Source organism: Dactylosporangium maewongense (assembly GCF_039531485.1).
Lineage (GTDB): Bacteria > Actinomycetota > Actinomycetes > Mycobacteriales > Micromonosporaceae > Dactylosporangium > Dactylosporangium maewongense.
On the sequence record NZ_BAAAQD010000024.1, the window covers coordinates 57,672 to 114,667 of the forward strand.

55 protein-coding genes (1 of these 55 only partly in view) are annotated in these 56,996 nt (G+C 70.4%); 27 read left to right on the forward strand and 28 right to left on the reverse strand.

All coding sequences use genetic code 11. The annotated features are described in order from the left end of the window. Positions 1–16 precede the first annotated feature (16 nt). Both ABD332_RS44115 and ABD332_RS44120 read left to right on the forward strand, forming a co-directional pair. Positions 17–2,482, forward strand: coding sequence for a coiled-coil domain-containing protein (locus tag ABD332_RS44115; protein ID WP_344510221.1), 2,466 nt, complete (start codon positions 17–19; stop codon positions 2,480–2,482). A gap of 185 nt (positions 2,483–2,667) precedes the next feature. Further along, positions 2,668–3,954 (forward strand): hypothetical protein, encoded by a 1,287-nt coding sequence (locus tag ABD332_RS44120; RefSeq protein WP_344510223.1) that lies wholly within the window; start codon positions 2,668–2,670, stop codon positions 3,952–3,954. Between the two features lie 50 nt (positions 3,955–4,004). Here the strand turns inward: ABD332_RS44120 and ABD332_RS44125 are convergent, their stop codons facing one another. From ABD332_RS44125 to ABD332_RS44135, 3 genes are read right to left on the reverse strand one after another with little or no spacing between them, the layout of a single operon-like run. After that, positions 4,005–4,661: a PIG-L deacetylase family protein gene (locus tag ABD332_RS44125; RefSeq protein WP_344510225.1), complete on the reverse strand. Its 657-nt coding sequence runs from the start codon at positions 4,659–4,661 to the stop codon at positions 4,005–4,007. Beyond that, positions 4,631–5,425, reverse strand: a complete 795-nt coding sequence (locus ABD332_RS44130; protein ID WP_344510227.1) for a glycosyltransferase family protein — start codon at positions 5,423–5,425, stop codon at positions 4,631–4,633. Before ABD332_RS44130 ends, ABD332_RS44125 begins: the two co-directional genes overlap by 31 nt. A gap of 6 nt (positions 5,426–5,431) precedes the next feature. Beyond that, complete coding sequence (locus ABD332_RS44135; protein WP_344510229.1) at positions 5,432–6,664, reverse strand: methyltransferase domain-containing protein; 1,233 nt, start codon at positions 6,662–6,664, stop codon at positions 5,432–5,434. 216 nt (positions 6,665–6,880) lie between these two features. On the opposite strand from ABD332_RS44135, the gene ABD332_RS44140 reads away from it, so the two are divergent. The 14 genes from ABD332_RS44140 to ABD332_RS44205 all read left to right on the forward strand — a co-directional run bounded on the left by ABD332_RS44140 (position 6,881) and on the right by ABD332_RS44205 (position 23,629). Next, positions 6,881–7,909, forward strand: coding sequence for an NAD-dependent epimerase/dehydratase family protein (locus tag ABD332_RS44140; RefSeq protein WP_344510231.1), 1,029 nt, complete (start codon positions 6,881–6,883; stop codon positions 7,907–7,909). Positions 7,910–8,077: 168 nt separating this feature from the next. Then, positions 8,078–9,262 (forward strand): class I SAM-dependent methyltransferase, encoded by a 1,185-nt coding sequence (locus ABD332_RS44145; protein WP_344510233.1) that lies wholly within the window; start codon positions 8,078–8,080, stop codon positions 9,260–9,262. Then, complete coding sequence (locus tag ABD332_RS44150; protein ID WP_344510235.1) at positions 9,263–10,225, forward strand: glycosyltransferase family 2 protein; 963 nt, start codon at positions 9,263–9,265, stop codon at positions 10,223–10,225. A gap of 8 nt (positions 10,226–10,233) precedes the next feature. Then, positions 10,234–11,844, forward strand: coding sequence for a lipopolysaccharide biosynthesis protein (locus ABD332_RS44155; RefSeq protein WP_344510237.1), 1,611 nt, complete (start codon positions 10,234–10,236; stop codon positions 11,842–11,844). A gap of 10 nt (positions 11,845–11,854) precedes the next feature. Further along, positions 11,855–13,165 (forward strand): glutamate-1-semialdehyde 2,1-aminomutase, encoded by a 1,311-nt coding sequence (locus tag ABD332_RS44160; RefSeq protein WP_344510240.1) that lies wholly within the window; start codon positions 11,855–11,857, stop codon positions 13,163–13,165. Between the two features lie 10 nt (positions 13,166–13,175). Next, positions 13,176–14,432, forward strand: a complete 1,257-nt coding sequence (locus ABD332_RS44165; RefSeq protein ID WP_344510242.1) for a hypothetical protein — start codon at positions 13,176–13,178, stop codon at positions 14,430–14,432. Between the two features lie 419 nt (positions 14,433–14,851). Continuing rightward, positions 14,852–15,859: a Gfo/Idh/MocA family protein gene (locus ABD332_RS44170; protein WP_344510244.1), complete on the forward strand. Its 1,008-nt coding sequence runs from the start codon at positions 14,852–14,854 to the stop codon at positions 15,857–15,859. Between the two features lie 22 nt (positions 15,860–15,881). Beyond that, positions 15,882–17,015 (forward strand): DegT/DnrJ/EryC1/StrS family aminotransferase, encoded by a 1,134-nt coding sequence (locus ABD332_RS44175; RefSeq protein ID WP_344510246.1) that lies wholly within the window; start codon positions 15,882–15,884, stop codon positions 17,013–17,015. Between the two features lie 57 nt (positions 17,016–17,072). After that, the gene (locus ABD332_RS44180; RefSeq protein WP_344510248.1) at positions 17,073–17,939 is read left to right on the forward strand and encodes a sugar transferase; all 867 of its coding nucleotides are present in this window, start codon (positions 17,073–17,075) and stop codon (positions 17,937–17,939) included. 52 nt (positions 17,940–17,991) lie between these two features. Beyond that, positions 17,992–19,263: a glycosyltransferase family 4 protein gene (locus tag ABD332_RS44185; RefSeq protein ID WP_344510250.1), complete on the forward strand. Its 1,272-nt coding sequence runs from the start codon at positions 17,992–17,994 to the stop codon at positions 19,261–19,263. 54 nt (positions 19,264–19,317) lie between these two features. Continuing rightward, positions 19,318–20,325 carry a hypothetical protein gene (locus tag ABD332_RS44190; protein WP_344510252.1) on the forward strand — a complete coding sequence of 336 codons (1,008 nt, stop codon included), beginning with the start codon at positions 19,318–19,320 and terminating at the stop codon, positions 20,323–20,325. Beyond that, on the forward strand, positions 20,322–21,806 hold the full coding sequence (locus ABD332_RS44195; RefSeq protein ID WP_344510254.1) for an O-antigen ligase family protein: 1,485 nt from the start codon (positions 20,322–20,324) through the stop codon (positions 21,804–21,806). Before ABD332_RS44190 ends, ABD332_RS44195 begins: the two co-directional genes overlap by 4 nt. Before the next feature lie 15 nt (positions 21,807–21,821). Beyond that, the gene (locus ABD332_RS44200) at positions 21,822–22,643 is read left to right on the forward strand and encodes a glycosyltransferase (protein ID WP_344510256.1); all 822 of its coding nucleotides are present in this window, start codon (positions 21,822–21,824) and stop codon (positions 22,641–22,643) included. Further along, positions 22,640–23,629: a glycosyltransferase family 2 protein gene (locus tag ABD332_RS44205; RefSeq protein WP_344510258.1), complete on the forward strand. Its 990-nt coding sequence runs from the start codon at positions 22,640–22,642 to the stop codon at positions 23,627–23,629. The genes ABD332_RS44200 and ABD332_RS44205 overlap by 4 nt, the downstream gene beginning before the upstream one ends. Here the strand turns inward: ABD332_RS44205 and ABD332_RS44210 are convergent. The 7 genes from ABD332_RS44210 to ABD332_RS44240 form a co-directional block, all read right to left on the reverse strand. After that, positions 23,620–23,952: a hypothetical protein gene (locus ABD332_RS44210; RefSeq protein WP_344510260.1), complete on the reverse strand. Its 333-nt coding sequence runs from the start codon at positions 23,950–23,952 to the stop codon at positions 23,620–23,622. The genes ABD332_RS44205 and ABD332_RS44210 overlap by 10 nt on opposite strands. Further along, positions 23,946–24,332, reverse strand: coding sequence for a hypothetical protein (locus ABD332_RS44215; protein WP_344510262.1), 387 nt, complete (start codon positions 24,330–24,332; stop codon positions 23,946–23,948). The genes ABD332_RS44210 and ABD332_RS44215 overlap by 7 nt, the downstream gene beginning before the upstream one ends. Positions 24,333–24,600: 268 nt before the next feature. Further along, positions 24,601–26,385 carry a 3-hydroxyacyl-CoA dehydrogenase family protein gene (locus ABD332_RS44220; protein WP_344510264.1) on the reverse strand — a complete coding sequence of 595 codons (1,785 nt, stop codon included), beginning with the start codon at positions 26,383–26,385 and terminating at the stop codon, positions 24,601–24,603. Between the two features lie 227 nt (positions 26,386–26,612). Beyond that, positions 26,613–27,368 carry a maleylpyruvate isomerase family mycothiol-dependent enzyme gene (locus tag ABD332_RS44225; RefSeq protein ID WP_344510266.1) on the reverse strand — a complete coding sequence of 252 codons (756 nt, stop codon included), beginning with the start codon at positions 27,366–27,368 and terminating at the stop codon, positions 26,613–26,615. A gap of 58 nt (positions 27,369–27,426) precedes the next feature. Further along, positions 27,427–27,927: a DUF456 domain-containing protein gene (locus tag ABD332_RS44230; protein ID WP_344510268.1), complete on the reverse strand. Its 501-nt coding sequence runs from the start codon at positions 27,925–27,927 to the stop codon at positions 27,427–27,429. Positions 27,928–27,937: 10 nt separating this feature from the next. Continuing rightward, positions 27,938–28,921: an alpha/beta fold hydrolase gene (locus tag ABD332_RS44235; RefSeq protein ID WP_344510270.1), complete on the reverse strand. Its 984-nt coding sequence runs from the start codon at positions 28,919–28,921 to the stop codon at positions 27,938–27,940. Positions 28,922–28,951: 30 nt separating this feature from the next. Continuing rightward, complete coding sequence (locus ABD332_RS44240; protein ID WP_344510272.1) at positions 28,952–29,368, reverse strand: DUF7144 family membrane protein; 417 nt, start codon at positions 29,366–29,368, stop codon at positions 28,952–28,954. 133 nt (positions 29,369–29,501) lie between these two features. Between ABD332_RS44240 and ABD332_RS44245 the strand changes: the two genes are divergently transcribed. The 3 genes from ABD332_RS44245 (at position 29,502) to ABD332_RS44255 (ending at position 31,296) form a co-directional block, all read left to right on the forward strand. Beyond that, on the forward strand, positions 29,502–29,858 hold the full coding sequence (locus ABD332_RS44245; protein ID WP_344510274.1) for a DoxX family protein: 357 nt from the start codon (positions 29,502–29,504) through the stop codon (positions 29,856–29,858). An 80-nt stretch (positions 29,859–29,938) separates the two neighbouring features. Beyond that, positions 29,939–30,439, forward strand: a complete 501-nt coding sequence (locus ABD332_RS44250) for a MarR family winged helix-turn-helix transcriptional regulator (protein ID WP_344510276.1) — start codon at positions 29,939–29,941, stop codon at positions 30,437–30,439. 155 nt (positions 30,440–30,594) lie between these two features. After that, on the forward strand, positions 30,595–31,296 hold the full coding sequence (locus ABD332_RS44255) for an SDR family NAD(P)-dependent oxidoreductase (RefSeq protein WP_344510278.1): 702 nt from the start codon (positions 30,595–30,597) through the stop codon (positions 31,294–31,296). A gap of 517 nt (positions 31,297–31,813) precedes the next feature. Here ABD332_RS44255 and ABD332_RS44260 read toward each other — a convergent pair. Next, entirely contained in the window at positions 31,814–32,617 is an 804-nt protein-coding gene (locus ABD332_RS44260; protein ID WP_344510280.1) for an alpha/beta fold hydrolase, read from the reverse strand. A 104-nt stretch (positions 32,618–32,721) separates the two neighbouring features. Here ABD332_RS44260 and ABD332_RS44265 point away from each other — a divergent pair, with 104 nt between their 5' ends. Further along, positions 32,722–34,227 (forward strand): aldehyde dehydrogenase family protein, encoded by a 1,506-nt coding sequence (locus ABD332_RS44265; RefSeq protein ID WP_344510282.1) that lies wholly within the window; start codon positions 32,722–32,724, stop codon positions 34,225–34,227. 92 nt (positions 34,228–34,319) lie between these two features. Here the strand turns inward: ABD332_RS44265 and nucS are convergent, their stop codons facing one another. Then, positions 34,320–34,979 (reverse strand): endonuclease NucS, encoded by a 660-nt coding sequence (nucS, locus tag ABD332_RS44270; protein ID WP_344510284.1) that lies wholly within the window; start codon positions 34,977–34,979, stop codon positions 34,320–34,322. A 65-nt stretch (positions 34,980–35,044) separates the two neighbouring features. On the opposite strand from nucS, the gene ABD332_RS44275 reads away from it, so the two are divergent. Next, positions 35,045–35,674: a DUF4126 domain-containing protein gene (locus tag ABD332_RS44275; protein ID WP_344510286.1), complete on the forward strand. Its 630-nt coding sequence runs from the start codon at positions 35,045–35,047 to the stop codon at positions 35,672–35,674. Positions 35,675–35,686: 12 nt separating this feature from the next. Here ABD332_RS44275 and ABD332_RS44280 read toward each other — a convergent pair whose 3' ends face one another. Then, complete coding sequence (locus ABD332_RS44280; protein WP_344510288.1) at positions 35,687–37,702, reverse strand: protein meaA; 2,016 nt, start codon at positions 37,700–37,702, stop codon at positions 35,687–35,689. 78 nt (positions 37,703–37,780) lie between these two features. Here ABD332_RS44280 and ABD332_RS44285 point away from each other — a divergent pair, with 78 nt between their 5' ends. The 3 genes from ABD332_RS44285 to ABD332_RS44295 are packed head-to-tail and all read left to right on the forward strand — an operon-like array spanning position 37,781 to position 41,746. After that, on the forward strand, positions 37,781–38,623 hold the full coding sequence (locus tag ABD332_RS44285) for an ABC transporter ATP-binding protein (protein WP_344510290.1): 843 nt from the start codon (positions 37,781–37,783) through the stop codon (positions 38,621–38,623). Further along, positions 38,620–39,405 (forward strand): ABC transporter permease, encoded by a 786-nt coding sequence (locus ABD332_RS44290; protein ID WP_344510292.1) that lies wholly within the window; start codon positions 38,620–38,622, stop codon positions 39,403–39,405. Before ABD332_RS44285 ends, ABD332_RS44290 begins: the two co-directional genes overlap by 4 nt. A gap of 43 nt (positions 39,406–39,448) precedes the next feature. Further along, on the forward strand, positions 39,449–41,746 hold the full coding sequence (locus ABD332_RS44295) for an ATP-binding protein (protein WP_344510450.1): 2,298 nt from the start codon (positions 39,449–39,451) through the stop codon (positions 41,744–41,746). Here the strand turns inward: ABD332_RS44295 and ABD332_RS44300 are convergent. Then, on the reverse strand, positions 41,731–42,582 hold the full coding sequence (locus tag ABD332_RS44300) for a 3-hydroxyacyl-CoA dehydrogenase family protein (protein ID WP_344510294.1): 852 nt from the start codon (positions 42,580–42,582) through the stop codon (positions 41,731–41,733). The genes ABD332_RS44295 and ABD332_RS44300 overlap by 16 nt on opposite strands. 89 nt (positions 42,583–42,671) lie before the next feature. Here ABD332_RS44300 and ABD332_RS44305 point away from each other — a divergent pair, with 89 nt between their 5' ends. Continuing rightward, entirely contained in the window at positions 42,672–42,983 is a 312-nt protein-coding gene (locus tag ABD332_RS44305) for a hypothetical protein (protein WP_344510296.1), read from the forward strand. 437 nt (positions 42,984–43,420) lie between these two features. Here the strand turns inward: ABD332_RS44305 and murA are convergent, their stop codons facing one another. Continuing rightward, positions 43,421–44,734: a UDP-N-acetylglucosamine 1-carboxyvinyltransferase gene (gene murA, locus ABD332_RS44310; RefSeq protein ID WP_425552386.1), complete on the reverse strand. Its 1,314-nt coding sequence runs from the start codon at positions 44,732–44,734 to the stop codon at positions 43,421–43,423. Between murA and ABD332_RS44315 the strand changes: the two genes are divergently transcribed. Further along, complete coding sequence (locus ABD332_RS44315) at positions 44,733–45,314, forward strand: cob(I)yrinic acid a,c-diamide adenosyltransferase (protein ID WP_344510299.1); 582 nt, start codon at positions 44,733–44,735, stop codon at positions 45,312–45,314. The two genes, murA and ABD332_RS44315, sit on opposite strands and share 2 nt — an antisense overlap. Here ABD332_RS44315 and ABD332_RS44320 read toward each other — a convergent pair. From ABD332_RS44320 to ABD332_RS44370, 11 genes are all read right to left on the reverse strand, one after another. Then, positions 45,302–46,858 (reverse strand): outer membrane protein assembly factor BamB family protein, encoded by a 1,557-nt coding sequence (locus tag ABD332_RS44320; RefSeq protein ID WP_344510301.1) that lies wholly within the window; start codon positions 46,856–46,858, stop codon positions 45,302–45,304. The two genes, ABD332_RS44315 and ABD332_RS44320, sit on opposite strands and share 13 nt — an antisense overlap. A 90-nt stretch (positions 46,859–46,948) precedes the next feature. Then, positions 46,949–47,404, reverse strand: coding sequence for a DUF2550 domain-containing protein (locus ABD332_RS44325; RefSeq protein WP_344510303.1), 456 nt, complete (start codon positions 47,402–47,404; stop codon positions 46,949–46,951). A gap of 16 nt (positions 47,405–47,420) precedes the next feature. Then, complete coding sequence (locus ABD332_RS44330; protein ID WP_344510305.1) at positions 47,421–47,705, reverse strand: F0F1 ATP synthase subunit epsilon; 285 nt, start codon at positions 47,703–47,705, stop codon at positions 47,421–47,423. Between the two features lie 254 nt (positions 47,706–47,959). After that, entirely contained in the window at positions 47,960–49,387 is a 1,428-nt protein-coding gene (atpD, locus tag ABD332_RS44335; protein WP_344510307.1) for a F0F1 ATP synthase subunit beta, read from the reverse strand. Further along, positions 49,387–50,313: a F0F1 ATP synthase subunit gamma gene (locus tag ABD332_RS44340; RefSeq protein WP_344510308.1), complete on the reverse strand. Its 927-nt coding sequence runs from the start codon at positions 50,311–50,313 to the stop codon at positions 49,387–49,389. The genes atpD and ABD332_RS44340 overlap by 1 nt, the downstream gene beginning before the upstream one ends. Before the next feature lie 3 nt (positions 50,314–50,316). Beyond that, positions 50,317–51,954 carry a F0F1 ATP synthase subunit alpha gene (atpA, locus tag ABD332_RS44345; RefSeq protein ID WP_344510310.1) on the reverse strand — a complete coding sequence of 546 codons (1,638 nt, stop codon included), beginning with the start codon at positions 51,952–51,954 and terminating at the stop codon, positions 50,317–50,319. Positions 51,955–51,994: 40 nt separating this feature from the next. Then, positions 51,995–52,813 (reverse strand): F0F1 ATP synthase subunit delta, encoded by an 819-nt coding sequence (locus ABD332_RS44350; protein ID WP_344510312.1) that lies wholly within the window; start codon positions 52,811–52,813, stop codon positions 51,995–51,997. Then, the gene (locus tag ABD332_RS44355) at positions 52,813–53,364 is read right to left on the reverse strand and encodes a F0F1 ATP synthase subunit B (RefSeq protein WP_425552387.1); all 552 of its coding nucleotides are present in this window, start codon (positions 53,362–53,364) and stop codon (positions 52,813–52,815) included. The genes ABD332_RS44350 and ABD332_RS44355 overlap by 1 nt, the downstream gene beginning before the upstream one ends. A 40-nt stretch (positions 53,365–53,404) precedes the next feature. After that, positions 53,405–53,629 carry an ATP synthase F0 subunit C gene (gene atpE / locus ABD332_RS44360; RefSeq protein ID WP_344510314.1) on the reverse strand — a complete coding sequence of 75 codons (225 nt, stop codon included), beginning with the start codon at positions 53,627–53,629 and terminating at the stop codon, positions 53,405–53,407. A gap of 91 nt (positions 53,630–53,720) precedes the next feature. Continuing rightward, the gene (gene atpB, locus ABD332_RS44365; RefSeq protein ID WP_344510454.1) at positions 53,721–54,494 is read right to left on the reverse strand and encodes a F0F1 ATP synthase subunit A; all 774 of its coding nucleotides are present in this window, start codon (positions 54,492–54,494) and stop codon (positions 53,721–53,723) included. Positions 54,495–54,527: 33 nt separating this feature from the next. After that, a complete protein-coding gene (locus tag ABD332_RS44370) occupies positions 54,528–54,743 on the reverse strand; it encodes an AtpZ/AtpI family protein (RefSeq protein ID WP_344510316.1) in 216 nt (71 codons plus the stop codon). A 220-nt stretch (positions 54,744–54,963) separates the two neighbouring features. Between ABD332_RS44370 and ABD332_RS44375 the strand changes: the two genes are divergently transcribed. Further along, complete coding sequence (locus ABD332_RS44375; RefSeq protein WP_344510318.1) at positions 54,964–55,425, forward strand: hypothetical protein; 462 nt, start codon at positions 54,964–54,966, stop codon at positions 55,423–55,425. Between the two features lie 8 nt (positions 55,426–55,433). Here the strand turns inward: ABD332_RS44375 and ABD332_RS44380 are convergent, their stop codons facing one another. Then, on the reverse strand, positions 55,434–55,832 hold the full coding sequence (locus tag ABD332_RS44380; protein ID WP_344510320.1) for a Cg1360 family ATP-synthase-associated protein: 399 nt from the start codon (positions 55,830–55,832) through the stop codon (positions 55,434–55,436). Next, positions 55,829–56,996, reverse strand: partial view of a serine hydroxymethyltransferase gene (locus tag ABD332_RS44385; RefSeq protein WP_344510322.1) — the 3' portion only. The gene runs 83 nt beyond the window's last position; the window shows 1,168 of its 1,251 coding nt (coding positions 84–1,251); its start codon lies beyond the right edge, outside the window — the gene reads right to left on this strand; the stop codon is at positions 55,829–55,831. The genes ABD332_RS44380 and ABD332_RS44385 overlap by 4 nt, the downstream gene beginning before the upstream one ends.

A 56,996-nucleotide genomic window follows, 5' to 3' on the forward strand; every position in this document is an offset into this window, starting at 1 on the left:
TGTGAGGATGGGTGTCATGTCAGACCGCGACCTCTTCGACACGGGCCCGGGCGGCGTCTCTTCAGAGCCCGACTTCGAGACCGCACTGCGTGGGTACAACCGCAGCCAGGTCGACAAGTACTGGACGCAGTCGGAGAACGAGATCCATGCCCTGAAGCTGGAGAACGAAGAGGTCTGGAGCCAGGTCCAGGCGCTCGCCTCCCAGGTCCAGGAGCTGCAGATGGAGCTCGCTGACCTGCGCCGGCGCGGTCCTGTGGGCGAGGTCTCGTTCCGTCATCTGGGCGCCCGTGTCGAGCAGATCCTGGGGCTCGCCGAGGACCAGGCCGAGTCGATCCGCGCCAATGCCGTGCAGGACATCGCGGGCCTGCGCGGCGAGGCCGAGCGGCTCCTCGCCGACGCCCGCGGCCGGGCCGCCAAGGCCAACGAGGACTTCGAGCTCGCCCTCGCCGCCCGCCGCGCGGAGGAGGAGCGGGCGGTCACGGAGCGTCGCGCCGCGCTCGCTGCCGAGGTCCGGGCGATCGAGGAGCGGGCCGCCGCTTCGCGGGCCGAGGCCGACCGGATCGTCGCGCACGCGCACGCCGAGGCGCAGCGCATCACCGCCGAGGTCACCGCCCAGCTCGAGCAGGCCCGCTTCCAGGCGGAGCGGGAGCTGCAGGCGCTGCGAGCGTCGGCCGAGCAGCACTCGGCGCAGGTCCGCGCCCAGGCCGACCAGCACGCCACCGCCGCCCAGCAGCACGCGGCGACCGTGACGAGCGAGGCCGAGCAGCAGGCCGCCGCGATCGTCGCCCAGGCGCAGCAGCAGGCCGCCGCGGTCACCACCGAGGCGCAGCAGAAGGCGTCCGCGGTCACGGCCGAGGCCCAGGCGCAGGCGACCGCGCTGACCACCCAGGCCCAGGAGACCGCCGCGACCGTCGCGGCGAAGGCGCAGGAGGCCGCGGCCGCCGTGGCCGCGCAGGCCGAGGAGCACGCCGCGACCGTCACCGCCCAGGCGCAGGAGACGGCCGCCGCCGTCGCCGCGCAGGCCGAGCAGGCCGCGAATGCCGTCACCGAGCAGGCCGCCGCGCAGGCGAAGGCCATCGCCGACAGCGCCGTGGCGAAGGCCGAGGCCGCGGCCGCCGAGGCGCACGCCGTCGCGACCGAGGCCCACCGCAAGAGCACCGACGAGGCGACCCGGAAGGCCGACGCCGAGGCCGTGCAGCGGGCCGACGCGGCCCGCGCCACGCTCGACCAGGAGCTGCGCGACCTGCGCGCCACCCACGACGCCGAGGTCGCCGAGCTGCGCACGACGGCCGACCGCGAGCTCGCCGAGGCCCGCGCCGCGGCCAAGGCCGAGACCGACCAGCTCCGCGCCACCGCCGAGTCGGAGGCCGAGACGCTGCGGACCACGGTGCGGACCGAGGTGGACGAGCTGCGGGCCGCCGCGAGGACCGAGGCCGAGACCCTCACCACCGCCGCGTCAGCGGAGGCGGACCAGCTCCGCACCGCCGCCAGCACCGAGGCCGAGACGCTGCGGAGCACAGCGCAGACCGAGGCCGAGACGCTGCGGACCACGGCGCAGACCGAAGCGGAGTCGCTGCGGACCACGGCGCAGACCGAGGCCGAGACGCTGCGCACCGAGGCCGCGGCCGCCGTGACCGCCGCCCAGGCGGAGGCCGCGACCAAGGCCGAGGCCGCCACGAAGGCGGAGACGGAGGCGATCGCCAAGGCCGACGCCGCCGCGAAGGCCGGCGCCGAGGCCACCGCCAAGGCCCAGGCCACGGCGAAGGCCGAGGCGGAGGCCACCGCGAAGCAGGCGGCCACCGCGAAGGCCGAGCTCGAGGCCGTCACTGCGGAGCTCACCGCGGCGGAGGGCCGGCTGGCCGAGGCCCGGACGCAGGAGGCCGCCGCCCGCGAGCGACTCGATGAGGTCGCCGGCGCCGAGGCCCGCCTCGCCGACCTGCGCGAGCAGGAAACGACGCTCACCAGCAAGGTCGCCCAGGCCGAGACGGCGCTCAGCGGCGAGCTGGCCGGCCTGCGGGCGCAGGAGACCGAGCTGACCACCCAGGTCGCGGCCGCCGAGGCGCGCCTGGCCGAGCTGCGGCAGCAGACCGCCGACGCCGAGAAGCTGAGCGAGCAGGCGCAGCAGGCGACCGACAAGGCGAAGCAGGCCGACGACAAGGCCGAGCAGGCCGAGGCACAGGCGAAGGCGGCCGCCGAGAAGGCGAAGCAGGCCCAGCAGCAGGCGAAGCAGGCCGGCGAGAAGGCCAAGCAGGCCGAGGAGCAGGCGAAACTCGCCGAGGAGCGGGTCGAGGCCGCGCAGCGGCGGGCCGAGGAGATCGACCAGCTCGCCACTGCCGCCGGCACCGAGGCCGCCGAGCGCGCCGCCCAGACCCTGGCCGAGGCCGAGCAGTCCGCCGAGGCGATCCGCGAGGCCGCCCGCATCGAAACGGCGACCCCAGCGGCAACGAACGGCAACGGCAAGGTGAAGGTCGCGGCCGAGTAAGGGCCGAACTGACGAAACACCCCGTGCATCAGGTGCGGAAAGCCGACACTCAAGTTGAGGACGTGATGACGAATCACGTATCGTCCGCGGGTCTGCGCGCCTAGTCACTCAGGGGGAAGAGCGTGAGCAGTACGGAGCAGGTCGAGCGCCCCGGACGCCACTCCGTTCCACCCCAGAAGCCACGCGTGTCCGCGCGCACCGTGGCGATCGGCGTCGCCATCGTCGTGGTGGTCGCCGCGGGCGGGATCGCGGCCGCGGCGTACACGAGCGGCGGCTCCGAGAGCCAGTCGAGCAGCGCCGACGAGAAGGCCACCGTCATCAGCACCGACGGCGCCGTCGTCGACGGCAAGCAGCTCACCACGGCGCTGCACATCAAGGCCAACAACGTCAAAGTGGTCAACACGACCGTGCGGCACCGGGGCACGGCGGCGATCCGGATCTTCCCGGGCGTGCACGGCACCGTCGTGGAGAACACCGAGGTGTTCTGCGACGGCAAGGACATGGTCGGCGTCGGCAACGGCGGCTACACGGCCACGAAGGTCAAGGTGCACGGCTGCGCAGTCGGCTTCCAGCACTACGCCGGCGCCCCGGCCACGGTCACCGACTCGACGGTCGACGACAAGCCGTACAAGGCCAGCTACGCCTTCACCGAGCAGGGCAAGAAGCACCCGACCACCGGCACGGGACTCGTCGCCGGGCCGGTCGCGGCCGCGAAGCCCTGGCCCGGCCCCGACAACACGGGCGTGCCTGCGGGGACGACGCTCACCCCGTACACCGGCCCGTACGCGATCACGCAGGAGAACACCGTCATCGACGGGAAGATCCTCACCGACTGCGTCGAGATCAAGGCGAAGAACGTCACGATCAAGCGGTCGAAGATCAACTGCAAGAACAAGGGCGGCATGATCATCCGGGTGTTCGACGAGCTCGTGCCCGACGCGAGCCTGCTCGTCGAGGACACCGAGATCACCGGTGACGGCGAGGGGCTCGGGGTCGGCTTCGGCCACTACACGCTGCGCCGCGTCAACATGCACAACCTCAACGAGGGCCCCCGGGTCTCCGACGGCGCGGTGATCGAGGACAGCTGGATCCACGGCCTGGTCTTCACCGACGAGAAGGACCACCAGGACATCCTGCAGACGACCGGCGGCACCGGCATGATCGTGCGGCACAACACGCTCGAGGCGTTCAACCCGGCCACCAACGACCCGTTCAACGCGGGCTTCCAGCTCGGCTCGGAGACCGCCCCGAAGCTGAGCGACCTGCTGGTGGAGAACAACCTGTTCAGCGGTGGGAACTACACGGTGAACCTGCGGCCGGACACGAAGACCGAGAAGGTCGTGTTCCGCAACAACGTGTTCGTGCAGAACAGCCGCTACGGCGCCGCCTCCAACGAGGACCTCCCAGGCGTCACCTGGGAGGCCACCAACGTCTTCCTCGACGGAGGCAAGCCCGTCACGCACGGGCCGTAGCGCAGGCCCGACTCGCACGGGCCCAAGAGCAGGCCCGTCACGCACGGACCCTAGAAGGTCACGACCGCCTTCGTGACGGTGTACGCCTCGGCGTAGTGCGACCGGCACTCCATCCCACGGATGCGGGCGAGGCCGAGGAACACCTCGTCGTCCCACCAGTCGCGGGCCTTCTGCGACGGGAAGTGCTCGTGCAGCAGCGCGACCTTGCGCCGGCCCTGCTCGACGGTGAGCGGCACGTACACGTTGCGCCGGGACAGATCGCCGTCCCACTTCGGGATCTCGTAGTGCATGACGAGCGAGTTCCGGAAGGCGGTCGAGGCGAGCGAGCCGAGCAGCCGGTGGTCCTGGTGCGCGTCGTCGGTCGACGGCGCCAGGACCAGGTCCGGGGTGCCGAGCCGGGCCGCGGCCTCGACGATCTCCTTCGTCGCGTCCCAGTGCGCCGGGAGCCGGCCGTCGGGCAGATCACCCAGCGAGAACCGCACCGTGCCCTGGGACAGGAACGCCGTCGCGGCCGCCCGGGCCTCCGACTGCCGGGCAGGAACACCCGTCGCGAGGACGTAGTGGACCGAAACCCCTGCGGGCAGGGAGAGCAGCAGCCCGCCGGCGGCGATCTCGATGTCGTCCGGGTGTGCACCCAGGGCGACCACGGACCGCACGCCGGCGAGGGAGAAGCCGATCATGCGGACGGGCGGCGGGACGCGTCCCACAGCATCCACGGGCAGTTGCCGTGGTTGTAGGCCTCTTCCATCTCCGCCCGGTCCTTGAACGTGTCGACCGCGCGCCAGAACCCGTCGTACTGCTGAGCCAGCAGCTTCCGGTCCGGGATGAGCCGGTCGAAGGCGTGCGGCACCATGTCCTCGCCGTCGCGCAGGACGTCGAAGATCTCCGGCCGCATGATGAAGTAGCCGCCGTTCTCCCAGGTCATCAGGTCGCGGAAGTCCCGGACCCGCGACACCGACCCGTCGTCTGACATCTCCAGGATGTGGTGCGTGGAGACCGGCGGCACGGCGAGCATGCTGACCGCCGCCGTGGACGCCCGGAAACGCTCCACCATCTCCGGCAGCGGTGCGTCGGTCAGCGTGTCGGCGTAGTTGGCCAGGAACATCGGCTCGTCCTCGACGTACTTGCGCACGCGCATGAGCCGCTCGCCGATCGTGGCCTTGAGGCCCGTGTCGATGAACGTGATGTTCCAGTCGGTGATGTCGGTCGAGAAGAGCTGCACGTCACCGTTGCCGCCGACGAGGGTGAAGTCGTTGGACAGCGTCTCGTCGTAGTGCAGGAAGTAGTCCTTGACCACGGCGGCGCCGTAGCCGAGGGCGAGCACGAAGTCGGTGTGCCCGAAGTGGGCGTAGTAGCGCATGACGTGCCACAGCAGCGGCCGGTCGCCGATCATCGCCATCGGTTTCGGGACGTTGCTCGTGCCCTCGCGCATCCGCATGCCGAGACCACCGCAGAACAGGACGACCTTCACGACAAACTACTCCTCGACGTCGAGAGCCGGGATCGGGTAGACCAGCTTGCCGCCCCAGTCGCGCACGTACGACAGCTGCGCGCTGATCTCGGTGCGCAGGTTCCACGGCAGGACCAGGACGTAGTCGGGCCGGTCCGCGGCGATGCGCTCCGGCGCGTGGATCGGGATGTGCGTGCCCGGCAGGAACATGCCCTGCTTGTGCGGCGACCGGTCGACCGTGTACTCGAGCAGGTCCTCGCGGATACCGCAGTGGTTGAGCAGCGTGTTGCCCTTGCCCGGGGCGCCGTAGCCGACGACCCGCTTGCCCTCGGCGCGCGCCTTCATGAGGAAGTCGAGCAGGTCGCGCTTGATGGTGAAGACCTCGCCGGCGAAGCCCTTGTGCCCCTCGAAGGTGTGCAGACCGGCCGCGGCCTCGGCGTCGAGGACGGCCTTGACGGCCACCGAAGGTTCACCCGCTGTTTCACTTCGCTGTGCGTGCACGCGCAGCGACCCGCCGTGGGTCGACAGCTCCTCCACGTCGACAACGGTGAGGCCGCCCTTGGCGAGCGCCCGCGACGCGGTGAGCAGGGACAGGTACTGGTAGTGCTCGTGGTAGATCGTGTCGAACTGCCGGCGCTCGATCAGGCGCAGCAGGTGCGGGAACTCCAGCGTGACCAATCCGTCCGATTTGACCAAATTGGCGAGTCCCTGACTAAATCCAATAATGTCCGGAATATGTGCATAGACGTTATTTGCGGCAACCAGATCCGCACGGCCGTACTGCGCCGCGACCGATTCGCCGGTTTCCGGCCCGAGAAAGCACACCTCTGTCCGGATCCCCTTTTCGCGGGCGACCGCGGCGACATTTCCGGCTGGCTCAACGCCGATCACGGGAATACCCGCGGCCACAAAGTGCTGCAGAAGGTACCCGTCATTACTGGCCACTTCGGCGACCAGGCTGTCGGCCGTTAGGTTGAGCTTCTCGATCATAGCGACGGAGTACTGCCGCGCATGCTCCACCCAGGATGATGAATAGGAGGAGAAGTAGAGGTAGTCGGAGAAGATCTCCTCACCCGCCACGTAGGCCGGGAGCTGCACCAACAGGCACTCAGAGCAGGTGCGCACGTGCAGCGGGTAGAACGTCTCCGGTGCGTCGACCTTCTCTGCGGGCACGTAGCTCTCACACAGTGGCGACATACCGAGGTCGACGAAGGTCTCGGTGAGCTCGGCACCACAGAGCCGGCACGAGACAACGGGCATGCGTCCCCCCAAAATAATCGTTGGCGCTAGGCTCCCACCTATACGGCTGGAGCATGATGTGGACGCGTCAGCCTAAGGCAGAATCCAAGCCAAGAAGCTAGCGGTCGCGGAACACTGCTGTTCAACGTCAGAGTAAGAAGTCCGACACACCACCGAGGGCACTTTCGGTCCCTCTTAGACTCGCCTTCCACCCGCCGAGCGTTCGGGAGCTTTGCCATGCGCGTACTCGTCACCGGTCACGACGGATACATCGGCAGTGTGCTGGTGCCGATACTCCGGCAGGCCGGGCACGAGGTCGTCGGTCTCGACACCGGGCTGTTCGCGGACTGCGTCCTCGGGCCGGCGCCGGAGGAGGTCAAGACGCTGCGCGTCGACCTCCGCGACGTCGAGCCGTCGCACGTCACCGGGTTCGACGCGGTCATGCACCTGGCCGCGCTGTGCAACGACCCGCTGGGCAACCTCAACCCCGACCTGACGTATGACGTCAACCACCGCTCGACGATCCGCCTGGCGAAGGCCGCCAAGGCCGCCGGGGTCCAGCGGTTCCTCTTCTCGTCGTCCTGCTCGCTGTACGGCAAGGGCGCCGACGACACCCCGCTGGACGAGACGGCCGGCTTCCAGCCCGTGACGCCCTACGGCGAGTCGAAGATCCTCTCGGAGCAGGGCCTGCTGGAGCTCGCCGACGACGACTTCTCGCCGGTGTTCCTGCGCAACTCCACGGCCTACGGCTTCTCCCCCCGCCTGCGCGGCGACCTGGTCGTCAACGACCTCGCCGCGCACGCGCTGCTCACCGGGCAGGTCCGGCTGCTGTCGGACGGCAAGGCGTGGCGGCCGCTGGTCCACATCGAGGACATCTCCGCCGCCTTCCTGGCGCTGCTGGAGGTCGACCGCGGGCGCGTGCACGCCAAGGCGTACAACATCGGCAAGAGCAGCGAGAACTACCTGATCCGCGACGTGGCCAACCTCGTCGCCGAGGTGGTGCCGGGCAGCGAGGTGACGTTCGCCGAGGGCGCCGGCACCGACCTGCGCAACTACCGGGTCACCTGCGACCTGATCGCCGCCGAGGTCCCCGAGTTCCAGCCGAGGTGGACGGTCAAGCTGGGCGTCGAGCAGCTGATCGAGCAGTACCAGCGGCACGGCCTGACGATCGAGCAGTTCGGCAGCCAGACCCACCAGCGCATCAAGCGGATCAAGGCGCTGATGGAGGCCGGCAAGCTCGACAACGACCTGCGGTGGACGGCATGACCGGCCAGCGCAGCGACTCGGGCCGGTCATCATCGGCGCAGGTTCAGTCAGGACGACGCCGGAGCGCAGCGGAGGTGGCGGCATGACCGGCCAGCGCAGCGACTCGGGCCGGTCATCATCGGCGCAGGTTCAGTCAGGACGACGCCGGAGCGCAGCGGAGGTGGCGGCATGACGAGCGACCGGATCTGTGACGCCTGCGGCGAGGAGCGGCTGGTCCCGTTCGCCGACCTCGGTGACATCCCGGTTCTGTGCGGGGTGCACTGGGAGGCGCACGGCGACGCGGTCGCGTCCCCCGTCGGCCGGATGGAGCTGGCGCACTGCCCGCGCTGCGCCTACGTGCGCAACGTCGCGTTCGAGCAGGACAAGCTCGTCTACGACACGACGATGGACACCAACCTGCACTTCTCCCCCGCGTTCCAGCGGTTCTCCGCGGACCTGGTGCAGAGCCTCAGCGAGCGGTACGACCTCAGCGGCAAGCTCGTGCTCGACGTCGGCTGCGGCCAGGGCGAGTTCCTCAAGGAGCTCACCCACGTCAGCGGCGCCAGCGGCGTGGGCTACGACGCGATGTACGCGGGCGAGGTCGGCACCAACGGCCTGACCACGTTCCACAGCGGGCTCGCCCCGCGCGGGTCCGGCCTGCCGAAGTACGACTTCTTCACCTCGCGGCACTGGTTCGAGCACCTCGACGACCCGTTCGAGTTCCTGGTCGACCTGCGGGAGCAGGCGAAGGGCCGCGAGGTCTTCGGCTACGTCGAGGTCCCCGACGCGGTGTACGACCTCGCCACCGCCGGCTGGGAGGTCATCTACCCGCACGTGTCGTACTTCGACGCCTACTCCCTGGCGAGCATCTTCGGCCGGGCCGGCTGGACGGTCGAGTCGACGGGCACGCTGTTCTCGGGCATGTTCCGCTACATCGAGGTGTCGGCCAACCGCCCCCGCGCCGGCGGTCACGTCGCGCACACCGGCGAGCTGCCGTCGATGCGGGCCCGCGACAAGCAGCTCGCGGCGATCGCCGGCTTCGCCGAGCGGCACCACGCCGAGCGGGAGCGCTGGCGGAGCACGATCGCGAAGCTCAACGCCGACGGCGCGCGGCCGGTGCTGTGGGGCGCGGGCTCCCGCGGCGTGCAGTTCCTGACCCTCGCCGACCGCGAGCTGGGCCTGCACGGCGTCGTGGACCTCAACCCGCGCAAGTGGGGCCGCTTCCTGCCGGTCACCGGGCACCGGGTCGACCCGCCGTCGACCCTCACGACCCTGCAGCCGAAGGCCGTCGTGATCACCAACCCGGCGTACAAGGACGAGATCGCCAAGTCCCTCGCCGACCTCGGCGTCACCGCAGAGATCCTGGTGGCCTAGATGCCCAGAGTTTCGATCGGGATGACGACGTACAACGTCGAGAAGTACCTGCCGCTGGCGATCGAGTCGATGCTGGCGCAGGACTACCCGGACTTCGAGATCGTCGTGTGCGACAACCTGTCCACCGACAGCACCTGGGAGATCCTGGAGCGCTACGCCGCCAAGGACGAGCGGGTCCGGGTGTACCGCAACCCGGAGAACCTCGGCGAGGCCGGCAACTTCCGGCGGGTCGTGCAGCTGGCCCGCGGCGAGCTGTTCCGGCTCGCCGCGCACGACGACCTCGCCGCGCCGACGCTGATCAGCCGGTGCGTGGAGGCGCTCGACGCGCACCCCGAGGCGATCCTGGCCTTCCCGCAGACGATGCTGATCGACAGCGACGGCAACGAGATCGGCCCGTGGGACGACGCCATGGACACCCAGACCCTGCGCTCGCGGGGCCGGGTCAGCTGGTACGCGCGGAAGTGGAACCTCTGCAACGAGGTCTTCGGCGTGGTCCGCACCGACGTGCTGCGCAAGACGCGGCTGCTCGGGCCGTTCCTGTCCAGCGACGTGCGGATGCTGCACGAGCTGGCGCTGCGCGGCGAGTTCATCCAGGTGCCGCAGCGGCTGTTCTACCGCAGGATGCACGCGACCAACACGTTCGGCGCGCAGCGCGACACCGACGAGGTGCTCGAGTGGCTGGAGCCGGGCGCGGCGAAGGGCAAGAACCGCAAGCGCAAGCCCGCCTCGGACCAGAGCCACCACACCAGGATGACCTGGGAGATCACGAAGGCGCTCATGAGCAACGAGCTGCCGGTGACGGAGCGGGCGGTCGCCACCGGGGCGTTCCTGACCTCGTGGGGCACCCGCCGCGGCCGGGCCAAGCTGGGCCGGATCCGCCGCTCGATCACCCGCACGCCGATCGCGCCGCCGGTCTGGGAACAGCCCCAGCAGCAGTCGTCTGACCAGCAGTCGCAGGCCTAGGAGTCCGCATGAGTCAGAGCGTCGACAGCAGCGTCGACCCGCTCGACCGCACCGTCGATCTTGACCGTACCGCCGAGATCAGCGCTCTGACACCACCGGCGACAACGACGACGCTGGACGCACCGGAGGAGGAGGCGCCGCGCAAGCGCCTCAAGTCCGCGATCTTCTGGTCGTACGCGCTGACCGCCGGCCGCCTGGGCACCACGACCGTCGTCACGTTCGTGCTGGCGGGCATGCTGGGACCGCACGCGTTCGGCGTCGTGGGCACCGCGCTGCTGTTCGTGATGATCACGCAGATGCTGCTCCAGCAGACGCTGCTCACCACGATCATCCAGCGCGAGAAGCTCGAAGGCGACCACCTGGACGCCGGGTTCTGGCTCGTCATCATCGGCAGCCTGGTGCTGACCGCGGTGGCCGCCGCCGCGGCACCGCTGTGGGCGGCGTTCAACAACCAGCCCGAGGTCACCATGATCTGCGTGGCGCTGACCCCCATGATCCTGCTGCAGGGGCTGACCGTGGTCCCCGAGGCGATCATGCGGCGGAGGATGACGTTCCGGCCGCTGGCCATCCGGACGCTGATCGCGAACGTCATCGGCGGCGTGGTCGGCATCGCCATGGCGCTCGCCGGCTACCAGGCCTGGGCGCTGGTGGGGCAGCAGCTGGTGGTGGGCGGCGTCGGCGCCGTCGTGCTGTGGACCGTCACCGACTGGCGCCCCCGCTGGCGGCTGCCCCGGCAGGCGATCAAGGACCTGTGGGGGTTCTCCGCCCAGTCCGCGCTCGGCGGCATCGGCGTCTTCCTGGCCATCCGCATCGACCTGTTGGTCCTGGCCAAGTTCTTCGGCCCGGTGGCGGTCGGTCTGTACCGCATCGCGCAGCGCCTGCCTGACATGCTGACCGAGGTGACCAGCCGGTCGCTGCAGCAGGTGTCGCTGCCGGAGCTGGCCCGCCTGCAGCGCAAGCCGGCCGAGCTCGGTGACCGGCTCGCCAAGATGCTGCACGTGTCCGCCGTCGCCGGACTGCCCGCGCTGGGCATCCTCGCGGCCGTCGCGAAGCCGCTCGTCGCGCTGCTCGGTCCCGAGTGGTCGCCGGCCGGCACCGGCATGCAGCTGCTGTGCATCGTCGGCATCGTCAACGTGTACGGGGTGCTGCTCGGCCCCGCCCTGCAGGCCGTCGGCCGGCCGGGCATCAACACGGCGCTGTCCTGGTTCCAGCTCACGGTCGGGGTCGGCACCTTCTACCTCATCGGGCAGTGGCTCAACGGCTCCACCGACGACCGCGCGCAGGTCGCCGCGATCGCGCTGGGCATGTCGGCGGTCGAGCTGTCGATCACGATCCTGATGATGTACATCACTTTCGTGCGGGTGTTGAAGGTCAGCACCTGGCAGATCCTCGGCCCGACGGTGCCGGCGTTCATCGCGGGCTCGGCAGGCTTCCTCGTGCCGTTCCTCGTCGACCGGTTCGGCCTGGTCAGCGGGCCGTGGGTGCTGAAGCTCCTGGTCTACGGCGTGCTCGCCACCGGCATCGCCGGCGGCCTGCTGCTCGCGCTGGACACCCGTACCCGCGGGATGGTCATGCGCAAGGTTCAACCATTGCTCGGAAAGAAGCTCGGAAAGAAGTAGGAGCGGGTCTTTGCTGTTCGACGAGTCCAACCGCCTGCGGCCCCTGGCCCACGCGGTGATCCCCGGTGGCGCGCACACGTATGCGAAGGGGGACGACCAGTTCCCCGAGGAGGCGCCGGGCTTCATCGTCCGGGGCAGCGGCTGTCACGTCTGGGACGCCGACGGCAACGAGTTCGTCGAGTACGGCATGGGCCTGCGCTCGGTCACGCTCGGCCACGGATACGCGCCGGTGGTCGAGGCCGCGGCCCGGCAGATGGCGGACGGGCTCAACTTCAGCCGCCCGGCGACGATCGAGCTGACCGCCGCGGAGCGGCTGCGCGGCGCGCTCGGCGTGCCCGACCGGATGGTGAAGTTCGCGAAGAACGGCTCCGACGTGACGAGCGCCGCGGTGAAGCTCGCCCGCGCGTTCACCGGCCGGGACCTCGTCGCGATCTGCGCCGACCACCCGTTCTTCTCCACCGACGACTGGTTCATCGGCACGACCGGCATGCCGGGCGGCATCCCCGGCGCGGTCCGTGACCTGACCGTCCGGTACCGCTACAACGACCTGGCCGGCGTCGAGGCGCTGATCGCCGAGCACCCCGGGAAGATCTCCTGCCTGGTGCAGGAGGTCGAGACGACCGAGCCGCCCGCGCCGGGCTTCCTTGAGGGCCTGCGGGCGCTGTGTGACCGGCACGGCATCGTGCTGATCTTCGACGAGATCATCACCGGGTTCCGCTGGCACGTGCGTGGCGCCTCCCACGTGCACGGCGTGCGGGCCGACCTGACCAGCTACGGCAAGGCACTCGGCAACGGCTTCGCGGTGGCCGCGCTCGTCGGCCGGCCCGACATCATGGAGCTCGGCGGGCTGCGCACCGACCGGGAGCGGGTGTTCCTGCTGTCCACCACCTACGGTGCCGACACGCACACCCTCGCCGCGACGATGGCCGTCCTCGACGTGTACGAGCGCGAACCGGTCATCGAACACCTGCACCGCCAGGGCCGGCGGCTGGCGGAGGGCGTGACGGCGGCCGCGGCGGCGCACGGCGTCCAGGACTTCGTGGGCGTGGCCGGCCGCGACAGCAACCTCATCTACATGACCAAGGACAGCGACGGCGAGCGCTCGCAGGCGTTCCGGACGCTGTTCCTGCAGGAGCTGGTCCGCCGCGGCGTGATCGCCCCGTCGTTCGTCGTCAGCTACTCCCACACCGACGCGGACATCGACCGCACGATCGAGGCGGTCGACGGCGCCCTCGCGGTCTACGCGAAGGCCTTGAGCGACGGCGTCGACGCCTACCTGGTCGGTCGCGCCGTGAAGCCCGTCTTCCGCCCTTACGTCTAGGGGAGCCACCGTGGTCGCAGTCCTCGAGCGGGAACAGGTCCGGCGCGGCACCCGTACACCGGTGAAGGCCGCCCTGGTCGTCGGCGCCCTCGTGGCCGGGACGGCGGCCTCGATCCTGCGGCAGCCCGGGCCCGGGGCGCTGGACACGATCTGGGCCGAGGACGGCGAGATCTTCCTGACCCAGGCGGCGCGTGATGGCGCCGGGGCGTTCACCACGTCCTACGCCGGCTACTACCACCTCGTCGCCCGGCTCGTCGCCGGCGTCGCGGCGCTGCTGCCGGCGTCCCAGGCCGCCGCGGCGCTCGCGATCGGCGCGGCGCTGGTCACGACGGTCTTCGCGATCGCCGCGTATGCCCTGAGCGGGGAGTACCTGTCCTCGACCGTGGCCCGGCTGGTGGTGTCGGTGCCGGTCGCGGTGCTGCCGATGGCGCAGGGCGACGTGCTGAACTCCCCGGCGAACCTGCACTGGACCGGTCTCTACGTCCTGTTCTGGTTCCTGCTGTGCCGGCCCGCCTCGGTCGCGGGGAAGGTGCTGGCGTGCGCGGGCATCGTGCTCATCGTCGGCAGCGACATCCTGACCGGCGTCTACCTGCCGCTCGTCGCGTTCGTGCTGTGGTTCCACCGGGACCGGTACGCGGTGGCGAAGGCCGTGGCGTTCGTGGTGCCCTTCGCCGTGCAGGTGCTCGGCCTGCTCACCGGGGCGAGCGAGCGGGAGGGCCTGGCGCCGGACCCGGTCCGGGCGGTGACCGGCTTCGTGCTCCGCGCGGTGCCGACGGCGCTGTTCGGCGAGCGGTGGGTCGGCCAGACGGTCAACGCCCGCAGCCTGATCTTCGCCGCGCTCGCGTGGCTGATCCTCGGCGCCGTGCTGGTCCTGGGGCTGCGCAAGGTCGTCCGTCCACGGTGGACGCTGGTGATCGCGGCGGGCGTGCACAGCGCGCTGGTCTACCTCGCGCCGGTCGCGCTCAGCGGCATCGCCACCCCGCGGTACAACGTGGCGCCGGCCCTGCTGGTGCTCGTCACGCTCGTCGCCCTACTCAACGACGTGACCGGGGTCCGGATCCTCGCGGCGCTGGTGCTGGTGGTCTGCGCGGTCAACTTCCGGGTGGACAACGCCCGGGCGGACGGGCCGGCCTGGCACACGGGGTTGCGGGGCGCGGAGACGGCCTGCGCCGCCGATCCGGCGGCCACGGTGAGTATTGAGGTGACTCCGCTCGCGGCACCTGGGTGGCATGTCGCACTGCCGTGTGACTATGTCGACAAAAAATAACCCTCTGGCATTGGGGCCATCGTCGGACAAGCAATTATCAGGCGAACTATGATCCACTCCAGAGTTAAAGCATGAATTTCCTCGACCGTTCGGGCAGGGTTGCCTGGCGGAACGACGGAGCCCTCTACACCCCGGAACGAGATTCACCTTCTGCGGCCCGCATGTACGCTGAGCTGCGAAACAGAAGATCAATCTTGTCCGTTTAGCCGCATTCGTACAGAATGCGCAAATTAGGTTTTTTGTTCAATTTAACAAGTCAAGCGGCATTTCATGTTTCGTTAAAAGCGGCATGTAAAGAATGCGACACGGCGAGTTTGCCAGTGCCCACTTGCCCCGCTGACGCGTTATCCGCCAGTGTCGCTAGGCGACTGCCCGTGGGGGGCGCCGCGACCTATTTTTCTTGGGGAGCAGGGTCGGTCATGAAGGTTGGCGTCATCGGCTGTGGTTACTGGGGGGCGAAGCACGTGCGCGTGCTGTCATCACTCCCCGAGGTGTCACTGGTCGTCGCGATCGACGCACAGACGGAGCGGATCGATCCACTGCGCCGGATGTACCCGAGCGCGCTGTGCGTCACCAGCCTGGACGAGGTGATCGACCTCATCGACGCCGCGATCATCGCCACGCCGCCGCGCTCGCACGCGCCGCTGGCGAAGCGGCTGCTCGCCGCCGGCAAGCACGTCATGGTCGAGAAGCCGATGACCGCCTCGACCGCGGAGGCCCGCGAGCTCGTCGCGATGGCCGACGAGGCCGGCCTCACCCTCGCCACCGGGCACACGTTCGAGCACAACGCGGTGGTCAAGCACCTGCGCGACATGGTCGCCGCCGAGGAGCTCGGCAAGATCTACTACATCGACACCGCGCGGCTGAACCTCGGGCTCTACCAGCCCGACGTCAACGTCGTCTGGGACCTCGCGCCGCACGACATCTCGATCATCAACATGGTGCTGGGCAGCACGCCGACCGCGGTCAGCGCGTGGGGCACCAGCCACGCCGGCACGCCCTTCGAGGACGTCGCCTACCTGCGCCTGGAGTACGGCGCGATCGGCGCGACCGCCAACATCCACGTCAGCTGGCTCGACCCGTCGAAGGTGCGACGCGTGACGGTCGTCGGCAGCCAGCGCATGGCGGTCTACGACGACATGCTCGACGAGGGCCGGCTGCGCATCTACGACAAGGGCATCCAGGGCGCCCCACTGGACGGCACCGTGCCGATGTCGTACCGCTACGGCGGCATCACCTCGCCGCACATCCCGATGACCGAGCCGCTCGGCGAGGTCGACCGGGACTTCGTGCAGTCGGCGATCACCGGGCGCACCCCTGCCGTCGACGGCCGGCGCGGGCTCGCCGTGGTGGAGGTCCTGGAGGCCGCCGCCGAGTCGATGGCCACCGGCCGCACCGTCAACATCTCCCAGCCCGCAACCGTCTGACTCGAGAGGAACACCACGTCCCGTGCGCATCCCGTTCAATGACCTCGCGACGCCGCACGCGTCGATCGTTGAGGACGTCGTCGCCGAGGTGCGGGCGTTGGCCGGCAACTCCCGCTTCATCGGCGGGCCGGCCGTCGAGTCCTTCGAGCAGGATTTCGCGGCGTACTGCGGCACCACGCACGCCGTGGGCGTCGCCAACGGCACCGACGCGATCGAGCTGACCCTGCGGGCGCTCGGCATCGGTGGCGGCGACGAGGTCCTGGTGCCGGCCAACACGTTCATCGCGACCGCCTCGGCCGTCGCGGCGACCGGCGCCACCCCCGTCTTCGTCGACGTCGACCCGGTGAGCCTGCTCGTCACGCCCGCCACCCTGGAGGCCGGCAAGACCGAGCGGACCGCCGCGGTGATCCCGGTGCACCTGTACGGGCACATGGTGCCGCCGGCGGACGTGCTGCCGTTCGCGGCGAAGCACGGCCTGGCAGTGCTCGAGGACTCCGCGCAGGCGCACGGGGCGGACGCTCCGGCGCAGCATGACGGCCTGGGTGAGAAGGTGCGGGCCGGGTCCTACGGTGTCGCCGGAACCTTTAGTTTTTACCCAGGCAAGAACCTTGGTGCCTGGGGAGACGGTGGCGCGGTCGTGACCGACGACGCCCAGCTCGCCTCGCGGATCCGGTCGCTGGCCAACCACGGCCGGTCCGAGGGCACCGACCACTACGAACACCGCTACATCGGGCGCAACAGCCGGCTCGACGCGTTGCAGGCGACAGTCCTGCGCCGCAAGCTAGCCGACCTGGACGCGGCCACCGCTCAGCGCCGTCGCGTCGCGTCGGTCTACGCGGAGGCACTCGCCGCCCACGGAATCCCGATGGTGGCACCGCTGCCCGGCGTGGACAGCGCGTGGCACCTGCTCGTCGCCCGGGTCCCGGGACGGGAGCAGGTGCGCCGCCTGCTCGACGAGGCCGGGATCGGCACCGGGGTCCATTACCCGGTTCCGTGTCACCGCCAGCACGCCTACGCTACCGACCAGACCGTCAGCCTCCCGGCGGCCGAACAGGCCGCCACCGAGATCGTCTCACTTCCCTTCTTCCCCCACCTGCGGGACGAAGAGGTCGCCTATGTCGCGGACCACCTCGCCAAGGCGATCGCCGCGCTCTGATTTCCGTCAGCTCGCTCGTTCGTTGTCGCACCAACGCACAGTGAGGAGGTGTCGCCGTTGACCGCGCCACAGGCCGTCGACGCCGCACTGAACACCACGCCGCCCGTTTCCGCCCAGGAGGACGAGACCGACGACGCCACCGTCGTCATCTCGTCCCTGCCCCAGCCCACCGCTCCCGCCGAGCCGTCCGTGTCCGACGACGCCACGGTCGAGATCCCGATGCCGCAGCGCGTGCTGCGCAAGGTCGGCAGCGGCTGGGGCCTGATCCAGGGGCACCGCGAAGGCCGGTCGCTGATCCCGAAGCGGTCCCTGCGGCAGCTCGTGGAGGGGCTCGTGGCGCTGGGCATCCTGGCCGCCCTGTCGCCGATCCTGCTCGTCGTCGCGCTCGCGGTGAAGTGGACCAGCGAGGGCCCGATGCTGTTCCGGCAGGAGCGGCTCGGCCTGCACCGCAGCACGTTCAAGATCATCAAGTTTCGCACGATGAGCAACAAGAACAGCGACGCGCAGCACCGCGAGTTCGTCAAGAAGATGCTCACCTCCGACGACGACGTCGACGGTGGCGAGCAGGGCGTCTACAAGCTGGTCAACGACCCGCGGATCACGCCCATCGGCGGCTTCCTGCGGCGCACCAGCATCGACGAGCTGCCCCAGCTGTGGAACGTCGTGCGCGGCGAGATGTCGCTCGTCGGCCCGCGCCCCGTCCTGGCGTGGGAGGCGGACCTGTTCCCGCCGGAGGCGGAGCGGCGCTTCGCGGCCCGGCCCGGCATGACCGGCCTGTGGCAGGTGTCCGGCCGCAGCACCCTGGACTTCAAGGCCGCCCTCGAGCTCGACGTCGTCTACGTCGAGAAGAAGTCGGTCTGGTACGACATCACGATTCTCTGGCGGACCGTCGGAGTGGTCTTCAACCGATCGGTGGCACGGTGAGAATTCCGGAGCGTAGCGGGGCATTCGCTCGCCGCGAGGGCAGGGTGGCTCGGTGAAGGATCCGCGACTCCACGTCGTGATCGCGGTGGCGAATCTGCCGGTCGAGCGCGACCGGCGGGTCATCCGTGAGGTGAAGGCCCTCGAAGCGGCCGGATACCGGGTGACGGTGATCTGCCCCCGCGGCGCCTCCAAGATCAGCCGCGTCCCCGGTACCGTCGACGCCAAGGTCCGCTCGTACAAGATGTACGAGTCGTCCGGCGGCGCGGTGTCCTTCGCGATCGAGTTCGCCTGGTCCTTCGTGTGCATCGGCTGGCATCTGATGGCCGCAGTGCTCCGCGACCGGGCCGCCGCCGCGCAGGTGTGCAACCCGCCGGACGTGTTCTTCCCCCTCGCGCTGCTCATGCGGATGCTGGGCCGCCCGTGGGTGTTCGACCACCACGACCTCTCCCCCGAGGTGTACCAGGCCCGCGGCGGCCGGCCCGGCTCGCTGCTGGACCGCATCCTGCTGCGCTTCGAGAAGTGGTCGCAGCGCGCCGCCTCGGCGGTCGTGTCCACCAACGAGTCCTACCGGGAGCTCGCGATCAGCCGCGGTGGCTGCGACCCGTCGCGGGTCGTCGTGGTCCGCAACGGCCCGTCGGCCGCCGAGGTCAAGCCGGTCGCGGCGGCACAGCTCGACGTCGACGACCACACGATCGTCTACCTCGGCGTGCTCGGCGCGCAGGACGGCGTCGACAACGCGATCCTCGCCGCCGAACGCCTGGTCGACCTGCGCGGCCGGCTCGGCTGGCGCCTCGTCGTCGCCGGCGACGGCGAGTGCCTGGAGAGCCTCAAGGCGCTGACGGTCGAGCGCAAGCTCGAGGACGTCGTGGAGTTCACCGGCTGGCTCGGCGTCGAGGAGATCGACCGGCTGCTGCGCACCGCTTCCGTCGGATTGCAGCCAGATCCTCGCAGCGCGCACGCCGAGGTGTCGACAATGGCCAAGACTGTCGAATACCTCGCCCGGGGGCTGCCCGTCGTCGGCGTGGACATGCGGGAGACCCGGCGCAGCGCCGGCGACGCCGGTGTCTACGTCCCGAACGGCACTCCTGAGGAGTTCGCCGTCGCCCTGCACCGCCTGCTCGACGACCCGGTTGCACGCGCGTCGATGCGCAATGTCGCGCTCGCACGGTTCCGTAATACCTTGGCCTGGGAACACCAGGCGGCGGCGTATGTCCGGCTATGGGATGAGTTGCTGTCCACCCGCCGGGAGAGGTACAAAGCGGGATCGGCGATCGTTCGGCAAGCCGCACCAGCGGACGTCAGTCAGGCAGAACAACGACAGTGATAAGCGCAATTACATACCGCCCGCCCGGCGACCGCGCTTGTGTGAGGGGATGACGTGGACCTCTGGGATCTCGCCAAGCTGATGGGTCGCCGCTGGTACCTGATGGCGCCGATGATCATCTTGACCCTCGCCGCGACCAGCTGGGCGCTGCTGACGATCAAACCCGACTACACCTCGACCGGCCAGATCATGCTGATCCCGCCGGCCGACCGCACGCCGCTCACGCCGGCCGAGCTCCAGTCGACCAACACCTGGGTCGAGGTCGGTGAGGACATCATGGCGAAGGCCCTGTCGATCTCGCTGAACACCACCGCGACCCACAAGGAGATCGCCGGCGAGGGCTTCTCGGACGCGTTCGAGGTGGCCGCCGAGGACCGCTCCAGCATCCTCACCGTGACCGCGACCGCCACGACGCCCGAGGCGGCGCAGGCGACCGTGCAGCGGCTGGAGAAGCAGATCACCCGCGAGGTCGAGGAGATGCAGGCGCGCTACAAGCCCAAGGCGGGCCGCGCGATCAGCACCCAGGTCCTCGACGCCGGCGACACCATCGAGGTCGTCTCCTCGAAGGTCAAGCGCGCCGCGGTCGTCATCGTCGGCGTCGGTCTGCTGCTCACCGCAGCGGTGACCATCGTCGGCGACAACATCCTGCGCCGCCGCGCCCGCAACCAGCGGCGCCGCCAGCAGGGTGACGACCTCGAGCCCGGCAACGACACCGACGTCATCTCCGACGGCGACCGGCAACAGCCGTCCGGCCGGGCCAACGGCGCCGGCGGCGGGGATGCCGTCGCGAAACAGGACGAGACGGCCGTGATCAACCTCGGCAGGATCAAGAGCACCGTCGCGTCCGGCAACAACGGTGGCGGCAACGGTGGCGGCAACGGCAACAGCGGCAACGCCGCCGGTCCGGGCCTCACCGTCGCGTACCGGCAGGCCGAGAACGCCCCCGACGACGACCGCCGCGGGGTCGAGACCGACGACGCGACGATCATCCTGCCCCTGGGCAACACGCCGTGGGCCGGCCGGGAGGGGCGCGACAAGGACGCTGAGGCGCGCGGCCGTTGACCTCCAGCACCGTCGCCGGCGAGAGCCGCACACGTCAGGCGCCACCCGATGCGGTGGCGCCCGACGACCTGCGGATCTTCAAGGGGAAACCGAAGCGGAAGCGGCCCCAGGGCTACCGGCCGTCGCCCGACCTGCTGCCGGTCCTCGTCGACGAGCGGACCTACGCGTCCCGCCGCCGGCGCAGCCACATCGACGCCGCGTCGCTGCTCGTGCTGGTCGTGGTGCTGATCCAGCTGCTCCCGTCGCGCCTCGTCGTCCCGGACCTCACCTCGGTCGGCCGGCCAGGCCTGCTGATCGGCCTCCTGCTCGCCCTCTGGTGGCTGCTGTCGAAGCTGCACCCACGCCTGGCGATGACGGGTCCGCAGCCGATGCGCTGGGCGTTCGTGGTCTACGCGCTGACCCTCCTGCTGTCCTATGCCGCCGGCCAGTTCCGCGGCATGCCCGTGCTGGAGGCCAACTCCGCCGACCGCGCCCTGCTCGGTGCGCTCGCGTTCATGGGCATCGTGTTCATGACCGCCGACGGCGTGCCGACCCGTGACCGCCTCGACGACGTGCAACGCGTCCTGGTGTACTGCACCGCCATCAACGCGCTGCTCGGCATCATGCAGTTCATCACCAAGAAGGACCTGACCCAGAGCATCGTCATCCCCGGCCTGACCCTGCAGGGCGAGCTGGTCGGCCTCGCCGACCGCGGCGGCGGCGGCCTCATCCGGGTCGCCGGCACCACCGGGCACTTCATCGAGTTCAGCGTGGTCATGGCGTTCGCGGTGCCGCTCGGCATCCACTACGCCCGCTACGCGAGGACCAAGCTCGAGCGCCGGATCTTCCTCGTCGCGACGCTGGTCATCGCGGGCTCCATCCCGCTGGCGCTGTCGCGCACCGGCATCCTCGCCGTCGGCATCGCGCTGCTGTGCATGTGGCCCGCGTGGAACTGGCGCTTCCGCTTCAACGTCCTGGTCATCAGCGTCGGCCTGCTCGCCCTGCTCTCCGTGGTCCGGCCCGGCCTGCTCGGCACGCTGCGCTCGCTGTTCAGCAACGCCGAGGACGACCCCAGCATCAAGGGCCGCACCGACGACTACGCCATCGTCTTCCAGTACGCCTCCGAGCGCCCCTGGCTGGGCCGGGGCACCGGCACGTTCATCCCCGAGCTCTACCGCTACCTGGACAACCAGTGGCTGATGACGCTCATGAACAACGGCTACCTCGGCATCGCCGGGATGGTGGTCCTGCACTTCTCCGGCGTGTTCCTCGCGATCATCGCGTTCCGCCGGGCGGAGAACGAGGTCGACCGCCACCTGTGCGCGGCGATCTCGGCGGTGCCGCTCATCGCGGCGCTCACCGGCCTGACGTTCGACTCGTTCTCGTTCAGCACCTTCGTGGTCGTGCTCGCCCTGCAGCTCGGTGCCGCCGGCGCGATGTGGCGCTTCACGCACCCGGCCCGCACCACCCGCAGCGCCGCCGTCGGCGCTCTCCAACGCTGAATTCCTGGAGTTCCGGTGATCTCTGTCGTCATCGCCGCCCACAACGAGGCGGCGGTCATCGGTCGCTGCCTGGACGGCCTCATCGCCCCCGACATCGACATCACGGTGGTCGCCAACGGCTGCAGCGACGACACCGCCGCGGTCGCCGCTTCGCGCCCCGGCGTGCGGGTCATCGACCGCCCGGAGCCGGGCAAGTCGGGCGCGCTGAACGCCGGCGACGCCGTCGCGGTCGGCTTCCCCCGCGTGTACCTCGACGCCGACATCCCGCTGACCGCCGCGGACGTGCGCACCCTGGCGGCGTTCCTGGCGTCGACGCCGGGCCTGCTCGCCGCGACCGCGCACCGAACGCTCGACACCCGCCGCCGGCCGCTGCTGGTGAAGGCGCACAGCGCGATCAACGGCCGGCTCCCCGCGTACCGCGACGCCCTCTACGGCCGCGGCGTCATCGCGCTGTCGGCCGAGGGCCGCGCCCGGTTCGACACGTTCCCCGAGGTCGTCGCCGACGACCTGTTCCTCGACGGCCTCTTCGGCCCCGGCGAGAAGGCCGAGACGCCCGCGGTCGTCGCCGTCGTCGAGACGCCCCGCCGCACTTCGGACCTCGTGAAGCGTTTGGCCAGGGTGCGAGCGGGTAACGCCGCCCTGCGCGCCGCGGGTGCCGCCCGTCCAGCGGCGCGCTCCTCGTGGTTGCGCGACGTCGTGCTCCCCAGGCCCTGGCTTCTGCCGGCGGCGGTGGGCTACGTTGCGCTGACCGTCGCCGCGGCGCGCGCCGCCCGCCGTCGCGACGTCGGATGGGGCCACGACACGTCCACCCGCGGAGCAGTCGGAGCGCAGCAGTGAGCCTTGATCCACTCGTCAGCGTCGTCCTCGTCTCGTACAACACCCGTGAGCTGACGCTCAAGAACCTCGCGGGGCTGCAGGCGGGCACCGCCGTGCCGATCGAAATCATCGTGGTCGACAACGCCTCGACCGACAACTCGGCGGCGGCGATCGGTCACGCCTACCCCGAGGTCCGCGTGCTGCACCAGCCCGTGAACCTCGGCTTCGGCAACGCCGTCAACCTCGGCGCCGCGCACGCCAAGGGCCGCTGGATCCTGCTCATCAACCCCGACACCGAGCCGGTCGGCGACGTGATCCGCACCCTCGTCGAGTACGCGGGCAGCCACCCCGAGTACCGCATCTACACCGGCCGCACACTCCGCGCCGACCACACCGACGACGGCCACTCGGTGCACGCGCTGCCGAGCCTGTGGGGGTACGTCTGCTTCGCGACCGGCCTGTCGTCGCTGCGCCGGCGCTCGCAGCTGTTCAACCCCGACGAGCTGCCCGGCCTCGACCGCGTCATCGGCGGCGAGGTGCCGGCCGTGTCCGGCTGCCTGCTGCTGATCGACCGGCCGCTGTGGGAGCAGCTCGGCGGCTTCACCCCCGACTACTTCATGTACAGCGAGGACATCGACCTCTCCGCCCGCGCCCGCGACCTGGGCGCCCGCCCCGTCCTCGTCCCGGAGGCCCAGCTCCTGCACGTCGGCGGCGCCGCATCGAGCACCGTCAACAAGCGGATCATGGTCCTGCGCGGCAAGACCACGTTCGTCCGCCTGCGCTGGTCCCCCGGCCGCGCCAAGCTTGCCCGTCTCCTCATGTCCGCCGGTGTACTGGTGCGCTCCGCCGCCGGCGCAGGCTGGCGCGACGTCTGGCGCCAGCGAGCGACGTGGCTGTCCGGCTGGCCCGCTCCGACCGCCCCCGCGGCCGTCCCCACCCAGCCGCTGCCCGCCCCGATCTCGGCCGTGCCGTCACCGGACCCCGCCGCGGCGCGACCTCACCCGTAGCGGGGCGCGCTCCTGGACCGCTGGATGTTGGGCGTCCGCCGCTCACGGGCCCGCCAGCACCCCGTGTGCCAGTGCCGGCGGTCCGCGAGATCCCCGCGCCCGTCCGCCGGCCACGCCACGAGATGCGGCACCCCCGGCGCGATCTCCTGGTCACACCCCGGGCACCGGTACGCCTTCACCGCCGCACTCGACGGAATGTTGCGCACCTGCCACTCCCCATCACTCCACGCCTGCACCCCTTCAACGCCACGCTTGACCCGCTCCAGATCGATCGGCTCAGGCACAGCGTCGCGCCGGGCATGGTTGCGACGGGGACTCACCATTCCAGCGTACCGACGCCCACCACCCACCAATGATCACGGCCCCACCACACCCAGCCGCCACCCCGCGATCCCGGTCGCGCCACCCCCGCCACGCCGTCGCCAGCCATGACCGCCGCCTTGCCGTGACTGTCGTCCCGCCGTAGCCACAGTCGCGCCGCGACCACCGCTCGCCGTGATTGTCGCCGTGCCGTGATCGCAGTTGTGCCGCAACCGTCCACCGTGCACCATCGCCACACCGCGACCACACCACCGCGATCAGCGCCGGGCAGCACCACCTTCTTGCAGTGCGGATCGCCGCGCCGCAATCGCCGCCCGGCCGCAGTCACCGCCTTGTAGTGACCGCCGCGCGTGCTGCGATCACTACCCCGCCGCACGACCACCGCCCCACCACACGATCACCGCCGCGCCGCAATCACCGCCCGGTAGTAACCGCCGCCCACGCCGCGATCACCGCCCGGCTAGGGACGCCGCCCGACCGCGATCACCGCCCGCTAGGAACCGCCGCCCGCGCCGCAATCACTGCCACGCCGCAATCACTGCCACGCGGCGAGCACCGCCGCGCCGCGAAGGGCTGTCGTGCGGCGGGCAGTGACGCGGCGGGGCGGCGGTTGTGTTGTGGTCAGTGGTGGTGGGTTGGTGCTCGGGTGGTCAACGCTTCGAGTAGTCGCGGAAGCCGCGGCTGACCTTGCGGCCCAGGTAGCCGGCGGTCACCAGGTGCTCCAGCAGCGGGGCGGGGGCGAAGCCGGGCTCGCGCAGCTCCAGGTACAGCTCCCGCTGGATCGCCAGGGACACGTCCAGGCCGACGACGTCGAGCAGCTCGAACGGGCCCATCGGGTAGCCGCAGCCGAGCTTCATCGCGTAGTCGATGTCGTCCGCCGTCGAATACGAGGCCTCGACCATCTTGACCGCGTCGTTGAGGTACGGGAACAGCAGCGCGTTGACCACGAAGCCGGACCGGTCGGCGCACACCACCGCGTGCTTGGCCAGCGCCCGGCACACGGCGGCGGCGGTCTGGACCGTCGCGTCGGAGGTGCGGATCGTCCTGACCACCTCGACCAGCCCCATGACCGGCGCCGGGTTGAAGAAGTGCAGGCCGACCACGTCGGCGGGCCGCTCGGTCGCCACCGCGCACTCGATGACCGGCAGGCTCGACGTCGTCGTGGCGAGCACGACCCCCGGCTTGCAGATCTCGTCGAGCGACGCGAACAGCGCCTTCTTCACCGACAGCTCCTCGACCACCGCCTCGACCACCAGGTCGACGTCGGACAGGTGGTCGAGGCTCGCCGACCACGTGACCCGCCCGATCGCGGCGTCGCGGTCCTGCTCGGTCAGCTTGCCGCGCACGACCCCCTTGTTGAGCGACGTCTTCAGCCGCTCGCAGACCTTGGCCGACTTCTCGGCGCCGCGCGTCACCGACACGACCTCGAACCCGGCCTTCGCGAACACCTCGATGATGCCCGTCGCCATCGTCCCCGACCCGACGACGCCCACCTTCGCGATGTTCGTCGGCCTGCCGTGCTCGGCGGTGCTGGACGGCGTCAGCTCGTCGGCGACGACGACCGGCGACCCGGGCTTCTCGTACGTGTAGAACCCCCGCCCGGACTTCCGCCCGAGCAGCCCCGCCGTCACCATCTGCTTGATCAGCGGCACCGGCGCGTGCCGCCGGTCGCGACCGCCCCGGCGGTACATCGTGTCGAGGATCTCGTACGCGGTGTCGAGCCCGATCAGGTCCATCAGCGCCAGCGGCCCCATCGGCAGCCCGCACCCGAGCTTCATCGCGGCGTCGATGTCCTCGCGGGTCGCGTACTTCGCCTCGACCATGGACACGGCCTGGTTGAGATACCCGAACAGCAGCGCGTTGGCGATAAAGCCGGCCCGGTCCGTGATCGTCACGTCCACCTTGCCGAGCCGCTCGCACAGCGCCTCGATGTCCGTGACCACGTCCTGCGACGTGACGACCGTCCGCACCACCTCGACCAGCTTCATGATCGGTGCGGGGTTGAAGAAGTGCATGCCGATGACCTGGTTCGGCCGGCCGGTCGCCACCGAGATCTCGGTGACCGACAGGCTGGACGTGTTGGTGGCGAGGATGGCCTCGGGCTTGCACACCTTGTCGAGCTCGGCGAAGATCCGCTGCTTGAGGTCCAGGTGCTCGGGCACGGCCTCGATGACCAGGTCCACGTCGCCCAGCGCGTCCAGCCCGACCGCGAACGTCACCCGCTCCAGCAGCGCGTCGCGGCCTTCCGCGGACAGCTTGCCCTTGGCGACCGCCCGGTCCAGCGACCCGCGCATCGTCGACTCACCCCGGTGCAGCGCCGCGTCGCTGATCTCGACCGCGGTCACCGAGAGCCCGCTCCGCGCGAACACCTCCACGATGCCGGCGCCCATGGTGCCCAGCCCGACCACGCCCACGGAACCAAACTCGCGCGCCATCGCACGACCTCCCTAACGACCGATCAGGTTACTGGCGAGTCTCCCACGCCACCCGGCTCCCGCGCCCTGTGGGATATCTTGCTGCGCCGCACTCCCGCCCCACCGCCAGCAGCGGCACTGCCAGCGCCGATGCGCGGCAGCTTCCCTCCAGGCCGACCGCACCGCCGTCCGATCGGATTGCGGAATTGGTCACTCCCCCGGGCGCGGATTGCCACTGCAGCGGGCGGTCAGGTCCAGCGGATGGTGGCGCTGGAGCGCCAGAGCGACAGGACGGCGGGGTCACCGTTGACGTGGAGGTCGGCGGTGGCCCGACGGTTCCACAGGGCTAAGTACAGATCGCTGGCGGGACCGCGGAGGGTGCAGTCGGCGGCGGTGTCGGTGCCGCGGGTGATGTCGGCGCCGGTGGGGCCCATGCGGACGGTCCAGGAGTTGGGGGCGTCGGAGGCCTCGACGGCGAGCGTGGCGGGGGCGTCGCAGCGCAGACGGCTGCCACGGGCGGCATAGAAGGTCATGAGCAGCTCGTCGATGCCGTCGACACCGAGGTCGCGGGCGACGCCGTCGGACTGGCCGACGGCGGCGTGGAGGTCGGCGCGATGGATGATCGTCTCGTGGGCCTGGCGGCGCGCCCAGAAGGCGAGGGGCGAGTCGGCGGGGAGGAAATGCCAGCAGGTCAGGTCGCCGGGGGCGGCGCGGAGCCGGTCGACGAGGGCGAGGTGGCCGGCCTGGAACCACGGGACGAGGTCGGCGTCGGCCGGCATGGGGCCGACCGCCTGCTCCTCCTCGTCATCGGTGAGGACGGCGGCGCGGGCGTCGCGGACATAGGCCGTCGCCCAGCGGTGCACATAACCCACGTGCTGGACGAGGTCGCGGACCGTCCAGTCGGGGCAGGTCGGCACGGGGGCGTCGAGGCCCGCCTTCTCGGCGGCGTCGACGAAGTCGAGCCCGGCACGCTCCAACGCATCGATGTGCTGCCCGATTTCCATGCCGTCATGCTAAGCCGACCCCCCGACAAAAAACGCCGGCGGAACGTCACACCGAGGCTCAGGCGGCCAGCAGGCCGCCCACCCAGATGCCGGCGATGATCAGGGCGGTGGCGAGCTCGATGAGCATCGACACGCCGGCGGCCTTGAGGGCGTGCTTGGTGGACTGCCAGGCGAGGCTGGTGTCCTTCTGACGGATGCGCTCGACGATGAAGACGCCCAGGACGAAGCCGATGACGAGGCCGACGACCGGGATGAGGAAGAAGCCGACGATGCCCAGCAGGCCGCCGAGGAAGAGGGTCAGGTTGGGCACGCCGGCGCGCTTGAGGTTGCGGCCGGGGACGAGGTACTTGGCGGCGAACCCGAGGCCGAGCACGATCGTGGCCGCGACCGCGACGGTCCAGCCGACGGCGCCGTGACCGCCGAAGACCGCCCACACCATGACCCCGGCCCAGCACAGGACCAGGCCGGGGAGCATGGGAATGACGACGCCGATGGTCCCGATCAGCACCGCGGCACCCGAGATGAAGGCCACGAGGCCGGAGCTGTCGGTCACATCCACGCCGATCAGGCTAAGCGGAGGCGACGACACCCGCCAGTGCGGCGGCGAAGTCCGCGGCGCGCTCCACGTGCGGGGAGTGGCCGCACCCTTCGTAGACGATCTCGGTGTACGGGCCGTACGCGGTCAGCACCGCCCGGGTCTGCCCGATCATCGGCTGGGGCGGGCACTCCTCATCGCCGGGCCAGCCGGGGACGAGGCCGAGCTTGCCGAGCTGCGCGAGGTCGAAGAACGACGCGTCGGACACGATCGCGTCCTGGTCGCCGCGGATCCACGTGATCGGGGGCTTGACCGGCAGGTCGACGATGCCCGAGAGGTTGAGCCAGCGCGGCGACAGCGTGTTGAGCACCCCGCGGTCGCCGGGGCCGACGCCGGGCCAGTTGTCGCTGGCCGATCCGGTGCCGGGGTAGTTGTCGTCGCCGACGAACGTGCTGAGCATGGTGTCCAGCAGCAGCTCCTCGTCGTCGCCGAACGAGTCCGGCGACGCGACGTAGAAGGCTCGCATGACGTTGCGCGGCGAGGCCTGCTCCTCGGTGCCACGGTCCGCGGCACCGAGGAGCCGCACGAAGTCGGGGTTGGCCGATCCGCCGCCGGTGCCGGCGAAGTCGGGCGTGGTCGGGGTGCCGGACAGGTCCCGGGTGCCGCCGAACCCGTACGGCGAGACGGGCGCCTCCAGCACCAGCGCCGCGATGGCATCAGGGTGGTCGAGCAGCAGCTGCAGCGCGACGCCACCGCCGAGCGAGTGCCCGACGACCACCGGCGGCCGGTCGAACCCCTTCAGCAGCGGGACGAGATCGTCGGCGAAGTCGCGCACCCCCCGGGTGGCGTCGACGGGGAGGGCGGGGCTGGCGCCGTACCCGCGCAGGTCTGGCGCGACGATGCGCCAGTCCTGCGGCAGGTGGCGCAGCAGGGGCTCCCAATATCCGGATGACGAGCAGTTTCCGTGGATGAGCAGGACCGGAGGGCCGTCGACCGGACCGTGAGTGGTGACGTGCATCACCGCATCGTGACACCCCGGCCGACCGCCTCACATGGTGCCGGCCCACATGTTCCGGTCGTTTTTCGTGAGGGCCCAGATGACTGCGACGTCGGCCGCGATGATGAGCATCGACCACAGCGGGTAGTACGGCAGGAACAGGAAGTTGGCGATCGCGCTGATCGCGGCCAGGATGATGCCGAGCACGCGCGCCCAGACCTGGCCGGCGAGCACCCCCACGCCGCCCGCGGCGACCACCACGCCGAGCGCCAGGTGGATCCAGCCCCAGGTCTCCACGTTGAAGCCGAACAGATAGTTGTCGGTGAGCACGTAGAAGGTGTCTTCGAAGATCGCCGTCAGGCCGACCACGATCTGGAAGATGCCGATGACGACCATCATGCTGCCGCCGAAGACGGCGAAGCCGGTGACCCAGCCGGATTGGCGGTCCGTTGTCGATGTCGTACTCATGCGGCCCACCGTGGGCCGCCCAGAGGTGAACCAGGCTCACCCTTCCCGGATGCACGGCGATGAGAACTTGACGCTTCAAGTACACGTGCCGCACCATCTACTTGAAGCTTGAACCAATTAGGGAGACATCGCCATGAACGTCGTTCTCTGGGTCCTGCAGGGCCTGCTCGGCGCCGCCTTCATCGGTGCCGGCCTGATGAAGGCGACCCAGCCGAAGGAGAAGCTGCCCGCCGCCATGACGTGGACCCAGCGACGCAGCGCCGGGACCATCAAATTCATCGGCGTGATGGAGCTGCTCGGCGGCCTCGGCCTGATCCTGCCGTGGGCGACCGACATCGCGCCCGTGCTGACCCCGCTCGCCGCCGTGGGCCTGCTCGTCATCATGCTGCTCGCGGTCGTCGACCACGTCCGCGCCAAGGAGTACTCCGTCATTCCGGTCAACCTGGTGCTCGGCGCGCTCGCGCTGGTGATCGCGATCGGCCGGTTCTGACGCGAATCGGACGTCGCACCGGCCGCGGCGGACGGCAGGTGGACACCGCAAGCAGCACCGGACGAGGCACCATGGATGACATGAACGACGAGACACGATGGCTGGACGACACCGAGCGACGCGCTTGGCTGTCGCTGCTGGCCGTCGTGCTCGTCGGCTTCCCGGAGCTGGAGCGCACGTTCCGCCCGTACGGTCTGGTGCACGTGGAGTACGGGCTCCTCGCGGCCCTCAGCGGCGAGGACGAAGGGCTGCGCCTGTCGGAGCTCGCGGCGCAGATGAACATGTCGCAGAGCCGGCTCAGCCACCGCATGCGCAAGCTGGTCGACCTCGGCTACGTGGAGGTGTCCGGCGACGCGTGCGACGGGCGGGTCAGCATCGCCAAGGTCACCGAGGCCGGGCGGCGCTTCGCCGAGCAGGTCTCCCCTGCCCACGTCGCCGACGTCCGGCGGCTCATCTTCGACCACCTCGACGACGCCCAGACCGCGGCCCTCGCCGACGCGCTCGGTGCCGTCGCCGACCGCCTCGGCTCCAGTTGCCCCGGCGCGCCCAAGGGTCCACCCGTGCCGAAGGCCCGCGCCTGACTCCCGTTCCGCTGCTCTTCGCCGGTACGTGGCCCTCGCCGTACACCTGCCGCAGACGCGACATCGAGGGCCTGTGAGGGACAGCCGGAAAGCCGTCACCGCATCGGGACCACAGAGCCTGTCGGCGCGTGGTCCGACAGGAATAGAGTGACCGCATGCGTGCGGTCGTGATCACCGGAGTGTCCCGCGGCTTGGGCGCCGCCCTCTTCGACGTGTGCAACGCGCGCGGTGACCGGATCCTCGCGGTCGGCCGGCACTTCACCCCCGAACAGCACCAGAGCCGCGACGACCGGCCCGGCGACATCACGCTCTTCTCGACCGACGTCGCCGACGCGCACTGGCTGCCCGACCACGACACGCTGCGACCGTTCCTGCGCGACGCGGACGAGGCCGTGCTGCTGCACAACGCCGCCGTCGTCGAGCCGATCGGCGCCGTCGGCAAGCTCAGCACCGAGGCGATCACGCGCGCGATCGCGGTCAACCTGACCGCGCCCGTGGTGCTCACCAACAGCTTCCTGCGCGCGGCGCCCCGCGAGGCCCGGCTGCGGGTGCTGTTCATCTCCTCGGGCGCCGCACACCGGATCATCGACGGCTGGTCGCTGTACTGCACCACGAAGGCAGGCGGCGAGACGTTCTTCGAGGCGGTCGCGTCGCAGGTCGCCGACGACGAGCGGGTCACGGTCGCCAGCGTCGACCCCGGCCAGATGGACACCGGCATGCAGGACGCTATCCGCCGCGCGGCCGCCTCCGGCACCTACTTCCCCGGCCAGCAGCGGTGGCTCGACGCCCACGCCGAGGGTCGCCTCGCCGACCCCCTCACCGTCGCCGAGCGCATCATCAAGGAGCACGCCCCCTAACCCGGCACCGGACGGTCCACCACTCCGACCCACCCCCGGATAAGTCCGGCGCAAGCGCCAGACTTATCCGACATTTCGTATTTGTCTGAAGGGGAGGGTCGGAACGCAGTTCGCCCGACGGGGAGGGGTTGGGGCTCGGTTTGCCCGACGGGGCCGGGTTGAAGCTCGATTGCCCGACGGACATGGCTGGCGCTCGGTGCCGCCGCCAAGAGACCGAGCCGGGCGATTTTGTCCGGTGGAAGGGCTGAAGCTCGGCGCCGCCATGAGACTGGCAGGTTCGTCCGGCGAAGAGGACTGGAGCGCGATCCCGTCGCACGGGCGAGGCCGGCAGCGCGGGCGATCTGGCAGGGCACTCTTCGGAGCACCCCGCCGGACAATTACGAAATGTCGGATAAGTGCGGCGCTTGCGCCGTACTTATCCGGGGCGTGCGGCGCGATCGCCATGATCGAAGGACAACCGTGGCCGTCCGGGCGACCGCCACACGACCTCGATCACGACCGGCATGACCACGACGCGTCAGAGCAGCACTTCGCGCAGGCGCGGGGCGAAAGCGGCCGGATCGCCGTGGCCGCCGTGGCCGCCGGGGAACTCGACGACGTCGACGCCCAGGCGGTCCGCGAGCTCCACCCCCACCCGGTGCGGCGCCTCCCCCGCGCTCGCCGCGCCGACCGCAGGCACGATCCGGGCGGTCCCCGCGCGCAGCGAGTCGAGGTCCGGCACCCAGACGCCGAAGGCGGGCACCTCGTAGCCGATGAAGAACGGCAGGTTGCCCTGCATCCGCGCCATGAAGTCCGGTGACGCCTCGGCGCCCTTCTCGTCGGCCATCTCCAGGCCCGCGCCGAAGACGTGCATCGCCGGGCCCCAGCCGTCGCGGTGGAAGGTCGCCTCGACCTCGCGCATCAGGTCGCGCCAGTGCGTGGCGTCGCTGAGCAGCTCGAACGCGGGCGGCTCGTGCGCCACCACCGTGCGGACCAGCTCCGGGTGCCGGGCGGCGAGCTCCAGGGCGATCTCCGCGCCCGAGCTGTTGCCGAACACGTCCGCCGGCTCGTCCTCGGTCACGCCGACCGCGCCGAGCAGCCGGTACGCGTCGTCGCCGTGCTCTTCGATCGACTGCACGGCCGGCGGGCCGTCCAGCGGGCTGCGCGAGTTGCCCCGGCGGTCGTAGGTGACGACGGTCCGCTCGTCGGCGAGCGCCTCGGCGAGGCCGTCGAAGCCCTCCGCGTCGTACACGCCGCCGCAGATCAGCAGCAGGACGGGCCCGCTGCCACGGATCTCGTAGCGCAGCGTCGCCCCGGGCACCTCGAGCGTTTCGACCTTCATGACTCCTCCTCGGTGGTTTCGACCGTCGGTCGTTGCGGGCGTGGCGCGCTCGACACGGTTTTCGGGGCTACTCGTGAGTAATTTCCGGGTTTACACTCGGCGCCATGACCGCCACGCGAACTCCCGGCGTCCCCGCCATCGACGAGGGCTCGCTGATCTCGACCAGCCCGGCCAGCGGCGAAGAGGTCGGCCGCTTCCCCGTGGCCTCCCCCGATCATGTCACCGAGTCGGTCCGGCGGGCCCGGGACGCGGCGGGTTGGTGGGCCGGACTCGGCTTCGCCGGCCGCCGCAAGCGGCTGCTGACGTTCCGCAGCCTGATCGCCAACCGCTTGGAGGAGCTCGCCGAGCTGATGCACCGCGAGGGCGGCAAGCCCACCGCGGACGCGCTCGTCGAGGCGATCGCCGCGGTCGACCACATCGCCTGGGCCGCGAACCACGCCCGCAAGGTGCTCGGGCGGCGCCGGGTCGGCTCCTCCATCCTGCTCACGGAGCACAGCTCCTACCTGGAGTATCTGCCGTTCGGCGTCATCGGGGTCATCGGACCGTGGAACTACCCGGTGCTCACGCCGATGGGCTCCATCGCGTACGCGCTGGCCGCCGGCAACGCCGTGGTGTTCAAGCCCAGCGAGTACACGCCGGCGGTGGGCCAGTGGGTGGTCGACCGGTTCGCCGAGGTGGTGCCCGAGCAGCCGGTGCTGCAGATCGTGCACGGCATGGGCGACGTCGGCGGCGCGCTGTGCCGCTCCGGGGTGGACAAGATCGCGTTCACCGGCTCGACCGCGACGGGCAAGAAGGTCATGGCGGCCGCCGCCGAGTCGCTGACCCCCGTGCTGCTGGAGTGCGGCGGCAAGGACGCCATGATCGTCGCCGCCGACGCCGACCTGGACGCCGCCGCCGAGGCCTGCGTCTGGGGCGGCCTCACCAACGCGGGTCAGACCTGCGTCGGCATCGAGCGGGTGTACGTGGCGGACCGCGTCTACGACGAGTTCCTCGGCCGCGTGGTGGCCCGCGCGGCGAAGCTCACGGTCGGCGAGGAGGGCACGGCCGACATCGGCCCGATCACGATGCCCTCGCAGATCGACATCATCCGCCGGCACATCGAGGACGCGCTGACCCGCGGCGGCCGGGCGGTCCTGGGCGGCGCCGAGGCGGTCCGGCCGCCGTTCGTCAGCCCGACGATCCTGGTCGACGTGCCGGAGGACGCGGCCGCCGTGCAGGAGGAGACCTTCGGCCCGACGCTCACGATCGCCCGCGTCGCGAACGCCGAGGAGGCCGTCGAGCGCGCCAACGGCACCGGGTACGGCCTGGGTGGCGCGATCTTCTCGAAGTCCCGCGGCCTGGAGCTGGCCCGCGGCATCCGCTCCGGCATGACGTCGGTCAACTCGGCCCTGACCTTCGCCGGCATGCCGTCGCTGCCCTTCGGCGGCGTGGGCGGCTCGGGCTTCGGCCGCATCCACGGCGAGGACGGCCTGCGCGAGTTCACCCGGCCGAAGGCGATCGTGAAGCGCCGCGGCCCGACCCTGCTGCCCCTGACGACGTTCGACCGCACCCAGAAGTCGATGCTGCAGGCCCTGAAGCTCGTCAAGCTCATCCACGGCCGCACCAAGTAGCCGGCCGGTCGGCGTGAAGATCGAATGACGGATCTGGCTGTGATGACGACCAGATCCGTCATTCGATCACGGTAGGCCTGAACGCGCGCGGGTCAGAACAGCGTCAGCTCGTCCTTCACCACGCCGCGGAGGGCGTTGTAGTCGAGGACGACGCAGCGGATGCCGCGGTCCTCGGCGAGGACCCGGGCCTGGGGCTTGATCTCCTGGGCGGCGAAGATGCCGCGGACGGGGGCCAGCAGCGGATCGCGGCCGAGGAGCTCCAGGTAGCGGGTCAGCTGCTCCACCCCGTCGATCTCGCCGCGGCGCTTGATCTCGACGGCGACGGAGGCGCCCTCGGCGTCCTTGCACAGCAGGTCGACGGGGCCGATCGCGGTCATGTACTCGCGGCGCACCAGCGTGTAGCCCTCGCCGAGGGTGTGCGGGGCGGCCGCGAGCAGCACCTGCAGGTGCGCCTCGACGCCGTCCTTGACCAGGCCGGGATCGATGCCGAGAGTGTGGTCGGTGTCGTGCAGGATCTCCTCGACGGTGATCTGCAGCTCCTCGCCGCCCTTGTTCACCACGCTCCACAGGCCGTCGGTCTGCGAAAGGCGGCAGGGCGGCGTCATCCACATCAGTGGCTTGTAGCCACCGGTGTCGGAGTGCACCAGGACCGAGCCGTCGGACTTGACCATGATGAGGCGGATGGCGGGCGGCAGGTGGGCCGTGAGCCGGCCGATGTAGTCGACCGAGCACTTGGCGATGACGAGACGCACGCGCGACAGCCTAGCCGGGCCCGGACAGCAGCGCCGAAGTGGCGGGTCGATGTCATGCTAGGGGCGTGCTTGAGTCATTGACGGGGCTCGGCCTGGCCACGTCGGCCGGGCTCAACGCCTACATCCCGTTGCTCGCCATCGGCGTGCTCGCGAGATACACCGATCTCATCACGCTGCCCGACAACTGGGCGTGGATGGAGAACGGCTGGACGCTCACGATCGTCGCGGCGCTGCTGGCGATCGAGTTCGTCGCCGACAAGGTGCCGGTGGTGGACCATGTCAACGACGTGCTGCAGACGTTCGTGCGGCCGACCGCCGGCGGGCTCGCGTTCGGCGCGGCGTCGAGCTCCGAGACGGTGACGGTGACCGATCCCGGCTCGTTCTTCAGCAGCCATCAATGGGTGCCGCTGGTGGTTGGCGGGGCGATCTCGCTCGGCGTGCACGGCATGAAGGCCGCGTCCAGACCGGTGATCAACGCCAGCACGGCGGGCTTCGGCGCGCCGGTGGTGAGCACGATCGAGGACATCGCGAGCGTGGCGATGTCGCTCGTCGCGATCATCCTGCCGGTGCTGGTGCTGCTGTTCATCGTGCTGCTGTTCGTGGCGTTCTGGTGGCTGATGCGACGCCGCAAGCGGCGCAAGGAGGAGAAGGCCGCGGCCAGGTGGGCCCAGTCCCAGGGGTACCGGCCGACCTGACCGCGAGCCGCGTCACTGCGCCTGGATCACCAGGATGGGGAGCTTGTGCGCCTCCCGGACGACGGTGACCAGCTCGTCGACCACGTCGGTGATCGCGAAGTCCTTCGGGGTGAAGACCCTGGCCACCCCGGAGGCGAGCAACGTGGCGGCGTCGGACGGCGGGATGATGCCGCCGACCACGACCGGGAGGTCATCGAGGCCTTCGGCGCGCAGGCCCTCCAGCACCGACGCGACCGCCGCCAGATGTGAACCTGACAGGACCGAGAGGCCGACGAGGTCGACGTCCTCCTCGACGGCCGCCGCGACGATCTGCGCCGACGTGAGGCGGATGCCCTGGTAGACCACCTCGAAGCCGGCGTCGCGGGCGCGGACGGCGATCTGCTCGGCCCCGTTGGAGTGTCCGTCGAGGCCGGGCTTGCCGACCAGCATCCGCAGCCGGCCCGCGCCGAGCTCCTCCGCGGTGCGCCGGACCCGCTCGCGGACCGCCACCAGCGCGGAGCCGGGCACCGTCGAAGCCCCTGCGGAGACGGCGCCGGTCAGCCCGGTGGGGGCGCGGTACTCACCGAACACGTCCCGCAGCACCGACGCCCACTCGCCGGTGGTGACGCCGGCGCGGACGCAGTCCAGGGTGGCCTCCATGAGGTTCCCGGTGCCGCCCGCGACCTGCCGCAGCCGCTCGAGCGCGTTGTCGACGTCGGCCGGTGTACGAGCGGCGCGCCAGGCCAGCAGCGACTCCACTGCGGCGCTCTCCACCGCGGGGTCGATCTGCTCGATCGCGGCGGCACCGGCGGCGACCAGCGGCGACGGCTCGGTCTCGGGGAAGCGGTTGACGCCGACCACGACGTCCTCGCCGCGCTCCATCCGGCCGCGCCGCTCGGCGAGCGACGCGACGAGGGCGCTCTTGAGGTAGCCGGACTCCACGGCGGCGACGACCCCGCCCATCTCCAGGACCCGGTCGAGTTCCGCGGTCGCGCCGGCGACCAGGTCGTCGACGAGGGCGGTCATGACGTGCGAGCCCTCGAACAGGTCCGGGTACTCCAGCAGGTCGGACTCGAACGCGAGGACCTGCTGCATGCGCAGCGACCACTGCTGGTCCCACGGGCGGGGCAGGCCGAGGGCCTCGTTCCACGCCGGCAGCTGCACGGCGCGGGCCCGGGCGTCGCGCGACAGCGTCACGCCGAGCATCTCCAGCACGATGCGCTGCACGTTGTTCTCGGGCTGCGACTCGGTAAGGCCCAGGCTGTTGACCTGCACGCCGTACCGGAACCGCTTCGCCGACTTGTCGGAAATTTCATACCTGTCGGTCAGGATCCGGTCCCACAGCAGGCCGAAGGCCCGCATCTTCGCGGTCTCCTCGACGAAGCGGACGGAGGCGTTGACGAAGAAGGAGATCCGGGCCGCGACGGCGGCGAAGTCGGCCACCTGGCCCGAGTCGCGGACCGCGTCGAGCACGGCGATCGCGGTGGCCAGGGCGAACGCGACCTCCTGCACGGGCGTCGCGCCGGCCTCCTGCAGGTGGTACGAGCAGATGTTGACCGGGTTCCACTTCGGGCAGTTCGCCACGGTCCACGCGATGGTGTCGGTGGTCAGGCGCAGCGACGGCCCCGGCGGGAAGATGTGCGTGCCGCGGGACAGGTACTCCTTGACGATGTCGTTCTGGGTCGTGCCCGCGAGCGAGGCGAGCGGCGCCCCCTGCTCGCGCGCCACCGTCACGTACAGGCTGAGCAGCCACATCGCGGTGGCGTTGATGGTCATCGAGGTGTTCGCGAGACCGAGGTCGATGCCGTCGAAGAGCGTGCGCATGTCGCCGAGGTGCGCGACCGGCACGCCGACCCGGCCGACCTCGCCGCGCGCCAGCTCGGCGTCGGGGTCGTAGCCGGTCTGTGTGGGCAGGTCGAACGCGACCGACAGGCCCGTCTGACCCTTGCCGAGGTTGCGCCGGAACAGCGCGTTGGAAGCGGCCGCTGACGAGTGGCCGGCATAGGTGCGCATGACCCACGGGCGGTCGCGCTCGGGGAGCTTCGCCATACAAGCACCTTACTGAACGGTAATTTGGTGAGGCTGGTGAAAATCCTCACCGGAGCCCTCGTGCCTATAGTGAACGCCGTGACGGATGCGATCACCGTGCGTGGGCTACACAAGCGGTACCGGGGACATGTCGCCGTCGACGGCGTCGACCTCGACGTGCACCGCGGTGAGGTCTTCGCGCTGCTGGGCCCCAACGGCGCGGGCAAGACGACGACGGTCGAGATTCTCGAGGGGTTCCGCCGGCGTACGAGTGGCGAGGCGACCGTGCTGGGCGTGGACCCGCACGACGGCGACGCGGCGTGGCGGCAGCGGGTGGGCATCGTGCTGCAGAGCACCGGCGAGTTCGACGACCTGACCGTGCGCGAGGTCGTGCACCACTTCGCGCTGTACTACCGCAACGCCGACGACCCGGACGCCGTCATCGAGCGGGTCGGGCTCGCCGACAAGCGTGGCGCCCGGACGCGGATCCTGTCCGGCGGGCAGAAGCGCCGCCTCGACGTGGCGCTCGGCATCATCGGCCGGCCCGAGCTGCTGTTCCTCGACGAGCCGACCACCGGCTTCGACCCCGAGGCGCGGCGCGAGTTCTGGGGGCTGATCCGGGCGCTCGCCGCGGCCGGCACCACGATCCTGCTCACCACCCACTACCTGGACGAGGCCGAGAACCTCGCCGACCGGGTCGGCGTGCTCGTCGGCGGCAAGCTCATCGCCGTCGACACCCCCGCCCGGCTCGGCAACCGCGGCAACTCCGCCACGACCGTCACCTGGGACGAGCCGGACGGCCCGCGCCAGGAGCAGACCGACACCCCGACCGCGGTCGTGACCCGGCTCGCCGCGCGGTTCGGCGGCGAGGTCCCCGGCCTGACCGTGACCAGACCCAGCCTCGAGGACGTGTACCTGCGGATGATCGGCGCCGGCGAATGACCACGTTGCGGCTCGGACTGGCCCGCGGCGGGCTGGAGATCAAGCAGTTCCTGCGCAGCCGGGAGTCGGTGATCTTCACGCTCTTCTTCCCGCTGCTGCTCCTCGTCATCTTCGGCTCGGTCTTCGACGCCGAGATCGCCCCGGGCGTGTCGTTCACGCAGTACTTCGCCGCCGGCATGATCGCCGCCGGGCTGCTGACCACCGGGTTCCAGTCCCTCGCCATCCAGATCCCGATGGAGCGCGAGAAGGGGATCCTCAAGCGGCTGCGGGGCACGCCGATGCCGCGGACCGCGTACTTCATCGGCAAGGTCGTCATGGTCCTGGCGATCGGTGCGGCGGAGACCGTGGTGCTGCTCGTGACCGCGGCGGCCTTCTACGACCTGCCGCTGCCCGCGACGGCGGCGAAGTGGGCGACGTTCGCCTGGGTCGCGGTGCTCGGCATCAGCGCGTGCACGCTGTGCGGGATCGCGTTCTCCTCGCTCGCCCGCTCCGGACGCGGCGCGCCGGCGATCGTGACCCCGGTCGCGTTGGTGCTGCAGTTCATCTCCGGCGTGTTCTTCCAGTACACGAGCCTCCCCGACTGGATGCGCTCCATCGCGTCGCTGTTCCCGCTGAAGTGGATGACCCAGGGCATGCGCTCGGTCTTCCTGCCGGACTCGTTCGCGGCGCGGGAGGTCGGCGGGTCCTGGGCGCTCGGGCACGTGGCCGTGGCGCTCGGCGCCTGGGTCGTGATCGGGCTGGCGCTGTGCATCTTCACGTTCCGCTGGACCGACCGGGGATAGTTTCGCTCAGGGTTGCAACCCGGTTGCCGATCAGTGCGGGGTGATGGGTCGGCTGGGCACGGCGGTCCGGCATGCCGGCGCTGTCGGCATCCTGGCGATCCTGCTCGTCCTCGCCCTCGGGCTGGCGGCGTCCTGGAACGCGGCCGCCTCCCTGCGGAGCAACCAGCAGGCCCGGGCCAACGCCGTCATGGACCGCGACACGTCGCTCGCCGAGGCGGCCGTGCGCACCGAGGTCCACCGGTACCTCGACACGCTGCGCACCGTCGCCGCGGCCGTCGGATCGCACGAGACGCTGACCTTCGACGACTTCGCCACGACCACCGCCCCGCTGCGCGACGCCGGACTGCCCGGAGCCACCTCGCTGGTCTTCGTCGTGGCCGCCGAGGACTCCCAGTTGGAGCAGGTCCAGGCGTACTGGCGGGACCGCGGCGTCACGGGACTCGACCTGACCGCCAAGGGCAGCGGGCGGGAGCACCTGTTCGTCATCTTCTCCCGGCCGCTGGACGGGGCGCCCGCGACCCTCCCCGGCACCGACCTGTCACAGTCCGCCGAGCCGACCGCCGCCCTCAACGAGTCCCGCCGCGCGGGCGCGCCCGCCGTGTCCGACACGTACATCCTGCTGCGCGACCGCTCCCTGCCCGTCGCGCAGCAGCAGCGCTCGTTCGCGATCGCCGCGCCCGTGTTCGGCAACCCGACGCCCGCCGGCACGAAGACGTTCAAGGGCTGGGTCGTCTTCGGCCTGCGCGGGCAGGACTTCGTCGGCGGCGTGCTGGACGCCGCCACGCAGGGCAAGGTCGACGCGGACCTGTGGGCCGCCAACGGCGTCGGCCAGGACACCCGGGTCGCGTTCCTGCACCGCGTCCCCGGCACCGACCTGCGCCGCGAGGTGGCGATCCCGGTCGGGAACCGGCACTGGCGGCTCGTCCTGGCCGCCGACTCCGGCCGGCTCGCCGGGCTGTCCGGCCCGGCCGACACCGCCCCGCTCGCGATCGGCGCCGGCGGCACGATGCTGACCCTGCTGGTCGTGGCCATGCTGTGGGCCCTCGCCGGCGGCCGGGCCCGTGCCGAGGCCCGGGTCGTGTCCGCCACCGCCGGGCTGCGCGAGGCCGAACGCACCGCCCGCCGGCAGGTCGCGCTGCTCAACGGCATTCTCGACCGGATCAGCGACGGCGTCGGCGTGGTCGACGAGCACGGCACCTTCCTGGTCCACAACCCGGCCGCCAAGGCGATCCTCGGCATGGACGCGGACGCCACAGGGATGGATTCCTGGCAGTCGCACTACGGCATCTTCCGGCCCGACGGCCGGACCGAGTTCCCGACCGCGGACCTGCCGCTGGTGCGCGCCCTCGACGGCGAGTCGACGGACGGCATCGAGATGGTCATCCGCAACGCCGGCCGGCCGGAGGGGACGCTGCTGTCCGTCAGCGGGCGGCCCCTCGACGTGGACGGGCGGCGCGGTGCCATCGCCGTCTTCCACGACATCACGGAGGTACGGGAGCGCGAGGGCGACCTGACCGCCTTCGCGGGCATCGTCGCCCACGACCTGAAGAACCCACTGACCGTCATCGCCGCCCACGCCGAGATGGCGCACGACGCGCTGCTGTCCTCGTCCTCGGCCCTGCTCGGCGACGGCGCCCGGGACGCACTGGTCGCGGGTTTCCGCGACGCCGGCGCCGGGGGCACGCTTGTCGCGGGTTCCCGCGACGCCGGCGCGCGGGACGCGGTTGTCGCGGGCCTTCGCGACGCCGGCGCGAGCGTCGAACGGGTCAGTGCCGGGGTGGTGCGGATGCGGCGGCTGATCGACGACCTGCTCGCCTACACCACGGCTCGCGACGCGGCCCTGAAACCGCGGCCGCTCGACCTGGGCGGGCTCGTCGCCGAGGTCGTCGCCGAACGGGTCAACCACCTCGCCGTCCGCCCGGACATCTACGTCGGCCCGCTGCCGTGGGTCGACGCCGACCCGGCGATGCTGCGGCAGGTGCTGGACAACCTGATCGGCAACGCCCTCAAGTACGTCCAACCCGGCCGCATCCCGAAGGTCGACGTCAGCGCGTCACCGGCCGGACCGGGCTGGGTGAGGGTTGAGGTCGCGGACCGGGGCATCGGCGTGCCCGACGCCGACAAGCCCTACGTCTTCGAGTCCTTCCACCGGGCGCACACCGGCCAGTCGTACGGCGGCACCGGCCTCGGACTGGCCATCTGCCGCCGCGTGATCGACCGGCACGGCGGCTCGATCACCGTGGTGGACAACCCCGGCGGCGGCAGCCGCTTCAGCTTCACCCTGCCGGGGGCTCCCGTCGCGCTGGAAGCCCCGGCGGAGCTCGCTCAGGCGTACTTGTAGAAGCCCTGCCCGGTCTTGCGCCCCAGGTCCCCGGCGACGACCATCCGCGCCAGCAGCTCCGGCGGGAAGAACTTCGGGTCGGCGGTGTCGGTGTGGATGTTCTTCGCCGCGTGGTACAGCACGTCGACGCCGGTCAGGTCGGTCGTCGCCAGCGGCCCCATCGCGTGGCCGAAGCCGAGCTTGCACGCCAGGTCGAGGTCCTCGGCGCTCACCACGCCGCTCTCGACCAGCTGCACCGCCTCGACCACCAGCGCGGCGATCAGCCGCGTGGTGACGAACCCGGCGACGTCCCGGTTGACCACGATGCACGTCTTGCCGATCTCCTCGGCGAACGCCCGCGCCGTCGCCAGCGTCTCGTCGCTGGTCTTGTAGCCGCGCACCAGCTCGCACAGCTTCATGACCGGCACCGGGCTGAAGAAGTGCGTCCCGACGACCTGCTCGGGCCGCTGCGTCGCGGTCGCGATCTGCGTCACCGGGATCGCGGACGTGTTCGTCGCCAGCACCGCGTCCGCCCGGCAGATCTTGTCCAGCGTGCCGAACAGCTCCTGCTTCACGTCCAGCCGCTCGAACACCGCCTCCACGACGATGTCCGCCTCCGCCGCCGCGTCCAGGTCCGTGGTGGTGGTGATCCTGGCGAGGGCCTGCTGCACGTCGTCCTCGGCAATCACGCCCTTGCTCGCGAACTTCGTCAGCGACTTCTCGATGCCGTCCACACCGCGTCGTGTCGCCTCATCGGTCAGGTCCCGCAGCGTCACCTCCCACCCGGCCTGCGCTGCGACCTGGGCGATGCCAGACCCCATCAGCCCCGCCCCGATGACCGCCAGTCGACCCGCCATGTGACTCCCTCTCGCATCGTCGTTGACCTGCTGACCTTATCCGGCTCCGAAGGGTGATCATCTAGTGGCAGACTGTCAGTGTGCCCCTCATGTACCTCGCAGGATGGGCGGCGTCCGCCGGCGCACTCGCCACCCTGATCCTGATCATCCGCCTGCTCCGCCTCGGCGAACGGCGCCCGAGCCAGTCCGGCGTCCGCCTGCCAGAGCCCGGCAGCGCCCCCGACTACGGCCTGCTCCGCTCGGTCTCACTCATCGGCGACCTGGCCTTCGCCCGCGACGTCCGCGACCGCCTCCGCCGCAACGGCCTGCGCGCCACCCTCGCCACCGGCCCCGACGGCATGGTCCGCGTCCTCGTCTTCGCCGACGAGTACGACCGCGCCCGCCTACTCCTGGCGCAGTAATCCCCACTCCTCATGATCCGGAAGACTTTGTGTCGTCATAGCAGCACAAAGTCTTCCGGATCACGGAAACCGGCGCGCCCCACCATGATCCCGAACGGTTGTAGTAGCCCTAGCTACCGGAACCACCCGGGATCATGAGACGCCCGCAGCCCTGCCGATCACCGCAGCCCGCACACCACGTGATCCGGTAAACCTCGTGCACCCTGGCGAACACGAACTCTTCCGGATCACGGAAACCGCCACCCCGGCCATGATCCCGAATGGTTGCGGTAGCCCAGACCACCAGAACCGCACGGGATCATGAGGCGCTCGCAGCCCACTCGCCCTGGCACGCACGAACCCCATGATCCGGAAGACTTTGTGTCGTCATAGCAGCACAAAGTCTTCCGGATCACGGAAACCGGCGCCCGGCAGCCGGGTGGGGGAATTGCAGCAGCTCAGAAGTCGAACTGGTCGGGGGGTGCGACGGCGCGTTCGACCTCGACGCCCAGGCCGCGCAGGTCCGACTCGAAGCTCGGGTAGCCGCGGTCGATGTGGTGCACGTGGCGGATCTCGGTGACGCCGTCGGCGCAGAGGCCGGCGATGGCCAGGCCGGCGCCGGCGCGGATGTCGGTGGCGGTGACCGGGGCGCCGGAGAGGCGTTCGACGCCGCGGACCACCGCGTGGTGGCCGTCGGTACGGATGTCGGCGCCGAGGCGGGACATCTCGTTGATGAACATGAAGCGGCCGTCGAAGATGTTCTCCGTGATGAGGGACGAGCCCTCGCTGACGGAGGACAGGCCGACCGCCATGGGCAGCAGGTCGGTGGCGAAGCCGGGGAACGGCAGGGTGACCACGTCGACGGCGCGGGGGCGGTCGGCCATGCGGACGCGGAAGGAGTCCGGGGTGGTGTCGACCTGGCCGCCCGCGGTGGCGACCTTGTCCAGCGCGATCTCCAGGAAGCTCGGATCGATGCCGTGCACGGTCACGTCGCCGCGGGTCATGGCGGCGGCGAAGGCCCAGGTGCCGGCGACGATGCGGTCGCCGACGGTGCGGTGCGAGACGGGGCGCAGCTCGGGGACGCCCTCGATGACGAGGCGGGAGGAGCCGGCGCCGGAGATGTCGGCGCCCATGTCGGTGAGCATGCGGCAGATGTCGACGATCTCCGGCTCGCGGGCCGCGTTGTCGATCTCGGTGCGGCCGTTCGCCAGTACCGCGGCCATGAGCAGGTTCTCGGTGGCGCCGACGCTCGGGAAGTCGAGCCAGATGGTGGCGCCGTGCAGCTTGGGGGCGGTGGCGATGACGAAGCCGTGCTCGCCGGAGATGTCCGCGCCCATCCGGCGCAGGCCCTCGACGTGCATGTCGAGGCCGCGCGAGCCGATCGCGTCGCCGCCGGGGTGCGCCACGCGGACGTGCCCGCAGCGCGCCAGCAGCGGGCCGAGGACGCAGATCGAGGCGCGCAGCCGGCGCACGAGGTCGTAGTCGGCCTCGGTGCCGAGCCGCTCGGGCACGTCGATGATGACGCGGTCCTCGTCCTGCTCGACCTCGCAGCCGAGGCGGCGCAGCACCTCCGCCATGATGGCGATGTCGGTGATACGGGGCACGTTGGTGAGCACAGAACGCCCGGTCGCCAGCAGCGCGGCGGCCATGAGCTTCAAGGCGGAGTTCTTGGCGCCGACCACCGACACGTCACCGGCGAGCCTGGCGCCGCCCTTCACACGGATCACGTCCACGACCGCCATCGTAGGTGCATTCCGTACGGTGAAGCCCATGGCCATTCATCTCACCCGCATCTACACGAAGACCGGTGACACCGGCACGACCGGATTGGGCGACTTCTCCCGCGTGCCGAAGACCCATCCACGCATCGGCGCGTATGCCGACGTCGACGAGGCCAACGCCGCGCTCGGGGTCGCGGTCGCGATGGGTGAGCTGACCGAGGAGCTGCGGGCGGTGCTGACCGTCGTGCAGAACGATCTCTTCGACGTGGGCGCCGACCTGTGCAACCCGATCACGGCGGAGCCCGAGTATCCGCCGCTGCGGGTCACCGAGGAGTACCTGACCCGGCTGGAGACGTGGTGCGACGAGTTCAACGAGCGCCTGCCGAAGCTCGACTCGTTCATCCTCCCCGGCGGCACGCCCGGCGCGGCGCTGCTCAACGTGGCGAGGACGGTGACGCGCCGGGCCGAGCGCAGCGCGTGGGCGCTGATGGAGCTCGACCCGGAGCACACGAACGAGCTGGCGGTGAAGTACCTGAACCGGCTGTCGGACCTGCTGTTCATCCTCGGCCGCATCGCGAACCCGGACGGCGACGTGAAGTGGGTCCCGGGGGCCAACCGTCAGGTGCCGTAGACCCCCAGCCCCTCGCTGGTGTGCACCAGCAGGCGGCCGTCGGCCACGATCGGCCCCGCGGTGGCGCCAGAGGTGCCGGTCCACAGCACGGCCCTGCTGGCGAGGTTCAGCGCCAGGACCCGGCCGAGGTTGACGTACAGGACGCCGTTGGCCACGACGGGGAACGATGAGGCGACCGAGTTGACCTGGGCCGGCCCGGCCTGTGTGAAGGTCCAGCGGTCCGCGCCGGTCGCCGGGTCGATCGCGTGTAGGACCGGCGGGGTGGCCAGGTCGACGCTGTAGAGGGTCGTGTCCTGTACGGCGGGGAAGCCGAAGGTGCCCGGGCGGGTCCACAGCGTCCGTCCGGTGGCCCCGTCGTAGGCGACCAGCCCGTTGAAGCCGAGGTAGACCCGGCCCCAGGCGGCCACCGGCGTCAGCATCGACTGGCCGGCGGGCACCGACCACAGCACCGCGCCCGTGGTCGCGTCGATGGCGGTCAGCGTCTGGACGTTGCCGCCGGCGACGTAGAGCCGGTTACTGTCGTACGCCACCGTCGCCGTCGTGTAGCCGGTGAGCTCACGGGTCCAGCGCACCGCGCCGGTCGCGGCGTCGAAGGCGTACACGAGCGTGTTGTCGCCCTGCGCGTCACCCTTGACGTAGAGGGTGCCGCCGACCAGGATCGGCGCGTTGAAGAGCTGGTTGCCGTCGATGCGGAAGTTCCACCGCTCGACCCCGGTCATGGCGTCGAACGCGTGGATGAAGCCGATCTGCGTCCCGGCGTAGACGAGGCCGTTGCCGACGGTCCCGCCGGTGGTGTAGCGCAGCGCGGGCTCGGTGGCCGGCGGCGTGGTCCAGCGCACCGCGCCGGACGCCAGGTCGGTGGCGGCGAACTGCAAGGTGTTCGCCTGACCGTAGGCGATGCCGTCGGCGACGACCGGCGCCTCGATGTCGGCGCCGGTCAGCCGCAGCCGGTGCAGGGTCCCCACGTTGGCGGCGCCGAGTGTCCGCTCCCCCACGTTGACGCCCGCGTGCCCGGCGCCGCCGCCCCACGTGCCCCACGCCGCCGAAGCGGCCGGGGGCACCACCGCCGGGTACACCTCGACCTCGAACAACGAGTAGCCGTAGCGGGTGGCGCGGGTGAGGCCGGTCAGGCGGACGTACCGGGCGGCCGCCGTGGCGGCGACGGACAGCGTCTGCGTCCCGCCGGTACTGGTGGCCGCCGGCACGAGGTCGAACCACGACGTGCCGTCCGGCGAGCCCTGCAGCGTGAACGTGCGGGCGTAGGCGGCCTCCCACCGCAGCACGACCCGGCACAGCTGCTGGGCACCGCCGAGGTCGACCTGGAGCCACTGCGGGTCGCTGAAGGCGCTCGACCAGCGGGTGGCGGAATTGCCGTCGAACGCCTTCGCCGGCAGCAGGCTGCCGTTCTCCGACGACGATGCGGTGGCGGGCCGGTTGAGCGCGATGTTGGTGGTGCCGCAGGTCGCGGCAATCGCGGCGGCGGGCGCGGGCACCGCGAACAGCACTGCCGCGGAAATCACCACGGCAGCGAGCAATCTGGACATACGTGGTTCTCCTAGGGGTGACGGCCACTGGGAGAGCGCTCTCAGACGGCGTCAGTCTCCACCAGGAGAAAGAGGAACGTCAATTTCTGCTTAGTTTGTGCGATACCTGTACGGCCGGGTCTCCGGGGTCGACTCACCCGGAGGCGCCGCCTCTACCCAGGACAGGAACCCGGTCAGCGCCCGCTCCGCCATCGCGATCTCGACCGGCGACTGCCGGCTGACGCACCGCACGATCACCCAGTCCGGCGGAAGCACCAGCAGCTCGGCCGGGTCAGGGGTGCGACGGCGGTCGACGGAGAGCCCACGCCGGGAAAGCACCCGGCGCGGGCCAGGCCAGAAACTGAAGATGCGATACCACTTCAGCTCGTCGCCGGCGAAGCGGGCCAGGCCCGCGGACCAGCCCCGGCCGGGCAGCATGGTGCTCAGCCGGACACCCAGCTCGATCGTGCCACCCTGCCGGGCGATGACCACGCGGCGCAGGAAGAGCAGCGCCAGAGCGGCGAGCAGGATGAGGACCCCGATGCCGATTCCCTCGACGATCCTCACCACCGCCGCCCGCCGGTCAGTGCGCGGCTTGCGCGGAGGCGGGGGTGCAGCTCTCGGCCAGCACCGTCACCCCGGTCGCCGTGACGGAGAGGAACCCGCCCGAGACGTCGAAGGCGATCTCCTGCCCACCGGAGTGCTTGATGCGCACCTGGCCCTCCTCGGCCAGCTGACCGAGGAGCGGCGCGTGACCGGGAAGCACACCGAGCTCGCCCTCCGTCGTGCGCGCCATGACCATGTCGGCGTCACCGGACCAGACTTTTTCCTCGACGGCTACGAGCTCGACGTGCAGCTGCCTCGCCACGCTAGTTACTCCTCGTGTGCGCGATTGGTTTTGCCGAGTGTAGTCAATGATCCGACGCGGCGAGCAGTGGGCCTCGCCACGTTGGCACAACTCCTGAAATGCCGGTGGAGCGGCGATCCGCAATCGCGCTGCAGATGACCACTCAACACTTCAGAGCGTGACGTATGTCACGCCGCCATGGTGGCGTTTTCCTGAAAACCAAGCAGAAAAGGGCGCCCCCCGAAGCGGGAGACGCCCTTTGCCGTACGGCTATGTCAGTCCTTCATGAGCTCGTGCGCGTTGCGCTCGAGGTCCTCGAGACCGCCACACATGAAGAAGGCCTGCTCGGGGAAGTGATCGTACTCACCCTCGGAGATCTTCTTGAACGACTCGATCGTCTCCTTGAGCGGGACGGTCGAACCGGGGACGTTGGTGAACTGCTCCGCCGCGTAGGTGTTCTGCGACAGGAACCGCTCGATGCGCCGGGCACGGCCGACCGTGACCTTGTCCTCTTCGGACAGCTCGTCCATACCGAGGATGGCGATGATGTCCTGCAGGTCCTTGTACTTCTGCAGGATCCGCTGCACCTCGCGGGCGACCGTGTAGTGCTCGATGCCGACGTACTCCGGCGCGAGAATGCGCGAGGACGACGCCAGCGGGTCGACGGCCGGGTAGATGCCCTTGTCCGAGATCGACCGCTCGAGGTTGGTCGTCGCGTCCAGGTGGGCGAACGTGGTGGCCGGCGCCGGGTCGGTGTAGTCGTCGGCGGGCACGTAGATCGCCTGGAGCGAGGTGATGGCCTTGCCCCGCACGGAGGTGATGCGCTCCTGCAGCAGACCCATCTCGTCGGCCAGGGTCGGCTGGTAGCCGACGGCGCTCGGCATACGGCCGAGCAGCGTCGAGACCTCCGAGCCGGCCTGCGTGAACCGGAAGATGTTGTCGATGAAGAGCAGCACCTCCTGGTTCTGCACGTCACGGAAGTACTCCGCCATGGTCAGCGCGGACAGGGCGACCCGCAGACGCGTGCCGGGCGGCTCGTCCATCTGACCGAAGACCAGGGCGGTCTTGTCGAGCACGCCACCCTCGTCCATCTCCAGGATGAGGTCGTTGCCCTCACGGGTGCGCTCGCCGACACCGGCGAACACCGAGGTGCCACCGAAGTTCCGGGCGACCCGGATGATCATCTCCTGGATCAGCACCGTCTTGCCGACGCCGGCACCGCCGAACAGGCCGATCTTGCCACCGCGCACGTACGGCGCGAGCAGGTCGAGGACCTTGATGCCGGTCTCCAGCATCTCCGTCTTCGGCTCGAGCTCGGCGAACGCGGGAGCCTTGCGGTGGATCTCCCAGCGCTCGTTGATCTCGAGCTTCGACTCGTCGGCGTTGAGCACCTCGCCGAGGGCGTTGAACACGTGGCCCTTGGTGATGTCGCCGACCGGCACCGAGATGCCGGAGCCGGTGTCGTGCACCTCGGCGCCACGGACGAGACCGTCCGTCGGCTGCATGGAGATGGCGCGGACCTGGTTGTCACCCAGGTGCTGGGCAACCTCGAGCGTCAGCTTCTTGGTGCCCTCGGAGAGGGTCACCTCGACGTGCAGCGCGTTGTAGATCGCGGGCATGGCGTCGCGCGGGAACTCGGCGTCGACGACCGGGCCGATGACCCGGACGACGCGGCCGACCGCGGTCTTGGCTGGTGCAGTCATCACACATCACTTCCCGCCGCCGCCAGCGCGTTGGCGCCGCCGACGATCTCACTGATCTCCTGGGTGATCGCCGCCTGCCGCGCGGAGTTCATCTCCCGCGTGTACCGCTTCAGCAGGTCGTCGGCGTTGTCTGAGGCGCTCTTCATGGCCCGCCGGCGGGCCGCCGACTCACTCGCCGCCGAGTCCAGCAACGCCGCGAAGATCCGCGTGTTGATGTACTTCGGCAGGAGCGCCTCGAGCAGCTCCTCGGCCTCCGGCTCGAACTCGTACGCCGGCAGCGGGCCGGCGACCTGCTGCTCCTCGACCTCCATCGGAGCGACGATGCGCGCCACGGGGGTCTGCGTCATGAGCGAGCGGAACTGGGTGTGGACCATGTACAGCTCGTCGACACCGTAGATGCCGTCCGGGCCGGGGCCGTCCGCAGTGTCGTCCGCGCCGTTGACGAAGGCCTGGATGAGGGTCTCTCCGATCTCCCGCGCGTTCTCGAAGCGCGGCAGTTCGGAGAAGCCCGTCCAGCTGCCCGCGATCTCGCGACCGCGGAACCGGTAGTACGCCACGCCCTTGCGCCCGGAGACGTAGAGCGCGACCTGCTTGCCGTCCGCGCGCAGCCGCGCGATGAGCTGCTCGGCCTGACGGATCGCGTTGGCGTTGTAGCCGCCGCAGAGCCCCCGGTCGCTGGTGACCAGCAGCACCCCGGCCCGGCGGACCGGGCTGCGCGGCACCAGCAGCGGGTGGTCGACGTTGGTGTTGGTCGCCAGTGCCGTCAGCACGCCCGTGATCGCCTCGGCGTAGGGCAGCGACGCGGCGACCCGCTCCTGCGCCTTACCGATGCGGCTCGTGGCGACGAGCTCCTGCGCCTTGGTGATCTTCTTGGTCGACTTGACCGTGCGGATCCTCCGGCGCAGTGCCTGTACCTGACCGGCCATGGCTCAGCCCGACTTCCGGACCTGGCGGGTGACGGTCTCGCGATCCTGCTCACCCTGCAGCGCCTTGGCCGGGGCCTCGTTGATCGGCGCCTCGGAACCCTTGGCCGTGAACGTCTTCTTGAAGTGGGCGATCGCGTCGGTCAGGCCGTCGATCGTCTCCTGCGGCAGCTTCTTCGACTCCGCGATGGCGGCGATGAGCTCCTTGCGGTTGCTGCGGAGGTACTGCAGGAACTCGCCCTCGAAGCGGCGGATCTCGCCGACCGGCACGTCGTCGAGCTTGCCGGTGGTGCCGGCCCACACCGAGACGATCTGGTCCTCGACCGCGAACGGGGAGAACTGCGGCTGCTTGAGCAGCTCGACCAGGCGGGCGCCCTTGTCCAGCTGGGCCCGCGACGCCTTGTCCAGGTCGGACGCGAACGCCGAGAAGGCCTCCAGCTCGCGGTACTGCGCGAGGTCCAGCCGCAGGCGGCCGGCGACGTCCTTCATGCCCTTGACCTGGGCGGAGCCGCCGACGCGGGACACCGAGGTGCCGACGTTGATGGCGGGACGCACACCCTGGTTGAACAGGTCGGACTCGAGGAAGACCTGACCGTCGGTGATCGAGATGACGTTGGTCGGGATGTAGGCCGAGATGTCGTTGGCCTTGGTCTCGATGATCGGCAGACCGGTCATCGAGCCGCCACCGAGCTCGTCGGACAGCTTCGCGCAGCGCTCCAGCAGCCGGGAGTGCAAGTAGAAGACGTCACCCGGGTAGGCCTCACGGCCCGGCGGGCGGCGCAGCAGCAGCGACACGGCGCGGTAGGCCTCGGCCTGCTTCGTCAGGTCGTCGAAGACGATCAGGACGTGCTTGCCGCCGTACATCCAGTGCTGGCCGATGGCCGAGCCGGTGTAGGGGGCGAGGTACTTGAAGCCGGCCGGGTCGTCCGCCGGGGAGGCGACGATGGTCGTGTACTCCATCGCGCCCTGCTCCTCGAGGACACCGCGGGTGGCGGCGATCGTCGAGGCCTTCTGGCCGATGGCGACGTAGATGCAGCGGACCTGCTTCTTCGGGTCGCCGGACTTCCAGTTGTCGCGCTGGTTGATGATCGTGTCGAGCGCGACCGTGGTCTTGCCCGTCTTACGGTCACCGATGATCAGCTGGCGCTGGCCCCGGCCGATGGCGGTCATGGCGTCGATCGCCTTGATGCCGGTCTGCAGGGGCTCCTTGACAGGCTGGCGGGCCATGACGTTGGGCGCCTGGAGCTCCAGCTCGCGGAGGCCCTCGTTGGTGATCTCGCCGCGGTCGTCGATCGGCTCGCCGAGCGGGTTGACCACGCGGCCCAGGAAGGCGTCGCCGACCGGGACCGAGAGCACCCGGCCGGTCCGCTTGACCTGCTGACCCTCTTCGATACGCTCGAAGTTGCCGAGGACGACGACACCGATCTCGCGCACGTCAAGGTTGAGCGAGACGCCGAGCGTGCCGTCCTCGAACTCGAGCAGCTCGTTGGCCATCGTCGAGGGCAGACCCTCGACCTGGGCGATACCGTCGCCGGCGTACGAGACGACGCCGACCTCCTCGCGGGAGATCCGTGAATCAACGGACGACACGTAGCGCTCGAGTGCGCCCCGAATGTCGTCCGAGGAGATGGTCAGCTCGGCCATTCCTCAACCTTCTATCTGGAAGTGAATCAAGCTTCGGGGATTAGTTGGCGAGTGCCGTCTTGGCCTCGGCGAGACGCCGCGACACCGTGCCGTCGTACAGGTCCGAACCGACCTTGACCCGCATACCACCGATGATGCGTGGATCAACGTCGATCTTGAGGGAGACCTCTCGACCGTACAGCTCAGCAAGACGACCGGCCAGGCGCTGCTCGTCAGCCTCGGTCAGGGGGGCCGCGGTCGTGACGTAGGCCACCGAGTGGTCGCGCTGCTTCGCGGCCAGCTCGACGAGGCGGGTCAGCGAGCTCTCGAAGCCCCGGCCACCGAACCCGGTGACCGCCAGCTCCGCCAGCCGCGCCGTCGCCGGCTTGGTCTTGCCGCCGAGCAGGTCCTTGACCAGCTGGACCCGCGCCTCCAGCGGCGACGAGGCGTCGGCGAGCGCCGCGGCGAGACGGGAGTCGCCGGAGACGACCTGCCCGAACCGGAACAGCTCGTCCTCGACGTCGCCGAGCTCACCGGCGCGGTCGACGCCGGACAGCAGCGTGGTGACCCCGAGCAGCTCGACGCCGTCCAGGAGCGCACCGGGGCCGGACCAACGGCCCGTGACCAGGGTCGCGAGGATGTCGAGTGCCTCGTCGCTGACCTTGCCCTCCAGGACGGAGCGCAGGAGCGCGGCGTGGTCCTCACCGGCGCGACCCGGGTCGGCCAGGGCCCGGCGCAGCGGCCGCTCACGCCCGAGCAGACCGGCCACGGCGAGGATCTCCTCGCCGACGGCACCGATCCGCTGAACGTCAGCGCTCGCCGCGAATGCGGCGAGCTTGTCGGCGGCGGCTCCGTAGGACTCCCGGTTGATGGTGTCCATCAACGCCGCCCTGCGGTGCCGGCAGGACTGTCACCGATCTCGTCGAGGAACCGCTCGACCGTGCCACGGCGGCGGGCTTCCTCCTCCAGCGACTCCCCGACGATCCGGCCGGCGAGGTCGACCGCGAGCGAGCCGATCTCGGCGCGCAGCTGACGGACGATGGTTTGCCGCTCGGTCTGCAGGGCCTCGCGGCCGGCCGCGATGATGCGGTCGCTCTCCTCACGGGCCTTCGCGAGGATGTCCTCACGGATGCCCGTGGCGTCGGCGCGCGCCTCGTCACGGATGCTGGCCGCCTCGGTGCGAGCCTCGGCGAGCTGCTGCTTGTACTGCTCCAGCAGCCGGTTGGCCTCGGCCTGCGCCTCCTCGGCGCGCTTGATGCCACCCTCGATCGCGTCGACCCGTGCGCGGAAGGTCTCCTCCATGCGCGGGAAGACGAACTTCATCAGCACGAAGCACAGGATGCCGAAGGCGATCAGGCCGACGACGATCTCCTGCCAGATCGGGATGATCGGGTTGTGTGCAGCTTCCCCTTCAGCGAGGAAAGGCAGCATGGGAAACCTCCCGCTCTAAATGTTGGTGGAGGCGGGGGGCTTACTTGAAGACGAAGCCGAAGGCGATACCCAGCAGGGCGAGCGCCTCGACCACGGCGAAGCCGAGGAACATGTACGTACGGGTCAGGCCGGCCGACTCGGGCTGACGGGCGGTCGACTGGATGTACGACGCGAAGATGATGCCGACACCGATGCCGGGGCCGATGGCGGCGAGGCCGTAGCCGATGGCGCTGAGGCTGCCGTTGACTGCTGCCAGGTGGTCCATGTGGAATTCCTCCTGAGATCTCGCGTGACGCTCACGCGGGACAACTGAAAAAGGTGGTGCCGTTCGCTATCGAAAGCGGGGGAAAGGCGGCTCAGTGCTCGTCGGCGAGAACGCCGGCCAGGTAGTTGGCGGTCAGCAGCGTGAAGACATAGGCCTGCAGCGCCGCGATCAGCAGCTCGAAGAAGGTGAGGCCGATCGTCATCGCCCACGAGACCAGCGAGATCGGCTTGAGGAAGAAGCTCTCCGCGTTGAGCAGCGCGAAGCCGCCGAGCGTGAAGACCAGCAGCAGCATGTGCCCGGCGAACATGTTGGCGAACAGACGCAGGGCGAGCGTGACCGGCTGGAGGATGAATGCCTGCAGGAACTCGATCGGGATCAGCAGGAACTGCATGTACCACGGGGCGGGCAGGTAGACGGCGTGCTTGATGTAACCGGCGAAGCCGTGCTTCTTGATGCCCTGGTACAGGTACAGCACATAGGTGCAGATCGCCAGGCCGGCCGGGAATGCGATGTGCGCCATCGGCGAGACCTGGATGAACGGGATGATCGAGAAGATGTTGCCGACCAGGATGAAGACGAACAACGACGCGAGGTATGGCGCGAACCGCAGCCCCTCGTGGCCGATGACGTCCTTCGCGACACCTTCCCGCACGAATCCGTAGATCGACTCGGCGAGCCACTGCTTCTTGGTCGGGACGATCTTGGGGTCGCGGTAGGAGACCAGGAAGTAGATGAGCACCAGGGCCACGGCCAGCCACAGGAACAGGCTGAACTTGGTCAGCCACTCCACCCCGAACAGGTGGGGGGGGAAGATGTCTTCCACGCTGGGCGGGAAAGGCGTCTCCGCCAAAACCAGACCGCTCACCACGTCCCTCTCGTTATCGATTCAACCGATGCGTCAGGCGCCGAGGCGCTTGACGACCAGGTAGATGCCACCAGCGGCGCCGAGCACGCACCCGATCGCCGTGATGATGCCTCCGGCGTTGAGCCACTCATCGATCAGCCAGCCGACGAAGCCCCACACGGCGATGCCCGAGATGAGGTATCCGACGGCGGCCCAACCTTCGTTGGCACCACTCGATCCGGACTGCTTGGGTGTCTGGTTACCGGCCATGACGCGGTGACCATATCAGCCTGCCGGGAGCACCCGTGCATCGACCCCCGCGTGCTCGTCGCGCGGGGGTTGCTCTAGGGGCCGGATGCCATCAACCGACGGCCGTCAACGTTACTACGCCTAACGCCAGGCGAACGTCAACTACACGACTGATGCGTGAGTGAATGTTGCGCACGGTCACTCCCAGGGGGTTAGCTGAAGGTCAAGGATAACAATGCGTATGGGGGTGATGACCTTGCGCAACGCCGTCATCGCGTTTTTCGTCATTCTGACCGCCATCGTGATCACCAAGACCGACCCCGGCGACAGGTCGCCGGCGGCGTCGAGCGGCGGCGGCCAGCGGGTCGTGTGTTCGGTTTCACCGCAGCGACCCGCGGAGAAGGGCGGCAGGATCGTCGCCGCCGCGCAGTTCCGCTGCGACCCCCCCGGTCCCGACGGGCTGACCGTCACCGTCCGCCTGCAGCGCAACGACGGCGGCACCTGGGTCACGGTGGCCCAGGACACGTTCGTCACCAACGCGGCCTACACGACCCGCGAGCACTCCGCGGCGGCCAGGACCCGGCAGGTCGGCACCGCCTGCGCGGCCGGCACCTTCCGCACCCACGTGGAGGCCAACGTGTACGACAACCGGCGCAACTCCGGTCTGTCGAACGCCAGCGGCGAGCGCCGCAACCCCTGCTGACGGCGCTGCTAGGAGGGCTCGATCTCCACGTAGGGGATCTTCGCCCGCCACACCCAGACCGCCTGGGCGGCGACCCAGATCAGCGTCCCGGCGATCACCAGCGCGCCCAGCCACGGCAGGCCGCCCCAGCCGGTCTCCGCCACGATCCACATGACGACGCCGATGATCGCGAACTTCAGGATGTACGTGCCGAGCGCCACCGGCATCAGCAGGTGCCGGGCCCGCAGGTCGGTCACCGCGATGATCAGGCTCGACACGGTGTAGCTCAGCATGACGAGCGCCACACCGGCGAGGGCGCCGAGCGCGCCGGTGCCGCCGTCACGCCACCAGGCGAGCGGCGCGGCGGCCACGAGCAGGCCGCCCATCGCGATCAACGCGGTCGGCAGGTGCTGCAGTCGCTTCCTCACAGTGGAGCAGGATACGCCGGGAACCGCCCGACCAGCTCGGTCACCCGGTCGCCGACCTGCTCGCCGCGGATCGCGCCGCCGATCAGCTCGGCGATCTCGGCCATCTCCGCCTCGCCCATCCCCTGCGTCGTCACCGACGGCGTGCCGACCCGCACCCCGGAGGCGGTCATCGGCTTCTCCGGGTCGTACGGGATGGCGTTCTTGTTCAGCGTGATCCCCGCGGCGTCGCAGCGCTCCTCGGCGTCGCGCCCGGTGATCCCGAGCCCGCGCAGGTCGATGAGGGCCAGGTGGGTGTCGGTGCCGCCGGACACCGGCCGCATCCCCTGCGCCTCGAGCCCGGCGGCGAGCGCCCGCGCGTTGCGCACGACCTGGGCCGCGTAGTCCGCGAACGCCGGCTGCGCCGCCTCGTGCAGCGCGACCGCCTTCGCCGCGACCGCGTGCATGAGCGGCCCGCCCTGCGTGAACGGGAAGACCGCCTTGTCGATGCGCTGCGCGAGGGACTCCCGGCACAGCAGCATGCCGCCGCGCGGGCCGCGCAGCACCTTGTGCGTCGTGCAGCTGACCACGTCGGCGTGCTCGACCGGCGACGGGATCGCCTTGCCGGCGACGAGGCCGATGAAGTGCGCCGCGTCGACCATCAGGTAGGCGCCGACCTCGTCGGCGATCGCGCGGAAGCGGGCGAAGTCGATCAGCCGCGGATAGGCGGTGGCCCCGCAGATGATCATCGCGGGACGGTGGCTGAGGGCGAGGTCGCGCACCTCGTCGTAGTCGATCAGCTCGTCCTCGCGGCGCACCGGGTACCCGACCGTGTTGAACCACTTGCCGGAGAAGTTGACCTTGCTGCCGTGGGTGAGGTGCCCGCCGTGCGGCAGCTCCATCGCCAGGACGGTGTCGCCGGGCATCAGCAGCGCCGCGTACGCCGCGAGGTTGGCGCTCGCGCCGCTGTGCGGCTGGACGTTGGCGTGCTCGGCGCCGAACAGCGCCTTGGCCCGCTCGATCGCGAGCTCCTCGGCCCGGTCGACGGCCGCGCAACCGCCGTAGTAGCGGCGGCCCGGGTAGCCCTCCGCGTACTTGTTGGTCAGCGTCGAACCCAGCGCGGCCAGGACCGCGGGCGAGGTGAAGTTTTCGCTCGCGATGAGCTGCAGGCCGCCGCGCAGGCGTTGC

Bases quoted from the DNA above. Each gene is read 5' to 3' on its own strand.
- ABD332_RS44115 (WP_344510221.1), top strand. From the start codon at position 17: ATGTCAGACCGCGACCTCTTCGACACGGGCCCGGGCGGCGTCTCTTCA.
- ABD332_RS44135 (WP_344510229.1), bottom strand. From the start codon at position 6,664: ATGCCCGTTGTCTCGTGCCGGCTCTGTGGTGCCGAGCTCACCGAGACC.
- ABD332_RS44140 (WP_344510231.1), top strand. From the start codon at position 6,881: ATGCGCGTACTCGTCACCGGTCACGACGGATACATCGGCAGTGTGCTG.
- ABD332_RS44145 (WP_344510233.1), top strand. From the start codon at position 8,078: ATGACGAGCGACCGGATCTGTGACGCCTGCGGCGAGGAGCGGCTGGTC.
- ABD332_RS44150 (WP_344510235.1), top strand. From the start codon at position 9,263: ATGCCCAGAGTTTCGATCGGGATGACGACGTACAACGTCGAGAAGTAC.
- ABD332_RS44155 (WP_344510237.1), top strand. From the start codon at position 10,234: ATGAGTCAGAGCGTCGACAGCAGCGTCGACCCGCTCGACCGCACCGTC.
- ABD332_RS44170 (WP_344510244.1), top strand. From the start codon at position 14,852: ATGAAGGTTGGCGTCATCGGCTGTGGTTACTGGGGGGCGAAGCACGTG.
- ABD332_RS44210 (WP_344510260.1), bottom strand. From the start codon at position 23,952: ATGGTGAGTCCCCGTCGCAACCATGCCCGGCGCGACGCTGTGCCTGAG.
- ABD332_RS44220 (WP_344510264.1), bottom strand. From the start codon at position 26,385: ATGGCGCGCGAGTTTGGTTCCGTGGGCGTGGTCGGGCTGGGCACCATG.
- ABD332_RS44225 (WP_344510266.1), bottom strand. From the start codon at position 27,368: ATGGAAATCGGGCAGCACATCGATGCGTTGGAGCGTGCCGGGCTCGAC.
- ABD332_RS44235 (WP_344510270.1), bottom strand. From the start codon at position 28,921: ATGCACGTCACCACTCACGGTCCGGTCGACGGCCCTCCGGTCCTGCTC.
- ABD332_RS44240 (WP_344510272.1), bottom strand. From the start codon at position 29,368: ATGAGTACGACATCGACAACGGACCGCCAATCCGGCTGGGTCACCGGC.
- ABD332_RS44245 (WP_344510274.1), top strand. From the start codon at position 29,502: ATGAACGTCGTTCTCTGGGTCCTGCAGGGCCTGCTCGGCGCCGCCTTC.
- ABD332_RS44250 (WP_344510276.1), top strand. From the start codon at position 29,939: ATGAACGACGAGACACGATGGCTGGACGACACCGAGCGACGCGCTTGG.
- ABD332_RS44255 (WP_344510278.1), top strand. From the start codon at position 30,595: ATGCGTGCGGTCGTGATCACCGGAGTGTCCCGCGGCTTGGGCGCCGCC.
- ABD332_RS44260 (WP_344510280.1), bottom strand. From the start codon at position 32,617: ATGAAGGTCGAAACGCTCGAGGTGCCCGGGGCGACGCTGCGCTACGAG.
- ABD332_RS44265 (WP_344510282.1), top strand. From the start codon at position 32,722: ATGACCGCCACGCGAACTCCCGGCGTCCCCGCCATCGACGAGGGCTCG.
- ABD332_RS44280 (WP_344510288.1), bottom strand. From the start codon at position 37,702: ATGGCGAAGCTCCCCGAGCGCGACCGCCCGTGGGTCATGCGCACCTAT.
- ABD332_RS44290 (WP_344510292.1), top strand. From the start codon at position 38,620: ATGACCACGTTGCGGCTCGGACTGGCCCGCGGCGGGCTGGAGATCAAG.
- ABD332_RS44295 (WP_344510450.1), top strand. From the start codon at position 39,449: ATGGGTCGGCTGGGCACGGCGGTCCGGCATGCCGGCGCTGTCGGCATC.
- ABD332_RS44300 (WP_344510294.1), bottom strand. From the start codon at position 42,582: ATGGCGGGTCGACTGGCGGTCATCGGGGCGGGGCTGATGGGGTCTGGC.
- ABD332_RS44305 (WP_344510296.1), top strand. From the start codon at position 42,672: ATGTACCTCGCAGGATGGGCGGCGTCCGCCGGCGCACTCGCCACCCTG.
- ABD332_RS44315 (WP_344510299.1), top strand. From the start codon at position 44,733: ATGGCCATTCATCTCACCCGCATCTACACGAAGACCGGTGACACCGGC.
- murA (WP_425552386.1), bottom strand. From the start codon at position 44,734: ATGGGCTTCACCGTACGGAATGCACCTACGATGGCGGTCGTGGACGTG.
- ABD332_RS44320 (WP_344510301.1), bottom strand. From the start codon at position 46,858: ATGTCCAGATTGCTCGCTGCCGTGGTGATTTCCGCGGCAGTGCTGTTC.
- atpD (WP_344510307.1), bottom strand. From the start codon at position 49,387: ATGACTGCACCAGCCAAGACCGCGGTCGGCCGCGTCGTCCGGGTCATC.
- ABD332_RS44340 (WP_344510308.1), bottom strand. From the start codon at position 50,313: ATGGCCGGTCAGGTACAGGCACTGCGCCGGAGGATCCGCACGGTCAAG.
- atpA (WP_344510310.1), bottom strand. From the start codon at position 51,954: ATGGCCGAGCTGACCATCTCCTCGGACGACATTCGGGGCGCACTCGAG.
- ABD332_RS44350 (WP_344510312.1), bottom strand. From the start codon at position 52,813: ATGGACACCATCAACCGGGAGTCCTACGGAGCCGCCGCCGACAAGCTC.
- ABD332_RS44355 (WP_425552387.1), bottom strand. From the start codon at position 53,364: ATGCTGCCTTTCCTCGCTGAAGGGGAAGCTGCACACAACCCGATCATC.
- atpE (WP_344510314.1), bottom strand. From the start codon at position 53,629: ATGGACCACCTGGCAGCAGTCAACGGCAGCCTCAGCGCCATCGGCTAC.
- ABD332_RS44370 (WP_344510316.1), bottom strand. From the start codon at position 54,743: ATGGCCGGTAACCAGACACCCAAGCAGTCCGGATCGAGTGGTGCCAAC.
- ABD332_RS44375 (WP_344510318.1), top strand. From the start codon at position 54,964: ATGGGGGTGATGACCTTGCGCAACGCCGTCATCGCGTTTTTCGTCATT.